The organism is Caulobacter endophyticus (assembly GCF_029543245.1).
GTDB lineage: Bacteria > Pseudomonadota > Alphaproteobacteria > Caulobacterales > Caulobacteraceae > Caulobacter > Caulobacter endophyticus_A.
Map to the genome: position 1 here is coordinate 112,909 of NZ_JARQWV010000006.1, position 55,665 is coordinate 168,573.

The 55,665-nt window shown below is 69.1% G+C and carries 53 protein-coding genes and 1 tRNA gene (1 of these 54 only partly in view); 21 read left to right on the forward strand and 33 right to left on the reverse strand.

What is annotated here, in order from left to right:
* Positions 1-396 carry the 5' portion of an NAD(P)H:quinone oxidoreductase gene (gene wrbA, locus P7A99_RS07620; protein WP_277793312.1) on the reverse strand. The gene continues 204 nt to the left of window position 1, outside the view, so 396 of the gene's 600 nt are visible here — the first part of the coding sequence; the start codon lies at positions 394-396; its stop codon lies off the left edge, out of view.
* A 91-nt stretch (positions 397-487) separates the two neighbouring features.
* A complete protein-coding gene (locus P7A99_RS07625; protein ID WP_101719896.1) occupies positions 488-1,186 on the reverse strand; it encodes a pirin family protein in 699 nt (232 codons plus the stop codon).
* A gap of 125 nt (positions 1,187-1,311) precedes the next feature.
* Here P7A99_RS07625 and P7A99_RS07630 point away from each other — a divergent pair, with 125 nt between their 5' ends.
* Both P7A99_RS07630 and P7A99_RS07635 read left to right on the forward strand, forming a co-directional pair.
* A complete protein-coding gene (locus tag P7A99_RS07630) occupies positions 1,312-2,220 on the forward strand; it encodes a LysR family transcriptional regulator (RefSeq protein ID WP_277793313.1) in 909 nt (302 codons plus the stop codon).
* 187 nt (positions 2,221-2,407) lie between these two features.
* Positions 2,408-2,492 (forward strand) — tRNA-Leu (locus P7A99_RS07635).
* A 237-nt stretch (positions 2,493-2,729) separates the two neighbouring features.
* On the opposite strand, the gene P7A99_RS07640 is transcribed toward P7A99_RS07635, so the two are convergent.
* The 5 genes from P7A99_RS07640 to P7A99_RS07660 all read right to left on the reverse strand — a co-directional run bounded on the left by P7A99_RS07640 (position 2,730) and on the right by P7A99_RS07660 (position 8,282).
* Positions 2,730-3,089: a hypothetical protein gene (locus tag P7A99_RS07640; RefSeq protein ID WP_277793314.1), complete on the reverse strand. Its 360-nt coding sequence runs from the start codon at positions 3,087-3,089 to the stop codon at positions 2,730-2,732.
* Between the two features lie 129 nt (positions 3,090-3,218).
* Positions 3,219-3,356: a hypothetical protein gene (locus P7A99_RS07645; RefSeq protein WP_277793315.1), complete on the reverse strand. Its 138-nt coding sequence runs from the start codon at positions 3,354-3,356 to the stop codon at positions 3,219-3,221.
* A 332-nt stretch (positions 3,357-3,688) separates the two neighbouring features.
* A complete protein-coding gene (locus P7A99_RS07650; RefSeq protein ID WP_277793316.1) occupies positions 3,689-5,650 on the reverse strand; it encodes a putative bifunctional diguanylate cyclase/phosphodiesterase in 1,962 nt (653 codons plus the stop codon).
* A gap of 276 nt (positions 5,651-5,926) precedes the next feature.
* Complete coding sequence (locus P7A99_RS07655) at positions 5,927-7,333, reverse strand: DUF6880 family protein (RefSeq protein ID WP_277793317.1); 1,407 nt, start codon at positions 7,331-7,333, stop codon at positions 5,927-5,929.
* A 10-nt stretch (positions 7,334-7,343) separates the two neighbouring features.
* Positions 7,344-8,282, reverse strand: a complete 939-nt coding sequence (locus tag P7A99_RS07660) for a DUF808 domain-containing protein (RefSeq protein WP_277793318.1) — start codon at positions 8,280-8,282, stop codon at positions 7,344-7,346.
* A 128-nt stretch (positions 8,283-8,410) separates the two neighbouring features.
* Between P7A99_RS07660 and P7A99_RS07665 the strand changes: the two genes are divergently transcribed.
* From P7A99_RS07665 to P7A99_RS07680, 4 genes are all read left to right on the forward strand, one after another.
* Complete coding sequence (locus tag P7A99_RS07665) at positions 8,411-8,587, forward strand: cation transporter (protein ID WP_277793319.1); 177 nt, start codon at positions 8,411-8,413, stop codon at positions 8,585-8,587.
* Positions 8,588-8,696: 109 nt separating this feature from the next.
* A complete protein-coding gene (locus P7A99_RS07670; RefSeq protein WP_277793320.1) occupies positions 8,697-9,461 on the forward strand; it encodes a DeoR/GlpR family DNA-binding transcription regulator in 765 nt (254 codons plus the stop codon).
* A 38-nt stretch (positions 9,462-9,499) separates the two neighbouring features.
* The gene (locus P7A99_RS07675; protein ID WP_277793321.1) at positions 9,500-10,657 is read left to right on the forward strand and encodes an MFS transporter; all 1,158 of its coding nucleotides are present in this window, start codon (positions 9,500-9,502) and stop codon (positions 10,655-10,657) included.
* A gap of 31 nt (positions 10,658-10,688) precedes the next feature.
* Positions 10,689-11,306, forward strand: coding sequence for an HAD-IA family hydrolase (locus P7A99_RS07680; protein WP_277793322.1), 618 nt, complete (start codon positions 10,689-10,691; stop codon positions 11,304-11,306).
* Between the two features lie 4 nt (positions 11,307-11,310).
* Here P7A99_RS07680 and P7A99_RS07685 read toward each other — a convergent pair whose 3' ends face one another.
* Positions 11,311-11,598 (reverse strand): hypothetical protein, encoded by a 288-nt coding sequence (locus tag P7A99_RS07685; RefSeq protein WP_277793323.1) that lies wholly within the window; start codon positions 11,596-11,598, stop codon positions 11,311-11,313.
* Between the two features lie 111 nt (positions 11,599-11,709).
* Between P7A99_RS07685 and P7A99_RS07690 the strand changes: the two genes are divergently transcribed.
* The 7 genes from P7A99_RS07690 to P7A99_RS07720 all read left to right on the forward strand — a co-directional run bounded on the left by P7A99_RS07690 (position 11,710) and on the right by P7A99_RS07720 (position 23,096).
* Positions 11,710-12,930, forward strand: coding sequence for a putative DNA modification/repair radical SAM protein (locus tag P7A99_RS07690; RefSeq protein WP_277793324.1), 1,221 nt, complete (start codon positions 11,710-11,712; stop codon positions 12,928-12,930).
* Positions 12,930-14,441, forward strand: a complete 1,512-nt coding sequence (locus P7A99_RS07695; RefSeq protein WP_277793325.1) for a UdgX family uracil-DNA binding protein — start codon at positions 12,930-12,932, stop codon at positions 14,439-14,441. The genes P7A99_RS07690 and P7A99_RS07695 overlap by 1 nt, the downstream gene beginning before the upstream one ends.
* A 199-nt stretch (positions 14,442-14,640) precedes the next feature.
* Positions 14,641-15,234, forward strand: coding sequence for an RNA polymerase sigma factor (locus P7A99_RS07700; protein WP_277793326.1), 594 nt, complete (start codon positions 14,641-14,643; stop codon positions 15,232-15,234).
* On the forward strand, positions 15,198-16,190 hold the full coding sequence (locus P7A99_RS07705; protein WP_277793327.1) for a FecR family protein: 993 nt from the start codon (positions 15,198-15,200) through the stop codon (positions 16,188-16,190). The genes P7A99_RS07700 and P7A99_RS07705 overlap by 37 nt, the downstream gene beginning before the upstream one ends.
* A gap of 1,315 nt (positions 16,191-17,505) precedes the next feature.
* The gene (locus P7A99_RS07710; RefSeq protein ID WP_277793328.1) at positions 17,506-20,796 is read left to right on the forward strand and encodes a TonB-dependent receptor; all 3,291 of its coding nucleotides are present in this window, start codon (positions 17,506-17,508) and stop codon (positions 20,794-20,796) included.
* A 172-nt stretch (positions 20,797-20,968) separates the two neighbouring features.
* Positions 20,969-21,949 carry a sensor histidine kinase gene (locus P7A99_RS07715; protein WP_277793419.1) on the forward strand — a complete coding sequence of 327 codons (981 nt, stop codon included), beginning with the start codon at positions 20,969-20,971 and terminating at the stop codon, positions 21,947-21,949.
* A gap of 112 nt (positions 21,950-22,061) precedes the next feature.
* Positions 22,062-23,096 carry a P1 family peptidase gene (locus tag P7A99_RS07720; RefSeq protein WP_277793329.1) on the forward strand — a complete coding sequence of 345 codons (1,035 nt, stop codon included), beginning with the start codon at positions 22,062-22,064 and terminating at the stop codon, positions 23,094-23,096.
* On the opposite strand, the gene P7A99_RS07725 is transcribed toward P7A99_RS07720, so the two are convergent.
* From P7A99_RS07725 to P7A99_RS07765, 9 genes are all read right to left on the reverse strand, one after another.
* Positions 23,048-23,575 carry a MarR family winged helix-turn-helix transcriptional regulator gene (locus tag P7A99_RS07725; RefSeq protein WP_277793330.1) on the reverse strand — a complete coding sequence of 176 codons (528 nt, stop codon included), beginning with the start codon at positions 23,573-23,575 and terminating at the stop codon, positions 23,048-23,050. The two genes, P7A99_RS07720 and P7A99_RS07725, sit on opposite strands and share 49 nt — an antisense overlap.
* A gap of 213 nt (positions 23,576-23,788) precedes the next feature.
* Positions 23,789-24,667, reverse strand: a complete 879-nt coding sequence (locus P7A99_RS07730; RefSeq protein WP_277793331.1) for a hypothetical protein — start codon at positions 24,665-24,667, stop codon at positions 23,789-23,791.
* 82 nt (positions 24,668-24,749) lie between these two features.
* A complete protein-coding gene (locus tag P7A99_RS07735) occupies positions 24,750-24,989 on the reverse strand; it encodes a hypothetical protein (RefSeq protein ID WP_101717683.1) in 240 nt (79 codons plus the stop codon).
* A gap of 31 nt (positions 24,990-25,020) precedes the next feature.
* Positions 25,021-25,275, reverse strand: coding sequence for a DUF3297 family protein (locus P7A99_RS07740; RefSeq protein ID WP_101717660.1), 255 nt, complete (start codon positions 25,273-25,275; stop codon positions 25,021-25,023).
* A 95-nt stretch (positions 25,276-25,370) separates the two neighbouring features.
* Positions 25,371-26,786: a serine hydrolase domain-containing protein gene (locus P7A99_RS07745; protein ID WP_277793332.1), complete on the reverse strand. Its 1,416-nt coding sequence runs from the start codon at positions 26,784-26,786 to the stop codon at positions 25,371-25,373.
* Between the two features lie 69 nt (positions 26,787-26,855).
* Positions 26,856-29,135, reverse strand: a complete 2,280-nt coding sequence (parC, locus tag P7A99_RS07750) for a DNA topoisomerase IV subunit A (RefSeq protein WP_277793333.1) — start codon at positions 29,133-29,135, stop codon at positions 26,856-26,858.
* A gap of 76 nt (positions 29,136-29,211) precedes the next feature.
* Complete coding sequence (locus P7A99_RS07755; RefSeq protein WP_109101161.1) at positions 29,212-29,424, reverse strand: hypothetical protein; 213 nt, start codon at positions 29,422-29,424, stop codon at positions 29,212-29,214.
* A gap of 87 nt (positions 29,425-29,511) precedes the next feature.
* Positions 29,512-30,924: an ATP-binding protein gene (locus tag P7A99_RS07760; protein ID WP_277793334.1), complete on the reverse strand. Its 1,413-nt coding sequence runs from the start codon at positions 30,922-30,924 to the stop codon at positions 29,512-29,514.
* 2 nt (positions 30,925-30,926) lie between these two features.
* The gene (locus tag P7A99_RS07765; RefSeq protein WP_058350497.1) at positions 30,927-31,592 is read right to left on the reverse strand and encodes a response regulator transcription factor; all 666 of its coding nucleotides are present in this window, start codon (positions 31,590-31,592) and stop codon (positions 30,927-30,929) included.
* Between the two features lie 120 nt (positions 31,593-31,712).
* On the opposite strand from P7A99_RS07765, the gene P7A99_RS07770 reads away from it, so the two are divergent.
* Positions 31,713-34,523 carry a TonB-dependent receptor gene (locus P7A99_RS07770; protein ID WP_277793335.1) on the forward strand — a complete coding sequence of 937 codons (2,811 nt, stop codon included), beginning with the start codon at positions 31,713-31,715 and terminating at the stop codon, positions 34,521-34,523.
* Positions 34,524-34,541: 18 nt separating this feature from the next.
* On the opposite strand, the gene recO is transcribed toward P7A99_RS07770, so the two are convergent.
* Both recO and P7A99_RS07780 read right to left on the reverse strand, forming a co-directional pair.
* Positions 34,542-35,276, reverse strand: coding sequence for a DNA repair protein RecO (gene recO / locus P7A99_RS07775; RefSeq protein WP_277793336.1), 735 nt, complete (start codon positions 35,274-35,276; stop codon positions 34,542-34,544).
* A 13-nt stretch (positions 35,277-35,289) separates the two neighbouring features.
* Positions 35,290-36,165, reverse strand: a complete 876-nt coding sequence (locus P7A99_RS07780; protein ID WP_277793337.1) for an arylamine N-acetyltransferase family protein — start codon at positions 36,163-36,165, stop codon at positions 35,290-35,292.
* A 157-nt stretch (positions 36,166-36,322) separates the two neighbouring features.
* Between P7A99_RS07780 and P7A99_RS07785 the strand changes: the two genes are divergently transcribed.
* Complete coding sequence (locus tag P7A99_RS07785) at positions 36,323-37,309, forward strand: hypothetical protein (protein WP_277793338.1); 987 nt, start codon at positions 36,323-36,325, stop codon at positions 37,307-37,309.
* Here P7A99_RS07785 and era read toward each other — a convergent pair.
* The 3 genes from era to lepB form a co-directional block, all read right to left on the reverse strand.
* Positions 37,306-38,256: a GTPase Era gene (gene era / locus P7A99_RS07790; RefSeq protein WP_058350501.1), complete on the reverse strand. Its 951-nt coding sequence runs from the start codon at positions 38,254-38,256 to the stop codon at positions 37,306-37,308. The genes P7A99_RS07785 and era overlap by 4 nt on opposite strands.
* Before the next feature lie 151 nt (positions 38,257-38,407).
* A complete protein-coding gene (rnc, locus tag P7A99_RS07795; protein ID WP_277793339.1) occupies positions 38,408-39,112 on the reverse strand; it encodes a ribonuclease III in 705 nt (234 codons plus the stop codon).
* 4 nt (positions 39,113-39,116) lie between these two features.
* Entirely contained in the window at positions 39,117-39,974 is an 858-nt protein-coding gene (lepB, locus tag P7A99_RS07800) for a signal peptidase I (RefSeq protein ID WP_277793340.1), read from the reverse strand.
* Positions 39,975-40,184: 210 nt separating this feature from the next.
* Here lepB and P7A99_RS07805 point away from each other — a divergent pair, with 210 nt between their 5' ends.
* On the forward strand, positions 40,185-41,495 hold the full coding sequence (locus tag P7A99_RS07805) for a S41 family peptidase (RefSeq protein ID WP_277793341.1): 1,311 nt from the start codon (positions 40,185-40,187) through the stop codon (positions 41,493-41,495).
* Here P7A99_RS07805 and P7A99_RS07810 read toward each other — a convergent pair.
* The 4 genes from P7A99_RS07810 to pyrE form a co-directional block, all read right to left on the reverse strand.
* On the reverse strand, positions 41,492-41,965 hold the full coding sequence (locus P7A99_RS07810) for a hypothetical protein (protein WP_277793342.1): 474 nt from the start codon (positions 41,963-41,965) through the stop codon (positions 41,492-41,494). The two genes, P7A99_RS07805 and P7A99_RS07810, sit on opposite strands and share 4 nt — an antisense overlap.
* 95 nt (positions 41,966-42,060) lie before the next feature.
* Complete coding sequence (acpS, locus tag P7A99_RS07815; protein ID WP_277793343.1) at positions 42,061-42,462, reverse strand: holo-ACP synthase; 402 nt, start codon at positions 42,460-42,462, stop codon at positions 42,061-42,063.
* A complete protein-coding gene (locus P7A99_RS07820) occupies positions 42,459-43,214 on the reverse strand; it encodes a pyridoxine 5'-phosphate synthase (RefSeq protein ID WP_277793344.1) in 756 nt (251 codons plus the stop codon). The genes acpS and P7A99_RS07820 overlap by 4 nt, the downstream gene beginning before the upstream one ends.
* Before the next feature lie 5 nt (positions 43,215-43,219).
* Entirely contained in the window at positions 43,220-43,804 is a 585-nt protein-coding gene (gene pyrE / locus P7A99_RS07825) for an orotate phosphoribosyltransferase (protein ID WP_101717646.1), read from the reverse strand.
* A 67-nt stretch (positions 43,805-43,871) separates the two neighbouring features.
* On the opposite strand from pyrE, the gene P7A99_RS07830 reads away from it, so the two are divergent.
* The gene (locus P7A99_RS07830) at positions 43,872-44,282 is read left to right on the forward strand and encodes an NUDIX domain-containing protein (protein ID WP_277793345.1); all 411 of its coding nucleotides are present in this window, start codon (positions 43,872-43,874) and stop codon (positions 44,280-44,282) included.
* A 78-nt stretch (positions 44,283-44,360) separates the two neighbouring features.
* Complete coding sequence (locus tag P7A99_RS07835; RefSeq protein ID WP_277793346.1) at positions 44,361-44,813, forward strand: carboxymuconolactone decarboxylase family protein; 453 nt, start codon at positions 44,361-44,363, stop codon at positions 44,811-44,813.
* A gap of 173 nt (positions 44,814-44,986) precedes the next feature.
* Here the strand turns inward: P7A99_RS07835 and P7A99_RS07840 are convergent, their stop codons facing one another.
* The 3 genes from P7A99_RS07840 to folK form a co-directional block, all read right to left on the reverse strand.
* Positions 44,987-47,137 carry a RelA/SpoT family protein gene (locus P7A99_RS07840; protein ID WP_277793420.1) on the reverse strand — a complete coding sequence of 717 codons (2,151 nt, stop codon included), beginning with the start codon at positions 47,135-47,137 and terminating at the stop codon, positions 44,987-44,989.
* Positions 47,138-47,319: 182 nt separating this feature from the next.
* Complete coding sequence (rpoZ, locus tag P7A99_RS07845; RefSeq protein ID WP_058350513.1) at positions 47,320-47,679, reverse strand: DNA-directed RNA polymerase subunit omega; 360 nt, start codon at positions 47,677-47,679, stop codon at positions 47,320-47,322.
* A gap of 150 nt (positions 47,680-47,829) precedes the next feature.
* A complete protein-coding gene (gene folK / locus P7A99_RS07850; protein WP_277793347.1) occupies positions 47,830-48,312 on the reverse strand; it encodes a 2-amino-4-hydroxy-6-hydroxymethyldihydropteridine diphosphokinase in 483 nt (160 codons plus the stop codon).
* Between the two features lie 51 nt (positions 48,313-48,363).
* Here folK and P7A99_RS07855 point away from each other — a divergent pair, with 51 nt between their 5' ends.
* Both P7A99_RS07855 and P7A99_RS07860 read left to right on the forward strand, forming a co-directional pair.
* The gene (locus P7A99_RS07855) at positions 48,364-48,966 is read left to right on the forward strand and encodes an NYN domain-containing protein (RefSeq protein WP_277793348.1); all 603 of its coding nucleotides are present in this window, start codon (positions 48,364-48,366) and stop codon (positions 48,964-48,966) included.
* Positions 48,967-48,977: 11 nt separating this feature from the next.
* Positions 48,978-49,652: a uracil-DNA glycosylase gene (locus P7A99_RS07860; RefSeq protein WP_277793349.1), complete on the forward strand. Its 675-nt coding sequence runs from the start codon at positions 48,978-48,980 to the stop codon at positions 49,650-49,652.
* A 110-nt stretch (positions 49,653-49,762) separates the two neighbouring features.
* Here P7A99_RS07860 and P7A99_RS07865 read toward each other — a convergent pair whose 3' ends face one another.
* The 4 genes from P7A99_RS07865 to glpK all read right to left on the reverse strand — a co-directional run bounded on the left by P7A99_RS07865 (position 49,763) and on the right by glpK (position 54,366).
* Positions 49,763-50,605, reverse strand: coding sequence for an alpha/beta hydrolase (locus P7A99_RS07865; protein ID WP_277793350.1), 843 nt, complete (start codon positions 50,603-50,605; stop codon positions 49,763-49,765).
* Positions 50,605-51,708, reverse strand: a complete 1,104-nt coding sequence (locus P7A99_RS07870) for a Gfo/Idh/MocA family protein (RefSeq protein ID WP_277793351.1) — start codon at positions 51,706-51,708, stop codon at positions 50,605-50,607. The genes P7A99_RS07865 and P7A99_RS07870 overlap by 1 nt, the downstream gene beginning before the upstream one ends.
* A gap of 23 nt (positions 51,709-51,731) precedes the next feature.
* Entirely contained in the window at positions 51,732-52,694 is a 963-nt protein-coding gene (locus P7A99_RS07875) for an SMP-30/gluconolactonase/LRE family protein (protein WP_277793352.1), read from the reverse strand.
* A gap of 178 nt (positions 52,695-52,872) precedes the next feature.
* Positions 52,873-54,366 (reverse strand): glycerol kinase GlpK, encoded by a 1,494-nt coding sequence (gene glpK, locus P7A99_RS07880; RefSeq protein WP_277793353.1) that lies wholly within the window; start codon positions 54,364-54,366, stop codon positions 52,873-52,875.
* Between the two features lie 143 nt (positions 54,367-54,509).
* On the opposite strand from glpK, the gene P7A99_RS07885 reads away from it, so the two are divergent.
* Positions 54,510-55,631: a DUF2336 domain-containing protein gene (locus P7A99_RS07885; RefSeq protein ID WP_277793354.1), complete on the forward strand. Its 1,122-nt coding sequence runs from the start codon at positions 54,510-54,512 to the stop codon at positions 55,629-55,631.
* Positions 55,632-55,665: the final 34 nt, after the last annotated feature.

A 55,665-nucleotide genomic window follows, 5' to 3' on the forward strand; every position in this document is an offset into this window, starting at 1 on the left:
CAGGTTGGTGATGATCGAGAACAGGGTGGTTTCCTGGCCGCCGTGCTGCGAGGCGGTCGAGACGAAGGCGCCCCCGACCTTGCCGTTCAGCGCGCCGCGGGCCCACAGGCCGCCGCCCTGGTCGAGGAACGCGGCCATCTGCGAGCTCATGCGGCCAAAACGCGTGCCGGTGCCGACGATGATGGCGTCGTAGTCGGCCAGGTCGGCGATCGAAGCGATCGGAGCCTCTTGGTCCAGCTTGAAGTGAGCGCCCTTGGCGATCTCTTCCGGCACGGTTTCCGGAACGCGCTTGATGTCGACGGTGGCGCCGGCGCCGCGGGCGCCTTCGGCCACGGCCTTGGCCATGGTCTCGATGTGACCGTACGACGAGTAGTAGAGGACCAGAACCTTGGCCATGAGAGTCTCCTAGAGAAGTCTTCTTTGAGGTTGGGGAGGAAAAGACGCGGCTGCGACAGCCGCGTCTTGAAGGATTTCAGCGACGCTTTTCTTAAGCCGCGTCGACCAGCACCAGCTCGGCGTCGGCCAGGGCCTTCACGCGAATGGTGTTCTCGTTGGCGATCGCCGCGCCGTCGCGGGTGTCGACCTTGACGCCGTTGACTTCGATCGAACCGGTCGAAGGCACGAGGTAGGCGTGGCGGCCGGCGCCAAGCTCATACTCGGTTTCCTCGCCGGCCTTCAGCGTCGCGCCCAGGACACGGGCGTCGGTGCGGATCGGCAGGGCGTCGTTATCGTCCTTGAAGCCGCTGGCCAAGGCCACGAACTTGCCAGAACGGTCGCCCTTGGGGAACGGCTTGGCGCCCCAGGCGGGCGGTTCGCCGCCGCGATCCGGAATGATCCAGATCTGGAAGATCTTGGTCACGCCCGGCTCGAGGTTGTACTCCGAGTGACGGATGCCGGTGCCCGCGCTCATCACCTGCACGTCGCCCGCTTCGGTGCGGCCCTTGTTGCCCAGGCTGTCCTGGTGGGTGATCGCCCCCTCGCGGACATAGGTGATGATCTCCATGTCGTTGTGCGGGTGCGGCGGGAAGCCCGTGCCGGCGGCGATGGTGTCGTCGTTCCAGACCCGCAGGGCGCCCCAGTGGACGCGCTTGGGATCATGGTAGCCGGCGAACGAGAAGTGGTGCTTGGCGTCGAGCCAACCGTGATTGGCGCCGCCCAGGCTGTCGAACTTGCGAACTTCGATCATGTCGATCTCCTGGAGTGTCTTGTGTGGCTGGCCGTGTTGGCCTCTCCGTTGACGAGGAAGATGGAGACAGATCGCTTGATCCGAAATAGAAATGGTCGAAAGAAACCATTTCCAAAAATGACATCATGAAACTTCCCGACTTCGAGGCCTGGGCCGTGTTCGCCAAGGTGGCCGAAACCGGCTCTTTCGCCCGGGCCGCCAAGGACCTGGGCCTGTCGAACGCCACCGTGTCCAAGGCCGTGTCGCGCCTGGAGCAGCGCCTGGGCGCCACCCTCTTCCACCGCACCTCGCGCCGGCTGTCGCTGACCGACAGCGGCCAGAGCTCGCTGGAGGCCGCCAGCCGCCTGCTGGCCGATGGCGAAATCCTGGAACTGGAAGCCTCGGCCCAGTCGGTCACGCCCAAGGGCCTGGTGCGCATGGCCGCGCCGATGTCGTTCGGCATCGCCCACCTGGGCCCCGCCCTGTCGGACTTCTTCGCCCTCTATCCGGAGGTGTCGGTCGAGCTCTCCCTCTCGGACCAACTGATCGACATCGTCGAGGACGGCTTCGACCTGGCTCTGCGCATCTCGGCGCTGGAAGATTCAAGCCTGCTGGCCCGGCGGCTGTGTCCGGTGCGGGTGATGCTGGTCGGCTCGCCGGCCTATTTCGACAAACATGGCCGGCCCGAGCACCCCAAGGACCTGGCCCGCCACCGCGCCCTCTTCTACACCGGCGGCCGCTCGCGCGACGCCTGGCGGTTCGAGCACAAGACCCAGGGCCAGTACGCCATCAGCGTGCCCGCCCCGCTGCGGGCCAACAACGCCGACGTCTTCCGCGCCCTGCTGCTGGACGGCCAGGCCCTGGCCATGCAGCCCGACTTCATGGCCTGGGACGACGTCGCCGCCGGCCGCCTGGAGCAGGTCCTGGCCGACTGGACCCCGCCGGCCATCGCCATGCACCTAGTCACCCCGCCCAACCCGATCCGCCCCGCCCGCGTGCGCGTGCTGATGGAGTTCCTGGCCGAACGGCTGGCAAAGGCGCCGTGGCTGGGATGAATTCGGGACCGAAAACCTCGCCCTTCGACAAGCTCAGGGTGAGGTTTTCTACCGCCATGCCTGACGACTGGTCCTCATCCTGAACTTGTCGAAGGACGAGGGCCACGCACTGCAAACGCCTCTGGAACTTCCCGGCGACCACTGCTAGGTAGTCGCCTCTTCGCTTCGGGCCGCGGCCCGGCGAGGCGCGGGCGTGGTGAAACTGGTAGACGCGCCGGACTCAAAATCCGGTTCCGAAAGGAGTGTCGGTTCGACCCCGACCGCCCGCACCAACTCTTCCTGACATCGGGTTTTCGCTATCAGCGACGACGCGCAGCCACAGGCGCTTTTCAGCCCGGGCGCATCATTTTTCAGGTCGCTTCCCTCGCCCTCGTGGCGAGGGCCCATGCCGGCAACGGCTCAGACCTTGGCCGTCCTCATAAGGTTTGAGCTGCGGAACGATGGATCCTGGGCACGAGGCCCAGGAAGACGAGCTCTCTATCGGAAAGATGACGGGGTCCGCCCGGACCTCACCTGCCCTTCAGCCAAACCTTGACCCACCAGTCGGGGCGCTCGTCCTCGGTCATTTCCGTGGTCCAGGCCAGCACGTCGGGATGGGTGATCCAGAAGCCGTAGGGCGGCGCGTGGCCGTCGTTCTCGAAGCTCAGATCGTGCTCGCGATCCTGCGGCACGCCGGCGTTGGGCATGACCCAGTCGTCCGCGGGCGGAGGCTCGATGGCTTCGACGAAATGCAGGGCCGCTTGCAAGAGCCCGCTTGCCGAGTCGCTGGTCGCCACCTCGCGAGTCGCCGGATGGCGCTTGAGGAAGGCGACGCCGGCCTCGTTGGTCAGGATGATGGGCTTGAGAGCGGAAAGCGGCGTCGCGGTCATGGCCGCAAACTAGGCGAGGCCGCCGCCGGACGCCAGGATTCGCGCGCGCACCACGACGCGAGCCCCGCCCTGGCGGCGGCTCGCGCCGGCTGAAGTCTCAGGATCAGTTCGCTTGAAGCGACGGACGTCTCAGTCGCCCGAAATCGGGTCGAGATCGTCCTCGGCCGCCTGCGGCCCGTCCCGCCTTCCACGATAGAGAATGATGCCGCCCCACACGATGACGCTGAGCGCCAATACGATCAGCGCCGGCCATTGAGCCATCTGCATGTTGTTTCCACCCTGTTTTTTGACGATGCAATCACAGGTTCGCGGACGGCGCTACTCAGTTTGAGAAAATGGGTACGATTTCGTAGATCGACGTTAGCTATAAGATCCCTCTCTCATCGAGAGAGGGAGGGGCCCGCCGCCGCAGGCGGTGGGAGGGTGAGAGGTTTCACCGTCGACCGGCAAACCTCTCTTCTCTCGATCAGGAATCGCTTCGCCGATGCCGTAGCGGAGTCGATGAAAGCCACAGGGCTCCTTCGGATAGGGTGTAACCTCTCACCCTCCCAGGCTTCGCCTGGGCCCCTCCCTCTCTCAAAGAGAGAGGGATCAATCCCCTACCCCGCCGACCGCAGCGGCTCGGCCTCGCCGCGCTCGGCGGCCAGGTAGTCCGCCACCGCCTCGCCCGGCATCGGCCGGGCGAACAGGAAGCCCTGCACCACGCGGCAGCCCAGCGGTTGCAGCAGCACCAGTTGCTCGGGCGCCTCGACGCCCTCGACCACGCAGTCGAGGCCAAGGTTGCGGCACAGGTCGAGGATGGTCTTGACGATCGCCCGGCGCTTGTCGGCCGCCTGCAGGCCGCGCATGAAGCTGCCGTCGATCTTCAGCTTGTCGATCGGCAGGCGGTGCACATAGCTGAGGCTGGAATAGCCGACCCCGAAGTCGTCCAGCGCGATGCGCACGCCCAGCGCCTTCAGGCTCGCCAGCGAGCGGGCGGCCTGGTCGAAGTCGCGCATGACGGCCGTCTCGGTGATCTCCAGGTCGATGCGCTCGGGCGCCACGCCGCTCTGTTCGATGATCGCCACGATGCGGGCGATCTGCTCGGGCGAGGCGATGTCGCGGGCCGACAGGTTGAACGACAGGCGCACCTCGTCGGGCCAGGTCGCAGCCGCCTTCAGCGCCCAGGACAGCAGCACCGGCGACATGGCCGCAATCAGGCCCGAACGCTCGGCCACCGGCACGAAGTCGCCGGGCGACACCACGCCCAGGGTCGGACTGGTCCACCGGGCCAGGGCCTCGAAACCGACGGTGCGCTCGCTCCTGATGTCGACCAGCGGCTGGAAGGCCAGGTGGAACTCGGCGTCCATGTCGGCGTGGCGCAGGGCCTGCTCGATCACCCCCGAGGCCTTGATCGCCGTCTCGTGGTCGGCCGAGAACACCACCGCCGCGCCGCGCACGTTCTGCTTGGCGTGATAGAGCGCGTAGTCGGCGCGCTCGTAGAGCAGGTTCGGCGCCGCGGCCGCGCTCGGATAGACCGCAAAGCCGACCGAGCCCGAGACCTGGGCGGTGACGCCGGGAAAGCTGTAGGGCTCGCGCAGGGCCGCGCAGAGGTCCGCGCCCAGGGCTTGCAGGGCGTCGGCGTCGAGGTCGGCCTCGATGATCAGGCCGTACTCGTCACCGCCCAGCCGGGCCACGAACAGCGGCTGGCCGTGGTCGCGGCTCAGGCGGTCGCCGGCCTCGATCAGCACCTTGTCGCCCACCGCATGGCCGTAGGCGTCGTTGACGGGCTTGAAGCCGTCGAGATCGATGACTCCCACGGCGAAGCGCGCGCCCGAAGCGGCGGCCGCATCGCTCACCCGCTGGAGACGCGAAAAGAACTGGCGACGGTTGGGCAGGCCGGTCAGGCCGTCCATGTTGGCCAGACGCAGATAGTCGTCGCTGAGGCTCTGGATCTCGGCCTGGCGTTCCTCCAGGCCCCGGCGCGATTCCACCAGCCGGGAGAAGTCGCGGTACGAGATCAGCAGGATGACCAGCATGGTCACCGCCACCAGGGCCATGTTGAAGCCGATGGCCGCCAGCACCGGCTTGCCGCTGGCGATCAGGAAGACGGTGATCGGCCCCACGACGATACCGGTCAGCAGGAAGGCCGCCGCCCGCATGTGCATCAGGCAGAAGACGCAGCCGATAGCGGTGATGGCCATGTAGAACACGACGTGCGACTGGGCGAAGGCGTCGCCATAGGGAAACAGGCTGAACGCCCAGCCGGTGAAGCCCGCGCCCAGCAGCCCTGCGAACACCATGGTCTGGCGCAGCAGGCGCTCGGCCCCAGCCGTGTCGATCGTCGTCCTGCGCGCCCGCCACCAGGTCACCAGCCGCGCCAGGCTGACCACCGCCAGCAGGCCGGGGAAGCCCAGGGTGAGCAGCGGGGGCGAGGTGTGCAGGTGGGTGGCCGACAGCGCGATCGTGTTGACCAGCACCAGGGCGTACATCATCGGCACCTGGCGCGAGAAGGCGCGCACCTGGGCCCTCAGCAGCTCGGGGGTGGACGGGACAGGTCTGGGCCAGGGGAATCGGATCATCGAGCGGTCGCGTTGATTGTCGCCCCGTCGTGCGCCCGGCATATTTAAGGCTTGGTGATCAGCCACTTGCGCCCGGTGTGGCGCGATGTCGCGGCCGCGAGGCCGGGTCCCAATTCAGCCTCCAGCCATTTCCACCGAGCTTCCCCGCGAAGGCGGGGATCCAAGCTGGCTTCCAGGATGGGCCGAAGCGGTGGCCGACCCGCAAGCTCGGCTTGGGTCCCCGCCTTCGCGGGGAAAGACGGTTTTGGGGCAGGCAGGCGAACGAGCGTGATACGCCTACAGCCGCCGGTAACCCGCCACCCGTCTGGCCCAGACGGCGTGGTCGTCGATCGCCGCGTCGTCCGGCAGGCCGGGAACCAGCGACTCCGCCTCCAGCAGCCAGCGGTTGGCGTCGGCGTAGCGGTCGGCGCGGCCGAAACGCACCACGTCGTCGACCATGGCCCGCAGCAGCACCGTGGCCGCCAGCGGATAGCGATGCTCCAAGAGGCGCGCGGCCGGCTCCAGCACGTCCGGGCGGTCGCCGTGCAGAGCGGGCCCGCGCTCCATGACCAGCCGCGAGGCCTCGATCGCCGACGGCCAGGCCGTCAGGAACGCCAGGGCCTTGAACGGATCGGGATAGGTCTGGGCGTAGGCCAGGGCCTGCTCTTCGGCCTCGACGTCCTCGAAGTCGGGCAGGCCCTTGAGGAAGGCGCGCAGGGCCTCGACCGACAGGGTGGCCTTGAAGCTGGCCCAGCGCATGGCCTGGGCCTCCAGCGTCTCGCCGGACGCTTCGAGGGCGGCGATGCGGGCCTCGCTCCAGGCCACGGCGCCGACATCGGCCTGCTCGGCCAGGCTCGGCCCCGGCACAGAACGATCCAGCGCGGCCAGGGCCTGCGCCACCTGGCCGACGGCCAGGTAGCGGCGGGCGATCTGGGCGCCGATCGGCGGCAGCACCTGCTGGCTGGCGGTGAACAGGCCCGCGAAACCCTCGACGTCGCCTTCCAGGTCGGCCAGCACCTGGGCGGCGGCCCGCAGGCGCGGGTCCGGGCGGCGCTGGGCCGCCAGGCGCTCGCGCACCTTGCCACGCAGCACGGCCACGGCGTCGCCGGCCAGGGCGGGCGCCGCGGCGCGCAGCAGGTCCACCGACAGCTTGGTCGAAGCGCCTTCGACGAAGGCCAGCAGGCTGTCGGCCAGATAGCGGCTGTCCAGCGTCAGGGCCTGTGGCGACAGGCGGGCGACGTCGGCCACGGCCTGGTCGAACACGGCCTGGAGCTCGCCCTTGGGGTCCTTGATCCGCCCTTCCAGGTCTTCGGAAACCCTGACCAGCCGCACCAGCACGGGCACGGCGATGTTGGGGTCGAGTTCGCCCAGCTTGCCGCCGGCGGCGGCCCGGTGGGCGTCGAGGTCGCGGACGAAGTCCTTGAACTTGCGCCAGTTGATGCGGGCGCCGCTGCCGGCGATGGCGTCGATGCGCTTGTCGATCTCGGCGGCGAGATCCGCCGCCCCCACCTCGCCCAGCAGGGCCAGCTTCAGGCGGCGCTTGATCGAGGCATGGCCGTCGGCGACCTCGATCAGCAGAGCCGCCAGGACCTCGGGGCCCAGGTGCGCCAGATTGGCCGCGTTGACCGACTTGCGCGGCGCGGCCTTCTTGGCCGCCGCCTTCTTCGCAGGCTTGCCTACGACCGGGGGCTCGGAGTCCGCCAACCGCCCTCTCCTAGTGCGCCGCCTTCTTGCGCGGAATGAAGTGCAGCACGCCGGCGATGACGCCGCCGACGATCAGGCCGACGATGGCCGAGCCGATGGCGGTGGCCAGCCAGCCGGTGACCGCGCCGATCCCCGGAACCTGGGCGGCCCAGTGCTGGAGCCCCTCGACCCAGCCCGGAATGGGCGTCAGGTGGAAGTGGTGCAGGCCGTGCACGATGATGCCGCCGCCGACCCACAGCATGGCCGCCGTGCCGATATAGGCCAGGCTGCTCATGGCCACGGGCATGGCCTTCACCAGTCCGCGGCCGAACTTCTGGGTCGGCGCGCGCGGGCTCTTGGCCATGTGCAGGCCGATGTCGTCCATCTTCACGATCAGGGCGACGACGCCATAGACCAGGATGGTGATCACCACCCCGACCAGGGCCAGGGCGGCTGCCTGGATCGGCAGCGACATGCCGCTGACGTCGGCCAGGGCGATGGCCATGATCTCGGCCGACAGGATCAGGTCGGTGCGGATGGCGCCCGACACCTTCTGCTTTTCCAGTTCGGGGCCGCTCAGCGCCAGTTCGTCGGTCTCGACCTCGTCCCCGTGCGGGACGACCATCTCGATGATCTTCTCGGTGGCCTCGAAGGCCAGATAGGCGCCGCCCAGCATCAGGATCGGCGTCACCGCCCAGGGCGCGAAGGCGCTCAGCGCCAGGGCGCCCGGCAGCAGGAACAAGAGCTTGTTGCGCAGCGAGCCGACGGCGATCTTGGCCACGATCGGCAGCTCGCGGTCGGGCGTGAAGCCCATGGCGTAGCCGGGGGTCACGGCGGCGTCGTCGACGACCACGCCCACGGCCTTGGTTCCCGCCTTGCCGGCGGCGGCGCCGATGTCGTCGACCGAGGCGGCGGCGATCTTGGCGATGCCGGCGACGTCATCCAGAAGCGCGACGAGACCCGAGGGCATGGAAGGACCTTACGTGGATTCGGCCGCCCTGCGCGGCCAGATGAAGAGCGCCCTGCGTAAGGGCTCGCCGCCTGCGGGTAAAGAGCGCGAACGGCGATCCCGGGAGGAACGCGCGCATCCAGGCCGCGTTGCTGCGCCATGGCCTCGACCGCGAACAGAAGCAGCGCCCATGTCGTTGTCTACGCGGCCTGGCCGGGAACCTGGCCATCGCCGCGACCAAGTTCGTCGCCTTCGCCCTGACCGGCTCGTCGGCGATGCTGACCGAGGCCATCCATTCCAGCGTCGGCACCGGCAACCAGACATAGGTCCGGGCCGTAAGCCTTCGAGCAACGTGCATAAACATGCATGAAGACTCCAAACACGCACAATCATGCACCTTGTTTTGCACGTTTTTGCACGATATAGACTACCGCCATGAACGACACGCCCCCCGTCGCCCGTCGAGAACTGATCGCCCAACGGCTCGACCAGGGCCAGACCGTCGTCGCCGCGGTGCTGGCCGAAGAGTTCGCGGTTTCCGAGGACGCGATCCGCCGCGACCTGCGCGCCCTGGCCGCCGAAGGCCGCTGCCGGCGGGTCTATGGCGGCGCCCTGCCGATCTCGCCGATGTCGGCCTCGATGACGGTGCGCGCCGCCGAAGACGTCGACCGCAAGCGGGTTCTCGCGCGGGCGGCCGCAAGGCTGGTCAAGCCAGGCGAAGTCATCTTCCTCGACAACGGCAGCGCCAACCTGGCCCTTGCCGCCGAACTGCCCGACGACCTGGACCTGAAGGTGATCACCAACTCGGTGCCGATCGCCGCGGCGCTGTTCGAACGCCAAAGCCTGGACTTCATGATCCTGGGCGGCGCGGTCAATCGCGAGGTGGGCGGCGTGATCGACGCCTCGGCGGTGCTGGCGGTCCAGCAGCTCAGCATCGACCGCTGCTTCCTCGGCGCCTGCGCCCTGTCGGTGCGCCACGGGGCCTGCATCTTCGACGCGGGCGACGCGGCCTTCAAGCGCGCCCTGGTCGGCGTCAGCGAGGCCATCATGCTGATGGCCCTGACCGACAAGCTCGAAACCCGCGCGCCCCATCGCGTCGCGCCGCTCGAAACCCTCGACACCCTGATCCTCGAGGCCGACGCGCCCCAGGCGATCCGGGACGACCTCGCCCAGGGCGGCGCCAGGATCATCCTGGCCTAGCCGCCCCTTTCGAACCACGACCAATACCGGGAGTCATCATGGTGACGCCGTCTTCCGCGGCGGCGCGTCTCGCCACGCGCCTGTCCTTTCTCGTCGCCGGTTTCGGCATCGCCTCCTGGGCGCCCCTGGTCCCCTTCGCCAAGGCCAGGCTGGCCATCGACGACGGCGCCATGGGCCTGCTGCTGCTATGCCTGGGCCTGGGCTCGGTCCTGACCATGTCGGCGACCGGGGCGCTCAGCGCCCGCTTCGGAAGCCGCCCGATCATCATCCTTGGCGGACTGGGCGTGGCCCTGTTCCTGCCGCTTCTGGCGCTGGCCGGCTCGCCGCTGGCGCTGGGCGCGGCGCTCTTCGCCTTCGGCGCGGCCCTCGGCTCCATCGACGTGGCCATGAACATCCACGCCGTCGAGGTCGAGCGCGCCTCGGACCGTCCGCTGATGTCGGGCTTCCACGCGCTGTTCAGCATCGGCGGCTTCGCGGGGGCATCCTCGATGACCCTGATGCTGTCGCTGGGCCTTTCGCCCCTGGCGGGGGTGCTGATCAACGCCGCCCTGATGCTGGCGGCCATGGCCCTGGCGGCGCCGCGCCTGACGCGGGGCGCGGGCGATCCCGACGGCGCGGCCTTCGCCCTGCCGCGCGGCGTGGTGCTGCTGCTGTCGCTGCTGGCCGCCGCCACCTTCCTGGCCGAGGGCGCGATGCTCGACTGGAGCGCGCTCTTGATCACCAAGAGCGGCCTGGTGGCCGTCGCCCAGGGCGGCCTCGGCTACATGTTGTTCTCCATCGCCATGACCGCGGGGCGCCTCGTCGGCGACAAGGTCGTGGCGCGGCTGGGCGATCGCGACGTCCTGCGCTGGGGCGGCCTGCTGGCCGTAGCCGGCTTCGTCGTGCTGCTGACCGCGCCCATGGCCGCCCTGGCTTTGAGCGGCTTCGTCCTGATCGGCCTGGGCGCCTCCAACATCGTGCCGGTGCTGTTCCGTCTGGCCGGCGCCCAGACCGCCATGCCGGCCGCCCAGGCGATCTCGGCGCTGTCGACCATCGGCTACGCCGGCATCCTGGTCGGCCCGGCCGGGATCGGCGCCATCGCCGACGCCACCGGGCTGCACGGCGCCTTCTGGCTGCTGGCCGGCCTCCTGGCGCTGACGCCGCTGCTGGCGGGCCGCCTGACGGCCCCGGCCCGCAAGCTCGCGCCCCAGACCTGACCCCTCTCCCTTGCAAGAAGGACGACAGACCATGTCCGATCGCTCGCCGCCGACCTTCCGGGGCAAGACCTACGCCGCCTTCCTGTTCGACATGGACGGCACCCTGCTCGACTCCTCTCCCGTGGTGGAGCGCGTCTGGACGGCCTGGGCCGGCCGCCACGGCCATGACCCGGCCGAGGTTCTGGCCGTCTGCCAGGGACTGCAATACCGCGACACCCTGCGCCGTTTCGCCGGGCCGGACCTCGACATCGAGGCCGAAGCGGCGGCCTTGCTTCAGGCCGAACTCGACGATGTCGAAGGCGTGGTGGCCCTCGCCGGCGTGAAAACCCTCATCGAGGGCCTGGATCCGACCTGCTGGGCGATCGTCACCTCCGCGCCCAGGGCCCTTGCGGAAACGCGCCTGCGCGCAGTCGGCCTGCCCGTGCCGGAACACTTCATCACTGGCGAAAGCGTGCGCAACGGCAAGCCGCACCCCGAGGGCTTCCTGAAGGGCGCCGAACTGCTGGGCGCGCCGATCGCCGACTGCCTGGCGTTCGAGGACTCCCCCGCCGGCGTCGCCGCGGCGCGGGCCTCCGGAGCGCACGTCGCCATCGTCGGGCCACTGGTCGCGCCGTGCGACGGCGACCTGGCGATCGTCGACTATCTCTGAACGTTCATCGCCCCAGACGCCTGCGATTGGCGCGCACCTTGGCGCGATAGTGCTTCACCACCGCCCTGGCGGCGGCGTCGGGCGCCTGGGGCAGTCCGCCGGTCCAGAACTTCAGGCCGATGTCGGCGGCGGCGGCCATCTTCTCGGTGGTCATGCGCACCGCTTCGGCCTGGGCCTTGGCCCCGCCGCCCGCCAGGACCATGGTCCGCAGGCCGATGACCGTCGACGCCTCCAGGCCCAGCGCCCAGGCGTCCAGCATCGTCGAGGGCCAGTCTTCCTTGCGGCGCGTCATGGCGGATCTCCCTTTTCCGCAAGGGGATCGCGCGAGGCCTTCGCCCGGTTCCCCGGCCGCTGCGACATCGTGAAACTCGACGGAACAAAAGAAGAACTATAGACTGTGCGGATGGCCGTTCTCGATATCCGCCGCAAGCTCGCCATCCTCGCCGACGCCGCCAAGTACGACGCTTCCTGCGCCTCCTCGGGGGGCGAAAAACGCGACTCCGTCGGCGGCAAGGGCGTCGGCTCCACCGAGGGCATGGGCATCTGCCACGCCTATGCGCCGGACGGACGCTGCATCAGCCTGCTGAAGATCCTGCTGACCAACTTCTGCATCTACGACTGCGCCTACTGCATCAACCGGGTGTCGTCGAACACGCCCCGGGCGCGGTTCTCGGTGAAGGAGGTCGTCGACCTCACCCTCAACTTCTACAAGCGCAACTACATCGAGGGCCTGTTCCTGTCGTCGGGCGTCATCCAGAGCGGCGACTACACGATGGAGGAAATGGTCCGCATCGCGAAGTCCTTGCGGCTGGACCATGACTTCCGGGGCTACATCCACCTCAAACTCATCCCCGAGGCCTCGCCGGAGCTGGCCGCGCAGGCCGGCCTCTATGCCGACCGGGTGTCGATCAACATCGAGCTGCCGCGCGACGACAGCCTCAAATCCCTGGCCCCCGAAAAGGACGTCGGCGACATCAAGCGGGCCATGGGCCGCATGCGGCTGGCGATCGAGGACAAGGCCGAACCGGCCCGCAAGGCGCCGCGCAAGAGCTTCGCCCGCAGCCAGTCGACCCAGTTGATCGTCGGGGCGGACGAGGCCAAGGACGGCGACATCCTGGCCCGCAGCGCCTCGCTGTACGGCGCCTATCGCCTCAGCCGCGTCTACTATTCGGCCTTCAGCCCGATCCCCGACGCCAGCCACCGCCTGCCCTCGGCCCGCCCGCCGCTGCTGCGCGAACACCGCCTCTACCAGGCCGACTGGCTGATGCGGTTCTACGGCTTCGCCCAGCCCGAGATTATCGGGCAGGGTCAGGATCTGGACCTGTCGGTCGATCCCAAGACCGCGTGGGCCCTGCGAAACCGAGCCAGGTTCCCCGTCGACGTCAACGCCGCCGACCGCGAGACCCTGCTGCGCGTGCCGGGCCTGGGCGCCAAGGCCGTCGACCGTATCCTCCTGGCCCGCAGGCAGGCGCGCCTCACGATCGACGACCTCAAGCGCGTGGGCGCCGTGGTCAAGCGCGCCAGGGCCTTCGTCGTCGCCGAGGGCTGGACGCCGGGCGCGGCCACCGACGGCGAGCACCTGAAGGCCCGCCTGGTCGAACCGGCCCAGCTGAGCCTGTTCTGATGCGGGTGGTGCGGCTTGCCTCGGAGATCGACTTCGACGGCTGGAGAGCCGCCGCCCGCCGCCTGCGCGCCGAGGGAGTCTCGCCCGAAGCCATCGCTTGGACAGCGGAAAGAGACCTCTTCTCCCCTCCCCCTTGCGGGGAGGGGGCAGGGGGTGGGGGTGTGAGCGCGGAGATGGCCGATTCAGAGCCAGCTCCCCCACCCCAACCCCTCCCCACAAGGGGGAGGGGCTTTACGGTTCCGACGGCCTTCGTCGACTTGGCCCAAGCGGTGATCCTGCATCGCGCCTCCGACCGACTGGCCCTGCTCTATCGGCTGCTGTGGCGGCTGGAGCGCGAGCCGCGGCTGATCGACAATCCGGCCGATCCCGACGTCGCCAGGGCCCGCGACATGCAGAAGGCGGTGGCCCGGGCGATCCACAAGATGCACGCCTTCGTGCGCTTTCGCCTGATCGAGACCGATCCCGAGACCTACGCCGCCTGGTTCGAACCGGCCCACCGCGTCACCGAGGCCGCAGCCCCGTTCTTCGCCCGCCGCTTCACCAACATGACCTGGACGATCCTGACGCCCGACGCCTGCGTGGCCTGGGACGGTCAGACGCTGCGGGTCTCAGACGGCGTCGATCCGGCCGACGCCCCGTCCGAAGACGCCCAGGAAGAGCTCTGGCGCACCTACTACGCCTCGATCTTCAACCCGGCCCGGCTGAACGAGAAGATGATGCGCCAGGAGATGCCCAAGCGGTACTGGCGCAACCTTCCCGAGGCGCGGCTCATTCCGCAGCTGATCGAAACCGCCCAGGAACGCGCCGCCGCCATGGTCGCCGCAGCCCCTTCCCCGCCGCCCGACCGCGTGCTGAAGGCCGCCCTGCGCCACGCCCGCGACGGCGCGTTCAACGGCGACCTGCCGACCAGCCTCGACGAGGTCGCCGCCGCCGTGCAGGTCTGCCGGCGCTGCGACCTGTGGCGAGACGCCACCCAGGCCGTGCCGGGCCAGGGCCCGGCCCATGCCCCGCTGATGTTCGTCGGCGAGCAGCCCGGCGACCAGGAAGACCTGGCGGGCCAGCCCTTCGTCGGTCCCGCCGGCCAGGTGTTCGACGCGGCGCTGAAGGAGGCCGGCGTGCCGCGCGAGCAGGCTTTCGTCACCAACGCCGTCAAGCACTTCAAGCACGAGCCGCGCGGCAAGCGCCGCATCCACAAAACGCCGGATCGCGGCGAAGTCACGGCCTGCCGCTGGTGGCTGGACACCGAGCGGCGGCTGGTTCGGCCCCGGGTGATCGTGGCGCTGGGCGCGACGGCGGCCCATGCGGTGATCGGCAGGGCCACCCCCATCGCCGCCAATCGCGGCCGGGCGCTGCATCTGCCAGACCAGGGTCAGGCGATCGTCACCTATCACCCGTCGTTCCTGCTGCGCCTGCCCGACGCCGACGCACGCGATCGCGCCCACGCCGAATTCGTCGAAGACCTGCGCCTTGCGGGCGAGCTTGCAAAATTGATCGACCAAGGCGCGCAATGACGCTCGCCCAACGGGCGCTCCGCGCAAAAAATCTGCTCAATCTTTCGGCGACGCTCGTTCGCACGCAATCCCTTGCCCCGCCTCGTAATACTTGGCGCGGGAACGGGGCGCATAAGCCCTCCCCGCCGCCCGGGGCGCTCCTTCGCCTCTTGCCACGACGGCGCTGCCGGGGTTGGTTCCCGGCCGGGGAAGAGGGGCGATGACAGCAGACGACGAAGAGCGGCGCGCCTGGTTCCGGAGGGAGATCCTGCCCCTGGAGCCCAGGCTTCTGGCCTATGCGCGCAAGTTCTGCCGCGACGGCGAGACCGATCCGGAGGATCTGGTCCACGACGCCTTCACCCGCGTGATCGCCTGCAAGACCTGGCGCGAGATCACCAATCCCGGCGCCTTCGCCTCGCGCACCCTGCGCAACGTGGCCTTCGACGGCCTGCGCCGCCGCAAGGTGCTGACCATCACCGCCGTCGCCGACTTCGAGCTGATCGGCGGCATGGACGAGACGCCCGGCCCCGAGGCCACGCTGGTGTCGCGCGACGAGCTGCGCCAACTTCGCGACGCGATATCGGAACTGCCGACACAATGTCGGCGTGTATTCACCCTTCGGAAAGTCTATAGCCTGTCGCCGGGCGAGATAGCGGTCCGGATGGGCTTGTCCGTCTCAACAGTCGAGAAGCACCTGATCAAGGGGCTTCGCTATTGTTCCGAAAAGCTGGGCCGCGCGGGCGCGACCCAGCCAGTGCGTATCGACGAAGGGCGTTCATGGGCCGGGAAGCGGGATCGCGACGCGAAGCGGTGAGAGCGGCCGCCGCCGAATGGGCGGTGCGGCTGTCCGATCCCGCCTGCGCGACTGATACGCGCGCGGCCTTCGAGGCCTGGCGCGCCGAGAGCTTCGAGAACGAGGCCGCCTTCGAGCGCGCCCACGCCGCCTGGGAGCGGACCGAGCGCCTGCGCGCCTTCAAGCCGGGGCTCGCCAAGCCCGACGCCGACCTCTTCGCGCCGAACGAGCCCCCGCGCCGCGTCTTCGATCGCCGCTCGCCCTGGACGCTGATGGCCGCCGTCGCCGCCATCTCGGGCGTGGTCGGGACCGGGGTGATGACCGCCACCGCCTCGACCGCCTACGCCACCGACATCGGCGAGCGCCGCGTGGTGGTGCTGGCCGACAACAGCCGCATCGAGCTCAACACCGACAGCAAGGTCGTTGTGCGCTACCGCGGCGGCGTGCGCGAGGTGAAGCTGGTCAAGGGCGAGGCCCTGTTCGAGGCCGCCGCCGACAAGCGCCCCTTCGTGGTCAAGGCCCGCGACGCTCGCATCGAGACCGCCGGCGGCGAGCTTTCCGTCCGCCTGGGCGCCGAGAACGCCGCCGTCACCGTGCGTCGCGGCGCGGTCGAAGTGGAGCCCGATGGCAAGGGTCCGGCCAAGGAAACGAAGATCGCGGCCGGCACGGCCATGGTCTACGGCCCCGCGGGCAGCCACGCCCAGCCGCTGTCGGACGCAGAGATCGACCGGGCCCTGGCCTGGCGCCAGGGGGCCATCGCCCTGAACGGCCAGTCGCTGAGCCAGGCCGTGGCCGAGTTCAACCGCTACAACCGCCGCAAGGTCCGCATCGCCGACCCGTCGATCGCCGACCTGCGCCTGGCCGGCTACTTCCAGAGCACCGAACCCATGGCCTTCGTCACCGCCGTCACCCACACCTTCCCGGTGCGGGCCAGCCAAGGCGAAGACGGCGTGATCCGCCTGGCCCGCAAGGGCTAGCCAAAGATCCTCCCCTCTGGGGGAGTTGGCCCGGAGGGCCGGAGGGGGAGACTCTGCTGAGATCGGCGCACCCCACCAGCCAACAACACACGCCTCCCTCGCCCCTGTGGCGAGGGCCCATGCCGGCGGCCGCTCAGACGGCGGCCGAACGCGAAAGGTCTGAGCAGGCTGAGCGATGGATCCTCGCCACGAGGGCGAGGAAGGCGCTCTCTCAAGATCCTCCCCCTGAAGGGGGAGGTGGCCCGAAGGGCCGGAGGGGGAAGTGTCTGATGAGGTCGGTTTCCCGCACCTTCAGCCCACCACTCCCGCCTCCCTCGCCCCTGTGGCGAGGGCCCATGCCTGCGGCTGCTCAGACGGCGGCCGAACGCAAAAGGTCTGAGCAGGCTGAACGATGGATCCTCGCCACAAGGGCGAGGAAGGCGTGAGTTGGGTGGGCTCGGAAAGTGGCCCGGACGGGGATAGACGCAGCTCCATCCACGGCGAGTTCGCCAAAGAACCCAACCAATACAAAGCACTACAACTTTTTCGCCCAAACTTATCAGACGCACTGAAACCGCCCGCATAATCAAACCCGTCCCCGCCATGGGGAGGGCTCTTGGTACCGGCCCAAGCGTGGCGAGGACCGCATCGAGCGGGGCCGCTTGAAGCGTCGTGGGAAAAGGCGGGCTTGCAGGAGCGCTTACGAGGCGTGAATGGGCCGCCAAGCCGTCCACGGCGCAACGAGCGGGTCGACAGGGCCGGGATCGTTCAAACCGGCCTAACAGGATCAGCCGAGGCTCGCGCCGGATTACCGCGGAGCTATTGGTCCTGCCCGTCCGAGGGACAGCCGGATCCAGGGTTGAAACAGCACCCGCGCCTTCGGCCCTTCGGAATAACGATGCGGCGGAGCGGTCGACGAAGCCGAAACGCTAAACAAACAAACGGTCTCCGGGCTCCGCCCGGCCGCTCCGCGCCTCCCCGACCTAACGCGTGCGAACGCGGGAGCATGCGAAGTCGTGCCCCAAGATCCTCCCCCTGAAGGGGGAGGTGGCCCGGAGGGCCGGAGGGGGAAGTTCCTAGTGAGACAGCGAACGCCCCAAAGCCAGCAGTCACCTCCCCCGCAGTCGCTCCGCGACAGCTCCCCCCTCAGGGGGAGCAACGTTAGGCCGGAGGGGGTCACCCAGGGCTCCCGAAAACTGGGGCCGGCGCCACACTCGTCACACCGTCGCCACAAATTTTCGGTCGCCGAGTGGAGGTTTCCCCACGGTCCGCCGTCGAGGCGATTAGAACGTCGCGTCGAGGGGGCGCGGCGGAAGGGGATTTTTCGAACTTGTCCATGCGTAACACCCAACGCCGCCGGACCGTCCGCGGCCTGCTGCTGGCGTCGGCCGCCGTCCTGACCCTCGCCGGCCAGGCCATCGCCCAGGACGCGCGCCACACCTTCAACATCCCGTCGCAGGACGCGGTGTCGGCGCTGCAGACCTACGCCAAGCAGACCGGCAAGCAGGTGCTGTTCCCATACGAGGCCGCCGCCGGCCGCAAGACCCCCGCCGTGACCGGCGACCTGTCGGACGCCGAGGCGCTGAAGCGCCTGGCCGACGCCGCCGGCCTGACCGTCGCCTCGGACGACGGCAAGACCATCACCCTGCGCCCGGCGCAGGCCGCCCGCCCCCAGTCGGAAGCCGCCGCGACTGAAGCGGCTTCCGAACAAGTCGCCGAAGTCGAAGCCATCATCGTGGTCGGCAGCCAGATCGAAGGCGCCCGAACCACCGAAGCCCTCCCCGTCTCGGTCGTGACCGAGAAGGACATCATCGCCACCGGCGCCGTCTCGGGCGACGAACTGTTCCGCTCGATCCCGCAGGCCGGCGACGTGCAGTTCCAGGAAGCCCGCACCACCGGCAACCTGAACGACGCCCGCGGCGACGTCTCGTCGCTGAACCTGCGCAGCCTCGGCACCGGCAACACCCTGGCCCTGCTGAACGGCCGCCGCGCCGTGCTGCACCCGGGCACCCAGACCGAAAACCTGGTGCCGGTGCAGACCGTCAACACCAACGCCCTGCCCGTGGCCGGCGTCAAACGCGTCGAAGTGCTGCGTGACGGCGCCGGCGCCCTCTACGGCTCGGACGCCGTGGCCGGCGTGGTCAACACCGTGCTCGACACCAAGTTCCAGGGCCTGCGCGTCGAAGCCCAGGTCGGCGGCTCGGAAGGCGCCGGCTATCGCGAAGGCGCCGTCAACCTGAAGGCCGGCACGCGCCTGGAAGACGGCACGCGCCTGACCTTCTTCGGCTCGTACACCGCCCACAGCCGCATGATGGCCGACGAGCGCGACTACGCCGCCAGCGAAGACCACCGCGACCGCGTCGCCGGCACGCCCTGGGCCGGCAACACCAGCTTCGACAACCGCTCGACCTCCAGCCCCTGGGGTTCGTTCACGCTGATCCCGTCGTCGACCGCGCCCCGTCAGAACGGCGTGGCCCTGACCACCTCGGGCGTGTTCCACATCGAGCCGACGGCCAACACCGCCGCCGGCTGCAGCAGCGCCGTCCTGGCCGGCAGCCTCTGCATCAAGTCGGGCGTCATCACCGGCGCCGCCGACCGCGACCTGCGCTACGACGAGAACCCCCAGCGCACCCTCAAGGGCGGCCTGGAGCGGACCAACCTCTTCAGCACCGTCGAGCGCGACCTCGACAACGGCATGACCTTCTTCGGTGAAGCCGGCTACTATCACGCCCTGTTCACCGGCCAGCGCGAGCAGTCGGCCCCGATCTCGTCGGCCCCGATCAGCATCGCGGCCAACGCCTACTGGAACCCCTTCGGCGCCACCACCCTGGCCGACGGCAGCGCCAACCCCAACCGCCTGTCGGGCCTGACCGGCGTGGGCGCTTCGGGCGTGGCGATGAACATCACCACCTACCGCCCGGTGGACGCCGGTCCGCGCACCTACACCGTCACCGACGACAGCTACCGCCTGCTGGGCGGCCTGAAGGGCACGTTCGGCGACGGCTGGAAGTGGGAATCGGCCGGCCTCTACTCCTTCGCCCGAACGAAGGACAAGACGCACAACGCCATCAGCAGCACGCTCTTCCAGCAGGCTATCAACCGCACGGACTCGAGCGCCTACAACCCGTTCAATGGCGGTTCGCAGACCAACTGGTCGGGCGAGGACGGCACGCCCAACAGCCAGGCGACGATCAATTCGTTCCTGATCGACGTCTACCGCATCAGCGAAACCTCGCTGGCGATGTGGGACTTCAAGGTCTCCAAGAAGGACCTCTTCACCCTGCCGGGCGGCGACGTCGGCTTCGCCTCGGGCGTGGAAGTCCGCCGCGAGACCTACAAGGACGACCGTGACGACCGCCTGGACGGCACGACGACCTACACCAACAGCGTCACCGGCGTGACCTACAACAGCGACGTCCTGGGGGCCTCCGGTTCGCCGGACATCAAGGGCGACCGCGTCATCAGCTCGGCCTTCGCCGAACTGGCCGTGCCGATCATCTCGCCCGAGATGAACATCCCGTTCGTCGAGGAAGTCACCCTGCAACTGGCCGCCCGTGACGAGTACTATTCGGACTTCGGCAACGTGCTGAAGCCGAAGGGCGCCCTGCTCTGGAAGGTCGGCCAAGGCCTGTCGCTGCGCACCTCGGTCTCGCAGAGCTTCCGCGCGCCGAACCTGCCGCAGTTCTACAGCGAGGGCTCGACCGTCTCGAACGGCCGTCCCGACTACGCCTTCTGCCGGATCAACAACCCGACGGCCACCACCTGCGCCAGCACCTCGACGCTGGAAGTGCGCCAGGGCAACAAGGACCTGAAGCCGGAAGACGCCGACAACGCCTCGATCGGCTTCGTCTACCAGCCCAAGTTCATCCCGGTGGAATACGGCCGCCTGACCCTGACGACCGACTTCTGGTCGATCCGGGAAAAGAACGTCATCGGCATCCTGGGCGGCTACAACCAGATCGCCTACGACCTGCTGCTGCGCCAGCAGGGCAGCTTCAACCCCAACGTCGTGCGTGACGCCCCGGTCGGCACGAACACCGTCGGCGCCATCTCGTACATCAGCGACACCTACATGAACCTGCAGCCGCGCGTGGTTCAGGGCGTCGACTTCTCGCTGGCCTATGACCTGGACGACACCCCCTGGGGCGACTTCGGCTTCAACCTGAACGTGGCCAAGCTGACCAAGTACGACCAGTCGGCCAGCCCGATCGAGCAGATCCTGCAAGAGGCGATCGCCAGCGGCGCCCTGGCGGGCCTGACGGTCTCGTCGGCCGGCAGCCAGATCAAGATGGACGGCTTCCCGGAATTCCGCGGCACCGCCAGCTTCACCTGGCGCAAGGACGGCTGGGGCGCGGGCGCCTTCGTCAACTATGTCGGCGAGACCTACGACACCGGCCCCGCCCAGGTGAACGGCCAGTACTTCCCGATCTCGGACTGGACCACGGTCAGCCTGTACGGCCAGTACGCGTTCCAGAGCGGCCAGTTCGACGGCTCGACCCTGCGGGTCGGCGTGCGCAACATCGCCGACAAGGATCCGCCGGTCACCTCGAGCAACTTCGGTTACTCGGGCGCCCTGCACAACTCGACCGGTCGCTACTGGTACATGAACATCTCAAAGCGCTTCTGATCCGCGATCGGAGAATGACCAGGAAGGCCCGCCCGTCGCATGACGGGCGGGCTTTTCCGTATCCGGAGCAGGACACGGGGATTTGCCGTGACCCGAAAGTCTTTTTAGGAAATATTCTCGCCCACGGCGACGGAGGGTTCGACGCCGGACGAGTCGGGGCTCCTTGAAGAAGATGTCGCGGGCGAGCACGCCTCTTTCCGCTGGCTGGGGCTATGCCCTGGCGGCCGCCGCCGCGGGCGCGGCCTTCGGCGTGCGCCTGGCGCTCAACAGCTGGTTCCCGCCCGGCTTTCCGTACCTGACCTTCTTCCCCGCCATCGTCCTGACCGCCTATTTCGCGGGGCGCGGGCCGGGGATTCTGTGCGCGGCGCTGTCGGGCCTGTGCGCCTGGTACTTCTTCATCCCGCCGTACAACAGCTTCCACGTCGACTTCGCCACGACGGTGGCGATCACGTTCTACGTCTTCGTGGCGGCGGTCGACATCTTCTTCATCGACGGTATGCGCAAGGCCATGCGTAACCTGGCCCGCGAGCGCGAGGCCCAGGCGCAGCTGGCCCGCAGCCGCGACCTGCTCTATCGCGAAATGCACCACCGGGTGAGCAACAACCTTCAGATGGTCGGCGCCCTGCTGCGCCTGCAGTCGTCGGGCATGAAGGACGAGGACGCCCGTCACGCCCTGGTCGAGGCCGGCGGCCGCATCGAGACCATCGCCAAGATCCAGCGCCAGCTGCACGACCAGACCGGCGAGCCGACTCCGTTCCGGACCTTCGCCGAGGCCCTGCTGGACGACGCCGGCCAGGCCTTCGGGGTGCGCCACGCCGTCCGCGTGGAGGGCGGCGAGGATCCGCTGCATCCCGAACAGGCCACGCCCGTGACCCTGGTCATGCTCGAATGCTTCAACAACGCCCTGGAGCACGCCTTCGAAGCCGGCAGCGACGGCCGCATCGTCGTGGCGCTGGAGCAGGAAGGCGACAGCCACGTGCTGACCATCCGCGACAACGGCGCGGGCCCGCCGGCCGGGTTCGAGCCCGCCGCCTCGTCCAGCCTTGGCCTGCGCATCGTCCACGCCATGGCCCGCCAGCTGGGCGGCGCCTTCACCATGGCCCGCGTCGACGGCTGGACCGTCTGCCGCCTGAGCTACGCGCCGGCGGTTTAGGGACCGCTTTCGGTAGAGAGGGCGCCTCAGCGCCCGAAAAACCTCATCCTGAGCTTGTCGAAGGACGGGGTTTTCGTCTCAAACACGGGGGCGCTTTCATCGGAGCCCCGCCATGCCCCGTCCCGGTCCCCGCAACCTGATCACCGACGTCGAGGGCCTGCTGGTCGGCCACGCCCAGGACGAGGCCGTGCGGTCTGGCGTCACCGCCCTGCTCTGCCCCGACGCCTGGACGGCGGGCGTCGACGTGCGCGGCGGCGGACCGGGCACGCGCGAGACCGACGTGCTGCGGCCCGAGAACAACTTCAGCAAGGCCCATGCGATCTGCCTGTCGGGCGGCTCGGTGTTCGGCCTCGGCGCAGCCGACGGCGTCGTGGCGGCCCTGTCGGCGTCGGGACGCGGGATCCGGCTGGCCCCAACCTCGCCCGCCATCCCGATCGTGCCGGCGGCCGTGCTGCACGACCTCGGCAACGGCGGCGACAAGGACTGGGGCCTGGACCCGCCCTATCGCTGGCTCGGCATCGAGGCCGCGGCCGCCGCCGACAAGACCTTCGACCTCGGCGCGTTCGGCGCGGGCCTGGGTGCCATGGCCGGCCTGGCCAAGGGCGGTATCGGCAGCGCCTCGCTCGATCTGGGCGACGGCCTGGTGGTCGGCGCGCTGGCGGCGGTGAACCCGGTGGGCTCGGTGCGCATGGCCGACGGCGAGACCTTCTGGGCCTGGCCTTGGGAGATCGACGGCGAGTTCGGCGGCAGGCGACCCGCGCTCGACGCAGCCACGGAGGCGGAGCCGATCCCCGAGGATTCAAAACTCGCGGCGCTGGGACGCCTGCAGGCGGGCGCCAACACCACCCTGGCCGTGGTCGCCGTCACAGCCGACCTGACGACGGCAGAATGCACGCGGCTGGCGATGATGGCCCAGGACGGCCTGGCGCGGGCCATTCGCCCCGTCCACACGCCCTTCGACGGCGATATCGTCTTCGCCCTGGCCTCGGGCGCTCAGAGCCTTGGCGAGGGTCCGGGCCGAGCCATAGCTCTGGCTCGGCTGGGCTCGGCGGCGGCCGACACCCTGGCGCGAGCCATTGCTCGCGGCGTCTATGAAGCTCAGTCTTCGGAGACCGGTGGGACTTCCGGCGGCGCGTCCGCGCCGTAGAGCTGGACGGCGGCGGCTTCCAGGCGGCCCATCAGGCGCTTGAGAGTCGCCACCTCGCCCGGCGCTAGGCCCGCCAGCAGGGCCGCCTCATAGGCCAGGGCCAGCGGGCGGATCTCGGCGAACAGCCGGCGACCCGCGGCGGTCAGTTCCAGCGTGTGCGAGCGGCGGTCGGTGCGGTTGGTGATCCGGGCCACCAGGCGGCGCTCGACAAGGTCCTGGGCGGCGCGGCTGACGCGCACTTTGTCCATCGCGGTGCGAGCCACGGCCTGATGCTGGGTCAGCGGCCCCTCGATCAGGATCGACATCAGCCGCCACTGCGGGATCGACAGCCCGAAGCGGTCTTCGTAGGCGCGGGCGATCAGGCGGCTGACGGCGCTGGAGGCCGTCGCCAGGCGATACGGCACATAGTCCGAAAGCGACAGCTGTTCACTGGCGACGTCCGGCGAACCCGGCGTCAGGGATGAGACCGTCGCGGCCATGCCTGTTCCTTTCCTCCTGCTCCGGCCCGCGGCCCGCGAAGACGGAGCCGTCTCTACGCCGAATCACGCCCTGGCAACCCACCGCAGGCGCACCTCGATCTGGCGCCGCGATGAAAACGCTCTCAATCACCCGCCCTCAACCGTGGCGGAAAGCGGGCGTTTCGCCCGCGCCATGAGCATACGCACCTAACCGCGCCCAACCAAGCGGCGCCTTCAGTGACCGTGGCCGCCACCATGGCCGTCGTCGCGCCCGTGGCCGGCCTTCGGCGCGGCCTCGGTATGGGTCAGCTGCTTCTGGCAGCGCTCCAGCAAGCGAAGGTTGTCGGGGCTGTTCCAGACGTCGGCGAACTCGACCACGGCCAGGCGCAGGCGGCGCATGTGCTCGCTCCACTCCAGCGGCGGCTCGGGCTTGTGCTCGTCCTCGTGGCCCTTGCCGTGACCGCCGGCCCCACAGGTGCAGGCGTGGGGCTGGGGCGCGGGCGCGGAGGCCGCAGCCGGGGCTGGCGCGCAGTTGGCGTTGACGATGACGGTCTGCTTGCTGCTGATCTTCACCTGCGGCGTAGCCAGCGCCAACCCACCGATGGTGACCGGCACGCAGCAGATCACGCACTGGCAGGGCGCGGGAGCCTTGCAGACGGCAGGCGGCGCGGGCTCGGCCTCATGGCCATGCTTGCTCTCCGCCTTGGCCTCGTGGCCGCAGGTGCAGGGCTTGGAAGCCTTGGGCTCGTGCTTGGCCTCAGGCTTGGGGAACTGGCCCAGGCAGGCCTTCTCCAGGCTCTTGAGCGCCTTGCCGCAGGCGGCGAACTCGATCAGCGCCCCGACCCTGGCCTCGACCTCGGCGACGAGCTCCTCGGCCCGCCGCAGCAGTTCGCCCGTCGGCGCGCTGGTGGCGGCCACGCAGCGGGCCAGGATCGCCTTGTGAATGGTCTTGGGCACGTCGCGCCAGCGCTCGTCCCTGCCCTTGCGGCCCGTGAAGCGCCCCGCGCAGAAGGCCAGGGCCGCGACGGCCAGGGTGATCAGGGCGATGCCGGCCAGCAGGGTCGGATCGAAGATCGGCACCGGCGTCTCGACCGGAAACTCGGATTGATACACCCCACCCCTCCCGCGCGCGCCGTTCAACGATCAGCGTTACGGTTAACGCATACGCGTGACGCTTGCACGGTGAAGGTTGGGATCAGCGGCGGGAAATCACGCCGCGGGCGCGGGCACCCTGGTCATAGCGGGTCTCGCCGCCATAGACGGCGACTTCGCACAGGATGTCGCCGCCTTCCTGGGCGGCCCACAGGTAGTTGCGCTCGACCTCGACATTGCGGCCGGCGGGCGAAATGCCGTCGAAGGTGTCTCCCCAGGGAATCACCTTCGACAGCTCGCGCCAGGACAGGGTCATGGCCCGCGACAGCTCGTCGTCGGCCATGGCCTGCAGGTCGGGATCGCTCACGCGCGTCCTACTCGGCCGAGGTTTCGGCGTCGCGGAAGTACGGCACGACCTCGCCTTGCAGCTTGATGGTCATGGCGTTGCCCTTGCGGTCGACGGTCTTGCCGGCGGTCACGCGCACCCAGCCTTCGCTGACGCAGTATTCGTCGACATTGGTCTTCTCGACGCCCTTGAAGCGGATGCCGACGCCGCGCTCGAGCGCTTCGGCGTCGTAGTACGGGCTGTCGGGATTGGCGGACAGGCGGTCGGGAGGCGTATCGCTCATCGGGTCGGCTTTCGAAATCTTGGGGCGGGACGGCCCGCCGAAGCGGGCGTGATAGCGAGGAAAGACGGGAAATCCAAGCGCTTGGGGTCAAAGCCTCAGCGGATGGAGGGCGCGCGTCCGCTGGGAGCGGCCTTGGCAGGGGCCGGCGGGGTATGAGGCGGCGTGTTGGCGGCCTGGCGGACCGGCGGCTTTTCCAGCGCCTGATAGACCCACTTGCGGGTCTCGGCGTCGAGGCCTGGCCCCACGCCACCCAGACGCTGGATCATGCCGACGAAGAAGAGGTCGTTGGCCGGGTCGATCCAGAACCAGGTGCCGGCGCTGCCGCCCCAGCTGATGGTGCCCGGCCCCACGGGCGCGCCGGAAGCCGCCGGGTCGACGGCCACCGCGACATCGAGGCCGTAGCCCATGCCCAGCGCGAACGGGAAAGGCTTCTGCTGACCTGGCTTTAGCACGCCGGAGGTGCCGTCCGTGGTCACCTGGAAGCTGGGCGGCAGGTGATTGAGCCGCATCATCGCCACCGTCTCCGGCTCGAGGATGCGCACGCCGTCGAGATCGCCGCCATTGAGGATCATCTGGGCGAAGCGGGCGAAATCGCCGGCCGTCGACAAAAGGCCGCCGCCGCCGGACGGCGCCGGGGGCGGTCGGGTGACGTCGCGCCAGCCGCCCTCGACGGCGGGCGCGAGCTTTCCGGTCGCCGGATCGGTATCGTAGATCGCCGCCAGCCTGGCGACCTTGTCGGCCGGAACCCAGAAGCCGGTGTCCTTCATCTTCAGCGGCTTGAAGATGCGCTGCTGCATGAACACCGGCAGGGCCTGGCCCGACAGGCGTTCGACGATCAGGCCCTGGATGTCGGCCGCGACGCTGTAGCGCCACAGCTTGCCGGGCTCGGCGTACATCGGCAGGCCGGCGATCTTCTGCACCATCGAAAACAGCGAGTCCGACTGCAGCACGCCCGCCCGGTAATAGGCCTGGTCGGCCTGGCTGCCCGGGTCGTCGGCGATGCCGTAGGCGAAGCCCGCCGTGTGGGTCATCAGCTCGCGCATGGTCGGCGGGCGGCTGATCGGCGACAGGATCGGCCGGCCCGAGGCGTCGACGCCGCTCGCGACGCGCAGGTTCTCGAACTCGGGAATGAACTTGGTGACCGGATCGTCCAGCTTCCAGCGACCCTCGTCATAGAGGATCAGCATGGCCACGCCCGTGACCGGCTTGGTCTCCGAACGGATGCGGAAGATGGCGTCGGCCGGCATGGGTTCGGGCAGGTCCAGCGCACGCTTGCCGTAGGTCGTCTGGCTGACCACCCTGCCGTGGCGGGCCAGCAGCGTCACGCCGCCGGCGATCTGGCCCTGATCGACCAGGCGCTGCATGGTCTCGTCGACCCGCTTGAGCTTCTCGGACGAGAACCCCACCGCCTCGGGCTTGGCGCGCGGCAAGGCGCTCGCCACGCCCGGATGGGCGGCGGTCAGGCCCAGGAACCCGGCCAGGGCCCCGACGGACTTGCGCCACAAGCTCATAAGTCGACTTTTCTCTCAGAGGGTTGGCGAGAGCATGGCGCCGCACGCGCCGGCTCCCGCCATATCACATCACTTGGGACGGAAGCGCTTCTGGGTCGGGAAGCCCTTGGGCGCCAGCTTGCCCGCGCCGGCCCGGCGGCCGACGAAGGTTTGCCAGTCGGTCCATTCGCGACGGCGCAGGGCCGTATCGATCCAGTAGGCGCCGGTCTCGGCGTTGAACGACAGGCCGTCGCGCAGACCGCCCTCGCGGTAGGCCTGCAGCTTGACGCCCTTGCCGCGCGGCATTTCCGGCAGCTCTTCCAGCGGGAAGATCAGGATCTTGCCGTTGTCGCCCACCACGGCCAGCTGGTCGCCGACGGCTTCCAGGCAGAAGGCCGCGCCCGAGGCGTCGACAGTCAGCACCTGCTTGCCCGCCTTGCGGTTGGCCAGGGCCTCCTCTTCCGGCAGCAGGAAGCCGTAGCCCTGCTTGGAGGCCAGGATGCGCTTGCGCCCCGCCTTGAACGGGAAGACGTCGATGATCTTCACCTTGTCGTCGAGCTCGATCATCATCCGCACCGGCTCGCCGTGACCACGCGCCGACGGCAGGTTGGCGCAGCCGATCGTAAAGAAGCGGCCGTCCGAGGTGAACAGCAGCAGCTTGTCGGTGGTCTCAGCCGGAACCAGGAAGCCCAGCTTGTCGCCTTCCTTGAACTTCAGCTCGGACGGGTCGTCGATCTTGCCCTTGGCGGCGCGGATCCAGCCGCGCTCGGACAGGATGATCGTGATCGGCTCGCGCACGATCATCGCCTCGATGGCCGCTTCGGCGTCGACCACCGGAGCCACGTCGAACACCGAGCGGCCGGTCACGCCCGTCGGGCGCGGCTTGTCGAGCGGATGCTTGATCTTGATCAGCGAGGCGCGCACCTGGCGCAGGCCCGTGCCGACCAGGTCCCACTGCTTCTTGTCGCTGGCCAGCATGGCCAGGATGCCGTCGCGCTCTTCCACCAGTTCGGCGTGCTCGCGGCGGATCTCCATCTCCTCCAGCTTGGCCAGTTGGCGCAGGCGGGTGTTGAGGATGGCGTCGGCCTGGATGTCGCTGAGGGCGAAGGCCGCCATCAGCTTTTCCTTCGGCTTGTCCTCGTAACGGACGATGCGGATCACCTCGTCGAGATTGAGGTAGGCGATCAGCAGGCCGTCGAGGATGTGCAGGCGGGCTTCGATCTTGGCCAGGCGGTGGCGGGCCCGGCGGGTCAGCACCTCGCGGCGGTGGGCCAGGAAGGCCATCAGCGCCGACTTGATGCCCATCACGCCCGGCGTGCCGCGCGCGTCCAGCACGTTGATGTTGACCGAAAACCGGCTTTCCAGCGCCGAGAGCTTGAACAGGCTCTCCATCAGCACTTCGGGCTCGACGTTCTTGGACTTCGGCTCGAGCACCAGACGGATGTCCTCGGCGCTTTCGTCGCGGACGTCGCCCAGCAGGGCGGCCTTCTTGCTCTCGATCAGGTCGGCCAGCTGCTCGACCAGATCCGACTTCTTCACCTGATACGGGATCTCGGTGACGACGATCTGGTAGGTCCCGCGGCCGGTCTCCTCGCGTTCCCACTTGGCGCGGGTGCGGATGCCGCCGCGACCGGTCTCGTAGGTTTCGAGCAGGGACGCGGCCGGCTCGACGATGACGCCGCCGGTCGGGAAGTCCGGGCCCGGCACGCGTTCGAGGATGTCGGCGGTCGTGGCTTCGGGGTTGCTCAGCAGCAGCAGGCAGGCGTCGATCAGCTCGGCCGGATTGTGCGGCGGGATCGAGGTGGCCATGCCGACGGCGATGCCGGCCGAGCCGTTGGCCAGAAGGTTGGGGAAGCCCGACGGCAGGACCACCGGCTCCTCGTCCTGGCCGTCATAGGTCGGGCGGAAGTCGACCGCGTCCTCGTCGATGCCGTCGAGCAGAAGCGTCGCCGCCTCCGTCATCTTGCATTCGGTGTAACGCATGGCCGCGGCGTTATCGCCGTCGATATTGCCGAAGTTGCCCTGCCCCTCGACCAGCGGGATGCGCTGGGAGAAGTCCTGGGCCAGACGCACCAGGGCGTCGTAGATCGACTGGTCGCCGTGCGGGTGGAAGTTACCCATCACCTCGCCGACCACCTTGGCGCATTTGCGCGCGGCGGCCTCGGGGTTCAGGCGCATGTTGCTCATGGCGTAGAGCACGCGACGGTGCACCGGCTTCATGCCGTCGCGGACGTCGGGCAGCGCCCGCGAGCCGATGGTCGACAGCGCATAGGCCAGATAGCGCTTGGACAGCGCTTCGGTCAGCGGCTCTTCGAGGATGCGGTCGCCGTCGCCGGGACCGCCGGGGGGAGGAATGACGGGCTTGTTCATCAGTCAGATTCGTTTCGGCCCGTCAGCCTAGCAGATATGCGGCGCTCGATTCGAGGCGGCGACGGGTTTTTGCGCCTCAACCCGCGGCGGGCGCCCCAAGAAAGGCCCCGGCCCGCTCGACGAGGTCGATTACCGCCTCGCCTTGCCACACCTCGATCGTCTCGGCGCTGGCGTGGTCACGCAACAGCGACAAGGCGTGGCGCCGGTAGGCGTCCTCGGCCAGGTCCTGGATATCGACTGCGGTGGCGACCTGGTTTCCGGCCAAGCAGACGAACGTGTAGGTTTTCATTACAGCCCTCGCCGCGAGCTTAGCATGCCAAGCAGGGCTGTTGGTCGCCTGCCCGACCGATCACGGCATTGGGAACGTTCGTGTTTCTCAGCCCTCGGCGCTGCGGGCCGGCAGGGCCAGGGTCACGCGCAGGCCGCCGATCGGCGCCCGCCCCAGGGTCAGGGCGCCGTCGTGCAGTTCGGCCAGTTCCAGAGCGATCGGCAGGCCAAAGCCATGCCCCTGCCCGCGCTCGTCCAGGCGGCTGCCCGGCACCAGGGCGGCGGCGGCGGCCTCGTCCGTCAGGCCCGGACCGTCGTCGTCGATGTCGAGCACCACGCGGGCGCCCTCGCGGCGGCCCGTGACCCGCACCGTGCGCTCGGCGAACTTCCAGGCGTTGTCGAGCAGGTTGCCGGTCATCTCGTCGAAGTCCTGCGGGTCGCAGGCGACATGCAGGTCTTCGGCCACGTCGAGCTCGGCCCGCACGCCGGCGGCGGCGTGGATGCGCGACAGAGCCGCCACCAGGTCCTCAAGCCGCGACCTGACCGGCAAGGCAGGCCGCCCAGGCGCGCCCGGTGAGGCGGCGCGGGCGCGGCCCAGGTGATGGCCGATCGCCCCATCGATCTGGGCGATCAGGCTGGCCAGGCTGCCGTCGGGATCGCGTCCCGGCTCGGCCAGGCGCACGGCCAGGGTCGCCAGCGGGGTCTTCAGACCATGGGCCAGGTTTGAGACGTGGCTGCGCGCCTTGGCCAGCGCCTGCTCGTTGTGGTCCAGCAGGGCGTTGAGCTCGGCGACGACCGGCTGCAGCTCGCGCGGCTGCTTGTCGTCGATGCGGCGCTGCTCGCCCGCACGCACGGCCGCCAGCGACGACCCAAGCTTGCGCAGCGGTCGCAGGCCCAGTTCCAGCTGACCGATCATCGCCGCCAGCAAGCCGACGCCCAGCACGCCCAGCGACAGCAGCAACGGCCGCAGGCCCTCGTCGCGCATGCGGTCGCGGATGTAGCGCGGCGCCCCGGCGGTGACCGTCACCGGTCCGCGGCTGGTGCTGATGGTCAGGGTGCGGAAATAGAAGCTCTCATTCCAGCCGCTGCGCGAGCGCCAGCGGCGCGACTCCTTCAGCGGCGCGGTCGGCGGCTTGTCGGGACGCATCTCGCGCTGGGGCATGCGGTCCCGGTCGCGGTCACGCTCCGGGCGCGGCCATGGCGGCGGCCCCTCCCCCTGCCTGGGCTCGACTGCGGCCACGGTCTGCGAGCGCAGCACGCCCGCCGGCCCCTTGACCACCCAGGCCCAGCCCGCGCCGCGACGGATGAACGGGCCGACCGACTGGATGCGATCCTGGTCGAGCGAGCCGTCGGACTTCACCGCCCGCGCCAGCACCGAGATCTGCGACTCCAGGCTGGCGTCGACGTTGCGGCGCACGAACTGGTCGAGGGTCGGACGGATGGTCAGGGCCGCCAGCACCACCGCCACGATGGTGAACAACACGCCGCTGATCAGCAGCCGGGCCCGGATGGAGTTCAGCATCCTCATGCCGCCCCCGCCGTCAGGCGATAGCCGCGGCCGCGCACGGTCTCGATCATCTCGTGGCCGATCTTGCGCCGCAGCCGACCGACGATGACCTCCAGCGAGTTGGAATCCCCGCCCGCGTCGCCTTCATAGGCCTGCTCCAGGATGTCCATCCGCTCGACCACCACCTCCTTGCGCAGGATCAGGCACGACAGCACCCGCCACTCGAAGCTGGTCAGCTTCAGCGGCATGCCGTCGAACTCGAACCCGCCCATCTGGGCGTCGAAGGTCAGGCGGCCGCAGACGATGCGCGGACCGTGGTGACCGGCCGAGCGCCGCACCAGGGCGCGCAGCCGCATGACCAGCTCCTCCACCCGGAACGGCTTGGTCAGGTAGTCGTCGGCCCCGGCCTTGAAGCCCTCGACCTTCTCGGTCCAGCCGTAGCGGGCGGTAAGGATCAGCACCGGCAGCGGGCGGTTCTGGGCGCGCCAGCCGCGCAACACCGAAAGGCCGTCCTGCTTGGGCAAGCCGAGGTCCAGCACGGCGGCGGCGTAGGTTTCGGTGGCGCCCAGGTGCGCGCCGGTCTCGCCGTCAGCGGCGATATCCACCGCGAACTGCTCTTCGCGCAGGGCCTGTGCAATGCTTTCGGCCAGCGGCGCGTCGTCTTCGACCAACAGGATGCGCATCCGCAATCCTTAGCCGACGAACCCAAACCGAACCTGAACCAGTTCGTTCAGGCTACGTCGAGGTTGCGTGCGTTACAGAGGCTGCAATCGAGGGATTCGGTTCGAGATTTGGGGATTGGAATGACGAGGAAGATGGCCCTCCTGGCGGGTCTGCTGGGCTGCATCACGCCGACGATGCTGCATGCCCAGGAAACGGCCGCGCCGACCCAGGCCCCGCGCCAGCCCGCCCAGCAGATCCCGTCCGACGCCGACCTCGACACCGAGGTCGAGGGCATCGTCGTCACCGGCCAGCGCCAGTACGGCGCGGTGCTGGGCGACATCCAGCCGGAAACCACCTTCAACGCCGCCGACGTGCGCTCGCTGGGCGTCAGCTCGGTGACCGAGCTGCTGTCGGAACTGTCGGCCCAGACCGCCAGCGCCGGCGGCGGCGCGCCCGTCACCCTGCTGAACGGCCGCCGCATCTCGGGCATGGGCGAGATCCGCGACATCCCCACCGAAGCCATCCAGCGGGTCGAGATCCTGCCCGAGGAAGTGGCCCTGAAGTACGGCTACTCGGCCGACCAGAAGGTGGTGAACATCGTGCTGCGCCAGCGCTTCCGCGCCCGCACCGGCGAGATCAGCGTCGCCTCGCCCACCGACGGCGGCCAAACCACCGAGCAGTTCGATTCCAGCACCCTGCGCCTCAACCGCCAGGGCCGCCTGAACACCGCCTTCAAGTACGCCCACAGCGACAAGCTGCTCGAAAGCGACCGCGACATCATCTCGCGCGGGGCCAGCGACAACTATGTCGGCGACCTGACGCCCTACCGCACCCTGCGGCCGCGCACCGACAGCCTGTCGTACAACGGTGTCTACAACCGCATTCTTGAGAACGGGATCTCGGCCACGGTCAACGGCAGCCTGTCCTACGACCAGAGCCAATCGCTGTCGGGCCTGGCGCGGGCGCAGCTGGACGTGCCGGCGGCCAGCCCCTTCTCGCTGTCGGGCGCCGACGAGACCGTCTACCGCTACCTGACCGACCTTGGCGCCATGGAGCAGTGGAGCCGGTCCTGGAACGCCCACGGCGGCTTCACCCTCGACGGCTCGATGAAGTCGTGGCGCTGGAACCTGACCGGCAACTACGACCACGACGAAAGCCGCACCAGCACCGATCGCGCGCCCCGTGTCACAGACCTGAACGACCGGCTCGAAGACCTGGACCCGACGTTCGACCCGCGCGCGGGCCTGCCCACCGGCAGCTTCCTGAAGGATCGCGCCAGTTCGACCAGCGACACCCTCAACACCCAGCTGGTGATGAACGGCGCGCTGACGCGCCTGCCGGCGGGCGACATCTCCAGCAGCATCAAGCTGGGAGCCGAAGGCGCCTGGGTCGACTCCTGGTCACGGCGCAATGGCGCCGAGGTCGCCACCGAAAGCAGCACCGACCTGTCGCGCGGGACGGCCAGCGGCCAGGTCAGCTTCGACGTGCCGATCACCAGCCGCAAGAACAACTTCATGGCCAAGGTCGGCGACCTGTCGGCCAATCTCAACCTGTCGGCCAACCAGCTTTCCGACTTCGGGACGCTGACCTCGGTGGGCTACGGGCTCAACTGGTCGCCGCTCAAGCCGATCAGCTTCATCGTCTCGGTGAACAACCAGGAGACCGCGCCCAGCATGTCGCAACTGGGCGGCGCCCAGGTCACGACCCTGGACGTGACCACCTTCGACTATGTCCGCGGCGAAAGCGTGCTGATTTCGCGCCTGACCGGCGGCAACCCCGACCTGAAGGCCGAGGAAAAGAACGTCGTCAGGCTGGGCTTCACCCTCAAGCCGCCGGTCGTCGAAGGGCTGTCGATCAACGCCAGCTACATGCGCACCCGCACCGACAACCCGATCTCGTCCTTCCCCAGCGCCACGGCCGCCACCGAGGACGCCTTCCCCGACCGCTTCGTGCGTGACGAGGACGGCCGCCTTGTCCGCATCGACGCCCGCCCGGTGAACTTCGCCAAGCGCGAAAGCGACCAGATCCGCTGGGGCTTCAACTACAGCCGCCAGATCGGCAAGACCCCGCCCCGCCCCACCCCGACGCCCGAGGAGATGCAGCGCTGGCGCGAACGCCAGGGCGGCGAAGGCCGGGGCGAAGGCCGCCGCGGCCAGGACGGCCAGGCGGCGAGCGGCCAGCAGGCTCAAGCCCAGACGGCTCAAGGCCAGACCCAAACCACGGAAGGCGCCCAGCCTCCGGGCATGGAGCTGCTGCAAGGCGCCATGCGCCAAGGCGGCGAGCGTCGCGGCGGTGATCAGCCCGCAAGCGGCGACAACGCCCAGCCGCCCTCCGACGGTCCGCGTCCGGGCGGCGACCAAGGCGGCCCCGGCGGCGGCTTTGGCGGTCCCGGCGGCCCTGGCGGCGGTTTCGGCGGCCGTGGTCCCGGCGGCTTTGGCGGCCCGCCCCCCGGCCTCGGCGCCGCGCGCCTGCAACTGGCCCTCTTCCACACCGTGCGCCTGCGCGACCGGATCTACATCACCGACGGCGGAAACCCGCTCGACCTGCTGGACGGCGACGCCCTGGGCAACAGCGGCGGCTCGCCCCGCAACGAGCTCGAGGCCCAGCTCGGCTTCACCAAGCAGGGGATGGGCGCGCGCCTGACCGCCAACTGGAAGGAAGCCACCGAGGTCACCGGCGGAACCACCGGCAGCTCGACGGGCACGCTGAAGTTCTCCGACCTGACGACGGTGAACCTGCGCCTGTTCGCCAACCTCGGCGCCCGCCGCGAGCTGGTGGCCAAGTATCCGGTGCTGCGCGGCACGCGGGTGACCTTCGGCGTCACCAACCTGTTCGACGAGAAGCAGCAGGTGCGCAACGCCGCCGGCGGCACGCCGATCACCTACCAGGAAGACTATCTGGATCCGCTGGGCCGCAGCGTGCGCCTGAGCGTGCGCAAGGTGTTCTTCTAAGCCTGGCCGGGGCGGCCTCTACAGCCGCCCCGCCTCGCCCAGCCGGTCCAGCAGCCACATGCGGGCCGGCGGCAGCGGCCGGTTCAGTGGTCCGAACACGAACTGCTCAAGGAAGTGGCCGGTGATGTCGAGACCGGCCTTCACGTCGCCGTCGGAAAGCCCTCCCTGCGACGACAGCAGGAACGGCGGCAGCGGCAAGAGCTTGTCCTGATAGGGCGCGCCGGCCTTGCGGCTCACCGCCCGCCCCGTGCGCGGACTGACATAGATCAGATCGTCGACGTCGCCGGTGGCCGCGCACTTTGACAGGTCCAGGCCAAAACCCAGGTCCTGCAACAACCCCGCCTCATAGCGCACATAGACCGCCGGCCAGATGTCGGGGATCTCCAGCACCCGGATCAGGGTCTCCAGCGCCAGGAACGCGCCCGGATGCGGCTCACGCTCGGGCAAGGCCCCAGCGGCGACGGCCGCGGCCGATTGAAGGCCGGCCAGGGCCAGGCGATCGTCGAACAAGGACGACGGCCCCTTGCCCATCGGCTCCAGCTGCGCCGAGCCCATCTGGTCGGCGACCCGGGCGCGATAGCGGGTGATGACCCGCGCGCCCGCCTGCAGGAACGGCTTCATCCGCCGCGAGGCCGCGCCGGCCACGTGGGCGACGAACTTGCCCCGGTCCTGGGTCAGCAGTTCGACGATGGCGCCGGTCTCGCCGTGCGCCCGCGCCGACAGTACGAAGGCGTCGTCCTCCCACTCCGTCATCGCGGCGGCTCCACTAAGACGGCGTTCCCCAGGCCACGACCTTCTCCAGCACCGGACGCCAGTCGGGCTGGACCGGCAAGCCGATGATGTCGCGCAGGATCGTTTCCAGCTCGTCGACCGACAGGTCGCGCTGCTCGACCAGGGCGCCGGTGGCGTCGCGGTGGGTCAGGCGATTGTTCTTCAGGGCGTAGCGCGCCGTGGGCGTGGTGCGCCCGACCGTCATGCTCCAGGTGAAGTGCGAGCTTGCGTGGGTGTAGGTGAAGAAGTTGGCCTGCTCGTAGTCGACGCTCGCCCAAGCGCCCTGGGCGACCTGATAGAGCGGCGCCCAGCGGCCTGACAGGTCGGCCTGCACCTGGCGCTCGACCACGCCGTCCTGCGCGGCGTCGACGATGCGGAAGGCGCCGTTCGGGCTGTGCTGCTCGCCGTCGGCGAACAGGCGCAGCGGCGCGGTCAGCACGCAGCCGCCGAAGCCGGCGTCCGCCAGCCAGGTCTCGCCATCCAGCGTCACGCCCATAACCTGGTGCGAGCGCGGACGCGGCGGCGCGCCCTCCGGCGCCATCCACAGCACGCGGGCCATCAGCCCCTCGACCTCGAACCCTAGGGCGTCCAGCACGCGCTTGAGCAGACTGTTCTGTTCGTAGCAGTAGCCGCCGCGGCCCGCCCCGATCAGCTTGGCGTCGACATCGGCCGGAACGATGCTGATCCCCCGCCCCAGCAGCACGTCCAGGTTCTCGAACGGGATCGAGTCGGGGTGCTTCTGGCAGATCGCCTTGAGCACCCCGAGCGTCGGCGCGCGCGGGCCGTCATAGCCGATGCGCGCGAAATAGGCGTCGAGATCGACGACAGGCGTATCGGAGGACGAAGCGAGGGAGTGATCTGCGGGACGCAACGGATTGGCCTTCCATGGCTCTGGTCCGCTCAAAGGCTGCCCCAGGCCCGCGAAGTCAAGTCCGCCGGCTCGCCTCACAGGCGACCAGAAGTTGTGCCGAACAGCGACGCTTGCTAGCAGCGTGCAGGCGCCGCTGTCCGGCGCCGGGGGACACGCCATGACCGACGCCTTCACCGGATACGCGCCGCGCCGCCGGCCCAAGCCGCCGATCACCTGGCCGGCCTTCGCGATCGTCGCTCTCGCCGCTGCGGGCGGGGCCATCGCCTACGGCCAGGTCTATGGCCCGCAGTTTTCGTCCGGCTTCTCGTCAAGCGCCCTTACGGCCGCCTTCAACGCCGCGCTTATTCCGACCATCCTCGGAACGCTGGCGTTCTGGTGCCTTCTCTATTTCGGCTATGTGCGCTGGAAGCACGAGGCCCGCGGCCCGGCCTATTTCAACGGCCTGCTGGCGATCATCTTCCTCTGCCTCTTCCTCAGCCCCTTCGCCCGGCATCAGGTCGAGGTCTACAAGGCCGGCGACGTGAAGGGCATGGAAGCGGCCGTGGCCAAGGTCAATGCGCGCTCGCTCGCCGAGGAGCAGGCCGCGCGGGCCGACCTGACCAAGGCGCTGGACGCTTGCGCCCGTGAGATCCGGCTGGACCCGGAAGTGCTGCTGACGGCGGGCGACCGCCACGCCGCCCGCGAACGCATCACCGTCGCCCGCGAGGCCGCCAAGCTCTATCACGCCGGCTATCCCGAGCGCCTGGCCAAGGCCCGCGCCGCCTTCGTCGCCGCCGTCGGCCAGGCCGACGTGTCCGAAGAAGTCGCCGCCCGCAAGATCGCCACCTTCGACGACTCGGCGAAGCTCCAGGCGCATCGCAGCGCCAAGATCCAGGAGTGGGAACAGGCCCTGTTCGACGAGGCCGAGGCCGGCATCGCCGCCCTCAGCCGCTCGCCCTGGAGGCCCTATGGCGACCGCCAGCTGCTGTTCTCCAGCCGCGCCGACGGCGAGGCCTTCATCCTGGCCCAGCGCGAGGCCGGCGACCTGCGACTGAAGCTTCAGTCGCTGACGGCTGGCACGGCCGATGTGGTGATCACCGACCAGCCGCTGGTTCCCGCCCAGCACCAGCGCCGAGGCAGGCCCGTCGCCGACGTCTACGGCTAGACGTCGAAATCGAGGCCCATGTCGCTGAACAGGCCGCGTTCCTCGGCCCAGTTCTCCTTGACCTTCACGTGAAGGAAAAGGTGGACCTTGCGGTCGAGGATGTCCTGCAGCTCCTCGCGCGAGGCCTGGCCGATCCACTTCAACACCTGGCCGCCCTTGCCCAGGACGATGGCCCGCTGGCCCTCGCGCTCGACATAGATGGTCTGCTCGATGCGCGCGCTGCCGTCGGCGCGCTCCTCGAACGAGGTGGTCTCCACCGAGGCCGCGTAGGGCAGTTCCTCGTGGACGCGCAGATAGATCTTCTCGCGGGTGATCTCTGCGGCCAGCAGGCGGGCCGGCAGGTCGGCGGTCTGGTCTTCCGGATAGAGCCAGGGGCTTTCCGGCATCATCGAAGCCAGCTTGGCGGTCAGGTCGTCGACGCCCGCGCCGGTCTCGGCGCTGATCATGAAGACGTCGGTGTAGACGCCGGTGTCGAAGAAGTCCTTGGCGACGGCCAGCAGGGTGTCGCGCTTGATGCCGTCGATCTTGTTGAGCGCCAGGATCACCTTGCGGCCGCTCTCCTTGAGCGCCTCGATGATGGTCTGGACGTCCTGCACGGCGCGGTGCTCGGCCGGGGTGGCGTTGCGAGCGCGGTCGGCCAGCTCGGCCTGCACGTCGACGAGGTGGACGGTGACCTCGGCCTCTTCCGAACCGGCCCAGGCCGAACGGACCATGGCGCGGTCGAGACGCCGCCGCGGGCTGAAGATCCCGGGGGTGTCGACGAGGACGATCTGGGTGTCGCCGGCCAGGGCGACGCCACGCACGGGGAAGCGCGTCGTCTGCACCTTCTGGGTGACGATCGAGACCTTGGCCCCGACCATGCGGTTGACCAGGGTGGACTTGCCGGCGTTCGGCGCGCCGATGATGGCGGCGAACCCGGCGCGGGTATTGGAGGTGTTTTCAGTCATTGGGCGTGCGTGTAGCACAGCAGCGCCCAAAATCCTCCCCCTGAAGGGGGAAGTGTCGCCAGAGGCGACGGAGGGGGAAGCATCTTCCGCCTCAGCAACCGCTGCCCCCTCCGACCGCTTCGCGGCCACCTCCCCCATCAGGGGGAGGATTTCAGCCCGCCACCCGCTCAAGCAGCGCCTTGGCGGCGGCCTTCTCGGCCTCCTGGCGGGACTTGCCCTTGGCGATGGCCGGATCGACGTCCTTGACGCTTACCTCGACGGTGAACTCCGGCGCATGGTCGGGGCCCGTGCGGTCGAGCACGCGATAGCTCGGCAGCGGCCGACCCTTGCTCTGGGCCCATTCCTGCAGGGCGGTCTTGGGATCGCGCGGACGCCCCTGCCCGGCCCGATCGAACTCCTCCGACCACAGGTCGAGGAACACTCTGCGGGCCAGCTCCAGCCCGCCGTCCTGATAGAGGGCGGCCATCAAGGCCTCGCAGGCGCCGGCCAGGATCGATTCCGTCTCGCGGCCGCCGATCTTGCTCGACGAGGCCGACAGGCGCAGCGCCGGACCAAGGTCGGCGCCCTTGGCCACCCGGGCGCAGGTCTCGCGGCTGACCAGGGCGTTGAGGCGCGGAGCGAGCTCGCCCTCCTTGGCCTTGGGGAAGCGCTCGGAAAGCGCCTCGGCGGCCAGGAGACCCAGCACCCGGTCGCCGATGAACTCCAGCACCTCGTTGTCGCGCACCTTGGCCTTGGCGCCGTCGCCGACGCTGGCGTGGGTCAGCGCCCGCTCGAGCAGTTCACGGTCCTCGAACCGGTGACCGATCCGGCGCTCCAGGTCGCCGACGGCGGCGACCCGTCTGTCCTTCACGGCCATGATCTTACTTCAGCACGCGGAAGAAGCGGCTCGGGCGCGCGTCCATGAACCAGGTCCACGGTTTGAACAGGTGCGCATCGGCGTTCCACGACAGCAGGATGATCTGCGCCTTGCCGACCAGGTTTTCGGCCGGGACGAAGCCCACGCCGATGGCGTCGCCGGTGTACTGGTCGTTCTCGTAGTTCCACTTGCAGGTTCCCGAGTCCGTCTTGAACGGCGAGATGCCCGGGTTGAAGCGGCTGTCGGCCGAGTTGTCGCGGTTGTCGCCCATGAAGAAGTAGCAGCCTTCCGGAACCTCGTAGACGCCGGTGTTGTCGCCCTGCGTGTCCGGGCCCGCGTCGGCCTGGGTCAGGTAGGTGCGGCCCTCGGGCGTGGTTTCCTGGATGCGCTTCATCGGCTGGGTGAAGCCGTAGCCGCTGTCGACCAGCACGTCGGCCTGCTCCTGGCGCTTGACGGCCTGGCCGTTGATGTAGAGCGCACCGCCGCGGACCTGGATCTTGTCGCCAGGCAGGCCGACCAGGCGCTTGATGTAGTCGACATGGCCGTCGCGCGGCAGCTTGAAGACGATGATGTCGCCCCGCTTGGGCGCCGAACCGAAGATCCGGCCCTTGAACAGCGGCGGGCTGAACGGGATCGAGTGCTTCGAGTAGCCGTACGAGAACTTCGAGACGATGATGTAGTCGCCCTGATAGAGGTTGGGCTCCATCGAGGCCGACGGTATCGTGAACGGCTGGAACAGCAGCACGCGCAGCACCAGGGCGATGCCCAGCGCATAGGCCACGGTCTTTACGATCTCGATGAATTCGTTGACGGCGCCGCCCTTTTCTTCTTCGGGAGGCGTGGTCTCGACGGCTTCGGTCATGCGCGCGGGGCTCTTTGCGAATGGGGGTCGGGCGAGCCCGACAGGTCTTGCTAGACGCGGTTGTCGTCGCGGGCAAGCACCGCCGGCGATAGTGACGCTTCGTGGCGCCCGTTTGGCGCCGAGCGTCCGGCTCGCCTTAAAGATTATTCATTGGCCGCCGGGTTTGGCGAATGCTGTTCTCCCAGCGCTGTTTTCGCCAGGACGCCGCCGATGCGCTCGCTCGCCCCGCTGTTCATCCTCACCGTCGGCCTGATGGCGGCCTGGCAGGCCAGGTCCGCCGAGGTCGCGCCCCGCCCGGTGGTCGAGGGCGTGGCCCAGGCGATCGCCGATAACTACTACGACGCCGCCAAGGGCGCGGCGGTCGCGGCGCAACTGCGGACCGAGGCCGCCAAGGGAAATTACGACCGCCTGACCGACCCGCGCGACCTGGCCACCACGCTGAGCGAGCGCCTGCGGCCTCTGGACCATCATTTCAACGTCTCATGGTCGGCCGAGCCGGCGCCCGCCCCGCGCGCCGCGCCCGGTCCGTCGGCGGTGGCCGCATCCGGCCTGCCGCGCATGGATCCAATCAAGCGCGCCAACTACGGGATCCGCCGGGTCGAGATCCTGAACGGCAATCTCGGCTACATCGACATGCGGATGTTCGCCCACTTCGAGTTCGGCCAGCCCGACGCCCCGGCCCGCAAGGCCATCGAGGCGGCGCTCCAGACCGTGGCCAACACAGACGCGGTGATCATCGACCTGCGCGACAACGGCGGCGGCTCGCCGGCCATGGTCGGCTATCTGACCAGCGCCTTCACGCCCAAGGGCGCCGACATCTACAATACCTTCAAGGGCCGCGAGGGCGACCGCAGCGAGGCCCCCGTGGACTGGTATCCGGCCCCGCGTCTCGAAACCCCGCTCTACGTGCTGATCAGCGGCCGCACCGGCTCGGCGGCCGAGGCCCTGGCCTACACGCTGAAGAACGCCAAGCGGGCGGTGATCGTCGGCGAGGCCAGCGGCGGCGCGGCCAATCCGGGCGGTCCCGTACAGGTGGCCGGCGGCTTCTCGATCTTCGTCTCCAACGGCTCGCCGGTCAGCCCCATCACCAAGACCAACTGGGAAGGCGACGGGGTGCAGCCCGACGTCGCCGTTCCCGCCGCCAAGGCGTTGGACACCGCCCGCGCCCTGGCGCTGGAAACCGTACTGAAGACCGCCACCGGCCCCGCCGCCCAGGACGCCCGCTGGGCGCTGGAGAGCCTGCGCGCCGAAGCCGCGCCGCCGGCGACCAGGCCGCTGGCCGACTATCTGGGAGCCTATGGCGCGGTCGAGATCGTGCAGGTCGACGGGCGCTTGGCCATGAAGCGCGGCCGCCGGCCGCTGACCGTGCTGCTGCCGCTGGGCGGCGAGACCTTCGCGGTGGCCGGCGAGTCGGGACGCCGGGTGGTGTTCGAGCGCGACGCCAAGGGCGCGGTCAGCGCCTTCGAGGCGATCGGCTACGAAGGCGGCGGCTCGCGTTTCCGGCGAAGCGCCGCCAGCTAGCGCCCGGCAAGATCCGGCGGCGGGGCCTCCCGCTCGCCGCAATGAGCAAGCAGACGATCGATCAGGGCCGCCGGCGGCGCCTTGTAGCTGCGGTGATCAAAGTTGCGCCCGGGCTCGCTTTCGAACGCCATGCGTGTCGCCAGCCTCGGCCCGGTCAGCATCGCCCGAAGTTCAGCCGGCGATATCTTCAGCTGAAACCGAGCGCGGATCGAAAAGCCATTGCTCCGCCATGACGGCTTGGTCATTCGATCCCGCTCGCCATCGCCAAGCCCGACTGCGACGGGAACTACGCCGCCGACATCGACGGGCACGTCCAGCCCGTCGGCGCGAAAGTAGACGAGGTCGTCCTTCAGGCAGAAGATTTCCAACTCGGCCGGGGTGATAAACCCGTCCTCCCGAACGACCATCAGGGCGCCGTCACGCTCGTCCCAGTAACGCTTGTCGCCATCGGTGGAGACGCCGAACAGCACGGCGTCTCGCGGCGGCGGAAGCGGCGTGAAGTCGGCGCGGCCGGCGCACCCATACAGGGCAAGAACCAGGACCAGGCTTCCGACGCCGCCAGCCCTCATGCCGCCGGCACGGCCTCGATGATCACGAAGGCCTGGGCATAGGGGTGGTCGTCAGTCAGCGACAGGTGGATCACCGGGACCATGCCCTCGGGGATCAGTTGCGCCAGCTTGGACGCCGCACCGCCGGTCAGGGCCATGGTCGGCTTGCCCGACGGCAGGTTCACGACGCCCATGTCGCCCAGGTGCACGCCCTGCTTGAGGCCGGTGCCCAGGGCCTTGGAACAGGCTTCCTTTGCAGCGAAGCGCTTGGCGTAGCTGGAGGCGCGGTCGGGCTTGCGCTCGGACCGCTTGCGCTCGATCTCGGTGAAGACCTTGTTGGTGAAGCGCTCGCCGAACCGTTCGAGGGTCTTCTCGATCCGGCGGATGTCGCTGAGGTCCGAACCGATGCCGATGATCACGCCGCGCTCTCCAGTCTCGCCGCGTCCATCAAGGTCCGCATCCGAAGGATCGCCTGAGGCAGGCCGACGAAGATCGCCTCGCCGATCAGGAAGTGGCCGATGTTGAGCTCGACGATCTGCGGGATCGCCGCCACCGGCTTGACCGTGGCGTAGTCGATGCCGTGACCCGCGTGGACCTCCAGGCCCAGCGAGGCGGCGAAGGCAGCGCCCGACTTCAGGCGGTCGAGGATCGCCGCGGCGCGCTCGGTCTCGCCGGCGCGGGCGGCGTCGCAATAGGCGCCGGTGTGCAGCTCGACGACCTGGGCGCCGACGTCTGCGGACGCCTGGATCTGGGCGTGGTCGGGCTCGATGAACAGCGACACCCGCGCGCCGACGGTGCGCAGGCGCCCCGTCGCGTCGGCGATGCGGTTGGCGCCCTTCACGACGTCGAGGCCGCCCTCGGTGGTCACTTCCTCGCGCCGCTCGGGCACCAGGCAGGCCGCGTGCGGCTTGGCGTTCATGGCGATGCCGACCATCTCGTCAGTGACCGCCATCTCGAAGTTCAGCGGCTTGCCGCGCTTGAGGCAGAGGTCGGTGAGGACGGCGATGTCGGCGTCGCTGATGTGACGGCGGTCCTCGCGCAGATGCGCGGTGATGCCGTCAGCGCCGGCCGCCAGGGCCAGCTCGGCGGCGCGCACCGGCTCGGGATAGCTCGATCCGCGTGCGTTGCGGATCGTGGCCACGTGGTCGATGTTGACGCCGAGCCGGAGCATGGGGCTCAGCCCTTCAGCCGGCGGCTGCCCGGATCCTCGATCGGGATCGCGGCCAGTTCGGGCGGCAGGGCGTCGGCCGGATAGGCCGGCACTTCCAGGCTGGCCAGCGCGATCAGGGGCACGCCGACATCGGCCTTGCCGCCCGAGCGGTCGACGATGCAGGCCGCCGCGACGACGTCGCCGCCGGCGTCCTTGATCGCCTGGATGCATTCGCGCGACGACAGGCCCGTGGTGACGATGTCCTCGACCATCACGACCTTCTGCCCCGGCTCGATGTGGAAGCCGCGACGGAACTTGAAGCCGCCGCCCTCGCGCTCGACATAGATCGACGGCACGTTCAGGTGACGGGCGGTCTCGTAGCCGGGGATGATGCCGCCGACGGCGGGCGAAACCGCCACGTCGACATGGCCCACTGTGGCCACGATCTTGTCGGCCAGGGCCTTGCACAGGCGTTCGCAGCGCTCGGGCCGCATGAACACTAGGTTCTTCTGCAGGAACACCGGGCTGTGCAGGCCGCTGGAGAGCACGAAGTGGCCTTCGCGCAGGGCGCCGGCGGCGCGGAATTCTTCGAGGACGTCGTCGTTGGTCATGAGGCGTGGATATAGACCAGCGCGGCGAGTCTACAAACCGCTCTCAAAGGGGCGTAGGACAGCGCCCATGAACGACTCCCCTCCCCGCCCTCGTGTCGGCTGCGGCGCGGCCATCATCGACGGCCAGGGCCGCATCCTGCTGGTCCAGCGCCGCCGCCAGCCGGAAGCCGGCCATTGGGGCCAGCCGGGCGGCAAGCTCGACTGGGGCGAGCCCGGCCGAACCTGCGCCGAGCGCGAGATCCGCGAGGAACTGGGCATCGAGATCGTCGCCGGCGCGGTGCTCGCCGTCACCGACATGATAACGGCCGACAGCCACTGGCTGGCCGTCACCTATCGCGCCGACGGCTGCGTGGGCGAGCCCGCGATCCAGGAGCCCGAAGCCCTCGCCGACTGGGGCTGGTTTGCGTTGGACGCTTTGCCCTCGCCCCTGACCCAGGCGACGCAGGACGCCGTGGCGGCCCTGCGCGGCGCGGGCTGAACTTTTTTCGGCGGGCCGCGTCACACGCGCGGACCTCGCCTCGTCATGGCGGCGCAACCCTCTCAAAGGAGACCCGCCATGACCGCCAAGCTGGATCCCTTCGCCGCCGCTCCCTCCGTGATGAAGTCGTGGTTCACCGCCTCGACCGTCATCGCCGCCAGCCTGGAGCCGAGCCTGATCGAACTGGTCAAGATCCGCGCCTCGCAGATCAACGCCTGCGCCAACTGCATCAACATGCACACGCACGAGGCCCGCGCCCAGGGCGAGACCGAGCAGCGCATCTACCTGCTGTCGGCCTGGCGCGAGGCCCCCTGCTACACGCCCCGCGAACGCGCCGCCCTGGCCTGGACCGAGGCCCTGACCCGTCTGTCGGAAGGCCACACGCACGAGGCCGCCCACGCCGATCTCGCGGCCCAGTTCAGCGAAGAAGAGCAGGTCAAGCTGACCCTGATGATCAACGTCATCAACGGCTGGAACCGCCTGGCGGTGGGCTTTGGCCTCTGGATCGAGCAGCCGGCGAAGGCGGCTTGAACAACCCTTCTCCCATAGGGAGAAGGAGGGGCCCGCGCCGCAGGCGCGGGAGGATGAGGGGTTACGAGGTCGGCCGACTTGCCGACGCAGTCCAGGGCAATGCGGTGAGGGCTTAACCCCTCACCCTCCCATGCTTCGCATGGGCCCCTCCCTCTCCCTATGGGAGAGGTTTTCTAGCCCCGCGTCCGGTCCACCGTCTCGACCGACGGGCAGGTGCGCAGCGCCGCCGAGATGTTGGTCAGGTGCTTGGCGTCGCGCACCTCGACGTCGATATCGGTGTCGAAGAAGTCGCTCTGCCGATGGTGCATGCGCAGGTTGACGATGTTGCCGCCCGCCTCGCCGATGATCGTGCAGACCTGGCCCAGCACGCCCGGCGCATTGCCGATGGTGGCGTGCAGCCGGGCCAGCGAGACGGTGTCGCGCTCGGCCTCGGGCGTCCAGTTCAGGTCGCGCCAGAGGTCCTCGCGGTCCTCGTACTCGGCCAGCTTCGGGCAGTCGATTGTATGGACGTCCAGGCCCTCTCCATCCTCGCGCAGGATGCCGACGATGCGGTCGCCCGGCACCGGGCTGCAGCAGTGGGCGAAATGCAGCGAGACGCCCGGGGTCAGGCCGCCGCCGCGCACATAGAGCCGCGCGCCCTTGCCGCCCTCGATCTTGCGACGGGCCGTGGCGGCCTCGCGATCGGCGTCGACCATGCCCGGGAACGCCGTCTCCAGCACCTGGCTCGGCGTCACGCGACCTCGGCCGACGGCGTCGAACAGGGCCTCCTCGCTCTCCAGCGCGAAGCGCTCGAGGATCGGACGCAGCGACACGTCCTTGAGGTTCTTGCCGGCGCGCTCGAAGATCTGCTCGACCGACACCCGGCCCAGACGCAGGAACTCTTCCTTCTCGGTCTGGCGGATGTGACGGCGGATGGCCGAGCGCGCGCGCCCTGTCACCGTCAGCGAACGCCAGTCTGGCGGCACCACGGGCTTGGAGCCGCGGATCACCTCGACCACGTCGCCGTTGGTCAGGATGGTGCGCAGGGGCTTGAGCTCGCCGTTGATCTTCACGCCGATGCAGGTGTCGCCGACGCTGGTATGGACGGCGTAGGCGAAGTCGAGCGGCATCGCGCCCCGAGGCAAACTCACCAGCTTGCCCTTGGGGGTGAACACGAACACCTGGTCAAGGAACATCTCGAGCTTGGCGTGCTCGACAAGCTCCTCGCTGTCGCCGCCGTGCTCGAGCACCTGCACCAGCTGGCGCAGATTGGCCAGCGGGTCGCGGCCGCCGGCGGCTTCCATGCCTTCCAGGTCGAGCCCGTAAGAGGCGTCCTTGTAGCGGAAGTGGGCGGCCACGCCCTCTTCGTTCACCCGGTCCATCGACTCGGTGCGGATCTGCATCTCGATGCGCATGCCGCGCGGCCCCACCACGGTGGTGTGCAGCGAGCGGTAGTTGTTGCGCTTGGGCGTCGAGATGAAGTCCTTGAAGCGGTCGGGCACGCTGGACCAGGCCCGGTGCACCACGCCCAGGGCGCGATAGCAGTCCTCCTCGCTGTCGACGATCACGCGGAAGGCGTAGATGTCCGACATCTGCGAGAAGCCGATCGATTTGCGCTGCAGCTTGCGCCAGATCGAATAGGGCGACTTTTCGCGACCGAAGACGCGGGCCGGCAGATTGGCCGTCTCCAGGCGCGCCATGATCTCCTGGTTCACCAGCGCAACGGCCCCGCCCTGCTCCACGCGCAAGGCGTCCAGACGCCGGACGATGGCGTCGCGGGCGACCGGGTTGGTGTGCTGGAAGGAAAGCTCTTCCAGCTCGGTGCAGATCTTGTGGCAGCCGATGTTGCGGGCCAGGGGCGCGTAGATGTCGCGCGTCTCGCGGGCGATGCGCTCGCGCTTGGCCTGGTTCTTGATGAAGTGCAGCGTCCGCATGTTGTGCAGACGGTCGGCCAGCTTGACCAGCAGGACGCGGACGTCCTTGGAGATGGCCAGGATGAACTTGCGCAGGTTCTCGGCCTGGCGGGTGTGCTCGGCCTGGAGCTCCAGCTTCGAAAGCTTGGTCACGCCCTCGACCAACTCGGCGATCTCCTCGCCGAACAGCTTGCCGATCTCTTCCTTGGTGACCGGCGTGTCTTCGATCACGTCGTGCAGCAGCGCCGTGACGATCGTCGCGGTGTCGAGCCGGTACTCGGTGAGGATGCCCGCCACCTCGATCGGGTGGGCGTAATAGGGGTCGCCGCTGGCGCGCGTCTGGCTGCCGTGCATGCGCATGGCGAAGACATAGGCGCGATTGAGCAGGGCCTCGTCGGCCGTCGGGTCGTAGGCGTGGACCCGCTCGATCAGCTCGTACTGGCGAAGGAACTTGCGCGGCTTGGGGGCCGGCGGAGCCTCGGGCGCCGGAGCGGCGGCGGGCTCAGACGAAGACGCGCCCGACTCCGCCTCTGACGAGACAGCTTCGGGCGCGCGTTCGGACGGAGCGGCGGCGGGCGCCGCTTCGATGATCAGAGGGTCTGCGCCGTCGGGGCTCAGTACCGCTCCTCCTGACCGCCGTCGCGGTCGCTTTGCAGCGCGCGAACGAGTTCCAGTTCGCTCATCTGCATGTGAGTCGGATCGGCCAGCAGGGCGAGGGTTTCAGCCTCTTCCTCGGCTTCCGAGTGCTCGTCGACGCGCTGCAGCGTGGTGATCAGGTGCTCCTTGAGCCCCTCGTGATCGATCACGTCGTCAGCGATCTCGCGCAGGGCGACGACCGGGTTCTTGTCGTTGTCGCGGTCGACCATCAGGGCCGCACCGGCCGAGATGCCGCGGGCGCGGTGCGCCGACAGCAGGACGAGCGCGAAGCGGTTCGGAACCTTCTCGACGCAATCTTCGACGGTGACGCGGGCCATGAATTCCTCGGGCTGACCGTAAGGTCTCTCAAAATAGGGCTCCGTGCGGCGTCACGCAACGCCGCTTCGGTTGTCACCCAGCTTTCGCGAGGCGGCGTGTATGCCTTTTCCGAAAAGCAAAGTCCAGCGTGGCCGCAGATTTCCTGAAGATCAGCTGACGGGCCTCGCATCCGCCCCCACGCTAGCCTTCGCAGCGAGATCGCTCGCGCGCTCCCCCAGCACCGGATGGACCCAGTCCGGCGCCACCTGCGCCAACGGTCCCATGACGAACAGCCGCTCGTGGGCGCGGGGATGCGGCAGGACGAGATTGCCGTCCGTCACCGTGCGGCCGTGGGCGATCAGGTCGAGATCCAGGGTGCGCGCCGCGTTGCGCTCGGAGCGGGCGCGACCGAACGCGGCCTCTACCCGGTGCAGCGCCGCCAGGGCCTCGGCGGGTGATAGATCCGTCTCCACCAGTACGACGCCGTTCAGATAGGCAGGCCCCGTGGGATCGGGCCAGGCGGCCGAGGTCCACCAGCCCGAACGGGCGACCACCGCCATCCCCTCGCCGGCCAGGGCCGCAACCGCCGCCTCCAACAGAGCCTCGCGACTCGTGTAGGCTCCCGGCAGATTACAGCCGAGGGCGACGATCACGGTCGCGTCCAGACCATTATTATCCAGCCGATTTTTCAAGGAATTAGACCCGTGACCTTCTATCCGACCGAGCGGCTGGCGCTGTTCATCGACGGGGCCAACCTCTATTCCGCCGCCAAGGCGCTGGGCTTCGACATCGACTATCGGAAGCTCCTCGACGAGTTCAAGAAGCGCGGCCTGCTCGTGCGCGCCTACTACTACACCGCCATCGCCGAGAACGACGACTATTCGCCGATCCGTCCGCTGGTGGACTGGCTGGACTACAACGGCTTCACCCTGGTGACCAAGCCGGCTCGCGAATACACCGACAGCCAGGGCCGCAAGCGCTGGCGCGGCGACATGGACATCGAGATCGCGGTCGACATGCTGGCGATGGCCGACACCGTCGACCACCTGGTGCTGTTCTCGGGCGACGGCGATTTCCGCGCCTTGGTCGAGGCCGTACAGCGCAAGGGCCGCCGGGTCACCGTCGTCTCGACCATGAAGAGCCAGCCGCCGATGACCAGCGACGACCTGCGCCGCCAGGCCGACAACTTCGTCGACCTCAACGATCTTGGAAACATCATCGGCCGCCCGCAACGCGCGCCGCAACAGCGCTACACCTCGACCGACCAGCGCACGCCGGCCGAGCGCGAAGCCGAAGACGAATACTGAGAGCCGACGACATGCAGCATTCCAATATCGCCGGCGAGGTCGTCCCCTCCCCGGCCGAGCCGCCGCGCGACTGCCCGCTGTGCCCGCGCCTGGTGGCCTATCGCCGCGAGAACCAGGAGCTCTATCCGGATTACTTCAACGGTCCGGCCCCGTCGTTCGGCGACAAGGACGCCCGCCTGCTGGTCGTGGGCCTGGCCCCCGGCCGCAAGGGCGCCAACCGCACTGGCCGGCCGTTCACCGGCGACTACGCCGGCACGCTGCTCTACGAGACCCTGATCAAATACGGCTTCGCCACCGGCAAGTTCGAGGCCCGGATCGACGACTCCCTGCAGCTGGTCGGCAGCGCGGTGACCAACGCCGTGCGCTGCGCCCCGCCCGGCAACAAGCCCGAGACCAGCGAGGAAAACGCCTGCCGCCCCTTCCTGAAGGCGCGGCTGGACATGTTCCCCAACCTCAAGGCCATTGTCACCCTCGGCGACGTCTCACGGCGGAACGTGCTCAAGACCCTGGGCCTGAAGGCCTCGGCCGGCATCCCCGGCCACGGCTCGGAGTTCCAGGCCGGGCCCTACCGCATCTTCAACAGCTATCACTGCTCGCGGCTCAACACGAACACCGGACGCCTGACGACACCGATGTTCGAGGAGCTGTTCGCCCGGGTGCGGGCGTATGTGGATGCGGCGGACTGAGCCCGTGCGTGGCCCTCGCCCTTCGACAAGCTCAGGATGAGGACCAAGTCAGGCCCCCAGAGTAGAGATCCTCATCCTGAGCTTGTCGAAGGACGAGGATTTCTCCGCACTCAACGCCTCGCCAACCACCCATTGTCGGCCAGCCAGTCGCGCAGCCGTTCCGGCCAGGCCCTGATCGCGGCCTTCTCGGTACGGAAGCCCACGTTGAAGGCGTGGCCGCCGCTCTGGAACAGGTGGAACTCGACCGGAACCTTGGCGGCGCGGAACTTGGCCAGCAGCTCCACCGGCGGGGCCGAGCAGCATTCGTCGTCGTCGGCCGCCAGGATGAAGGCCGGCGGCGCATCGGCCGGGATCTTGTCAGGGATGCCCGTGGGGCCCGGATAGATCAGCACCTGGAAGTCGGGTCGGCCGCTGACGGCGTCGATCGCGTCGACCTTGGGGTCCTTGGCGGTCGAGCTGTAGACGGCCAGGTCCACGATCTCGCCGCCGCCGGAAAAGCCCATCAGGCCCAACTTCTTCGGATCCACCCCGAACTCGGCGGCGCGCGAGCGCAGGACGCGCACCGCCCGTACCGCGTCCTGGCGGGCATGGTCGATGGTGTAGGGCGAGCCTTCTTCCTGGCTGAGGCGGTACTTCAGCACGAACACCGCCACCCCCATGGGGTTGAGCACCTTGGCGACGTCGGTGCCTTCAGGATGGATGACCAGCATCTTGTGACCGCCGCCGGGCAGCACGATCACCGCCGCCCCCGTGGCCTTGTCGGCCGGCGGCAGGTAGGCGATCACCGACGGATCGTTGATCGACTTGGCCCAGTATTCCGCCGATTGCTCGGGGATGGCCTTGCGGGCCTCGAAGCCCGGCGCGCCGTTGGGCCACAGGGCCACGCGCTGCTGGGCGCAGGCCATGGCGGGCAGAGCCAGCGCGACACCGGCGGCGAGGATCAGGCGGCGCATCACAGCTTCACCGTCCGGCCCTCGCGGGCCGCCTTGTAGATGGCCTCGATGATCCGCAGGTCCTTCAGCCCCTCCTCGCCCGGCACGATCGGGTCGCGGCCGGTGAGGATGCACTCCGACAGGTGGTCGAGCTGGCCGGCGAACTGGCTCTTCTTCACGGCAGGCGGGGTACGCGGCTTGGCCTGGCCGTCGAGATTGGCCCGCATCGCCTGGCCGCCGTAGCTGGTGGCCGGATCGATCTCGACCCAGCCCTTGGGCCCCGACACGCGGTAGCGGTTGCAGTTGGCGCTGTAGGTCGAGACGCAGTTGGCCGTGGCCCCCGACGGGAAGAGCAGCTGGAAATTGATGGTGTCCTCGACCTCGGCGAACACCGGGTTGGAGCGATCGGTCGACTCCATGGCATTGACCGCGATCGGCTCCTCGCCGGTCAGGTAGCGGGCGGCGTTGAGGCTGTAGATGCCGATGTCCATCAGGCTGCCACCGCCCGACAGCGCCTTCTTCACCCGCCACATGTTCGGATCGCTGGCGGTCCAGCCGTGATCGGCGACGATGGTGGCCACCGGCCCCAGCGCCCCGCCCCGCGCCAGGGCGATGGCGTCCAGATTGTGCGGCTCGAAGCGGCTGCGATAGCCGATCATCAGCTTGCGGCCGGCGGCCTTGCAGGCGGCGATCATCGCCTCGCCGTCGGCGACCGAGGTCGCCATCGGCTTTTCGCACATCACGTGCTTGCCCGCCTTGGCCGCCCGTTCGGTGAAGGTGCGGTGCAGGCTGTTGGGCGTGACCACATAGACGATGTCGACGGTCGGATCGTCGATGATCCGGTCGAAGGTCTCGTAGGAATAGCGGCTCTTTTCCGGAACGCCGTACTGAGCGCCGTACTTGGCCAGCTTCTCGGGCGTGCCGCTGACCAGGGCGGTCAGCTTGGAATGCTCGCACTCGGAAAAGCGCGGCATGATGATCTGGGTGGCGTAGTAGCCGAGGCCCAGCATGGCGTAGCCGAGCTTGCGACCCTCGGCCTTGGCCTGGGCCAGGGCGGCCGCAGGGGCCGTGGCGGCCATGGCGCCGGCGGCGAGGCCGACCTGCATGAACGTGCGCTTGTTCATCACTCCAGCCTCTCCTTGCATCGCTACCAGACCAGTCCGGTCGTCTTCAGCCGCACCCGCGCCAGCGTCTTGTCGGCGGTCAGGAACAGGGTCCTGCCGTCCTCACCGAAGGCGCAGTTGGCGATCGGGCCGCCGGTCTCGATGACTCCGATCAGTTCGCCCGCCGGGGTGATCACCAGCACCCCGCCCGGTCCCGTGGCGTAGAGCCGCCCTTCGGTGTCCAGGCACATGCCGTCGGGCAGGCCCGGACCGCCGGCCTTGTGCAGGGCGGCCGCGTCGAAGAACACCTTGCGCGCGGTCGGCAGGCCGTCAGCGCCCAGGTCGTAGGCCATGATCACCGGCCCGTTCGGATCGGAGACCGCCACATAGAGGCGCTTCTCGTCGGGGCTGAGGGCGACGCCGTTGGGGAAGGTCAGCTTGTCGTCGACCACCGCCAGCGAGCCGTCGGCGCGCAGCAGGTAGACGCCGTTGAAGGCCAGTTCCTTGACCGGCGAGGCGTCCAGCCCTTCCAGGCCGTAGGGCGGATCGGTGAAATAGATCGCGCCGGACTTGGCGACGGCCAGGTCGTTGGGGCTATTGAAGCGCTTGCCCTGGTAGCGGTCGACGACGACCGAGCGGGCCTTGGTCTTCAAATCAAGCTTCGTGATCGCCCGGTAGCCGTGATTGCAGACCAGCAGGTCGCCCTTGGCGTCCAGGGCCATGCCGTTCGAGCCCGGCTCGCGGAAGATCTTGGTCGGCGGACCGTCATAGCCGGAGGGCGACAGGAAGACGCTTTTGCCGTCCTTCTGGCTCCAGCGGTACATGATGTTGGCCGGCACATCGGAGAAGACGAGGTACTGGCCATCCTTCACCCAGACCGGCCCTTCCGACCAGGTAAAGCCGTCGGCCAGCTTCTCGATCTTCGCGTCGGGGGCGACCACGGCGTCGAGCGCCGGCGACAGGCGACGGATGGAGCCCAGTGTCTGGACGGCTGCGTGAGCGGACATGGAAAGGCCTCCGGCGGCGAGTGCGGCGCCGGCTCCCAGAGCCAGCGTGACGGTGCGGCGCGTCGCGGTCATACGTCGAGGCCTCCCTTTTTGGTTCTTGCTTATGACAGCGATGTCATAGCAATGCCCGTCCAGGTTGGCGAGACGTCTTCGGCGACGCGCAACGCGATTTGAGGTTTCAGGAGCGGACGCGCGGCACGGCGTCCAGCCAGCGGGCATAGGCGGCCTCGCGGTCATGGACGCCCTTGGCGGGCTTCAGGTCCTCGGCCGAAGGGCGCGCCCGGGCGGCCGCCTCCAGCGTGTCGTAGAGCCCCGCCCCCAGCCCGGCGAACAGCGCCGCGCCCAGGGCCGTGGTCTCCTGATAGCTGGACCGCGCCACCGGCAGGCCGGTCAGGTCGGCCAGCCGCTGGCTGAACCAGGCGCTCTTGGACATCCCCCCGTCGATGCGCAGCTGGGCCTCGCCCAGGAAGGCGTCGGGCGCGTCGGCGCGCATGGCCTCGATCAGGTCGCGGCTCTGCAGGGCGCAGGCGTCGTAGGTGGCCGCGGCGATCTCGGGCAGGCCGGCGTCGCGCGTCAGGCCGAAGATCGCTCCACGGGCTTTCGCATCCCACCAGGGTGCGCCGAGGCCGGTGAAGGCGGGCACGACGACGACGCCGTGGTCGGCCTTGGCCGCGCGGGCCAGGGCCTCGGCCGCGCGCGGTCCGCCGGTGATCCCCAGCCCCTCGCCCAGCCACTGGATCGCCGCGCCGGCCACGAAGATCGAGCCCTCCAGGGCGTAGGTCGCCTGGCCGTTTACCCGCGCCGCCACAGTGGTCAGCAGGCGCGAGGCCGAGACCGGACGCGTCGCTCCGGTGTTGATCAGCATGAAGCAGCCGGTGCCGTAGGTGGCCTTCATCTCGCCGGGGCGGATGCAGCCCTGCCCCATCAGCGCCGCCTGCTGGTCGCCGGCCACGCCGCGGATCGGTAGCGGCCGCCCCAGTACATGGGCGCCGACCTCCCCGAAATCGGCGGCGCAGTCGAGCACCTCCGGAAGCAGCGAACGCGGCACCCCGAACAGCTCCAGCATGTCGTTCGACCAGTCCTGGGCCTGGATGTCGAACAGCAGGGTGCGCGAGGCGTTGGTGGCGTCGGTGACGTGGCGCGCACCGCCGGTCAGCTTCCAGATCACCCAGGCGTCCATGGTGCCGGCCAGCAGTTGGCCCGCTTGCGCCCGCGCCCTGGCGCCGGGCACGTTGTCGAGCAGCCAGGCGATCTTGGTGGCCGAAAAGTAGGGATCGAGCAGCAGGCCAGTGACAGCCGTCACCTGCGCTTCCTTACCCTCATTGCGCAGCTTTTCGCAGACCTCGGCGGTGCGGCGGTCCTGCCACACGATGGCCGGATGGATCGGACGGCCGGTGGTCTTGTCCCACACCACCACCGTCTCGCGCTGGTTGGTGATGCCCAGGGCGACGACCTCGTCCAGCGACGCGCCCGAGGTTTCGACCGCCTCGCGGATAACCGCCACACAAGCGGCTGCGATCTCCTCGGCGTCATGCTCGACCCAACCGTCATGGGGATAGCTCTGGCGCAGCGGGCGCCCCGCTTCGGCGACGGCCCGGCCCTCATGGTCGAACAGGATGGCCCGGGTGCTGGTCGTTCCCTGGTCCAGAGCCAGGATCAGTGCTCGCCCCATACGCGTTTCCTCTTTCACACGCCCGGATTCACCTGCGACAGAGCGCCGCTAATCTCCGGGTTCCATGGCTTGACCTGTTTAAGCATGTTTTCATCTGGGAACACCAAGGTAGCCACAGTCTCGTTTGGCGCCCGAGGAGGGTCGTGAGCCAAGCCGTACAGACCGCCGAACTTCTTGCCCTGGCCCGCAGCCGCGAGCCGGAAGACCGCGAACGCCTGCTCGCCGGGATCGTCGACCTTTGTGAAACCGGCGAGGCGCAAGGCAAGCCGACCGCGCCCGAGATCCAGGTCCTGCTGGATTCGATCTTCATGACCCTGGTGGTCGAGGCCGAGCGCGAGATCCGCCAGCGCCTGGCCGAGCGCCTCGCGGACGCAGCCTGGGCTCCGTCGGCCCTGGTCAACATCCTGGCCCTCGACGAGATCGAGATCGCCCGCCCGATCATCGCCCGCAGCCCGGTGCTGCAGGACCACGACCTGATCCGCCTTCTGGTGCAGGCCACGCTGGAGCACCAGATCGAGGTCGCCCGCCGCCCGCACCTGCGCGCGCCTGTGGTCGAGGCCATTCTCTCGCAGGGCGAGCCGGCGGTCATGACCGCATTGGCCGGCAACGCCACGGCCGAGATCAACCAGGACGCCATGGGCCGCCTCGTGGCCCAGGCCAAGGAAGTCGTAGCCCTGCGCTCGCCCCTTGCCCGCCATCCGGGCCTGTCGCCCTTGCTGGCCGAGCAGCTCTATCTCTGGGTCGGCCGCGCCCTGCGCGACGCGTTGACCGCCCGCTTCGACCTCGACCCCGCCCGCATGCAGGCCGCCGTCGACGAAGCCACCCACACCGCCCATCTTGGGCCGCAGCCCCCAGCCCCCGCCGCCGTGGCTATCGAGGACGAGGCCGACCGCGAGGAGATGGAAGCCGCGCTGGTCGAAAAGCTCGACGCCGCCGGCCAGTTGCGCCCCGGCTACCTGCTGCGGGTGCTGCGCGAAGGCCGACTGCCGCTGTTCGTCTTCGCCATGGCGCGCCTGGGCCGCTTCGACGTGCGCCAGGTGCGCCGCGCCATCGACAGCAACCGCCCCGAGCTGCTGGCCCTGGCCTGCTCGGCCGTCGGCATCGACCGCAGCGTCTTCCCGACCATCCTCGAGCACGTCCGCCAGTTGAACGGCGGGCGTCCGGGCGGCGGCGCGGAAGCCGCCCGCAAGGCCAGCGGCGCCTTCGGCCCGTTCCGTCCCGACATCGCCGCCATGGCCTTCCGCCAGGCCGTCAGCGCCGCCTGAGGCGATTGACCTGGCGCGCCACGGACCACAGGCT

Bases quoted from the DNA above. Each gene is read 5' to 3' on its own strand.
- P7A99_RS07865 (WP_277793350.1), bottom strand. From the start codon at position 50,605: ATGCGCCGCCTGATCCTCGCCGCCGGTGTCGCGCTGGCTCTGCCCGCC.
- P7A99_RS07745 (WP_277793332.1), bottom strand. From the start codon at position 26,786: ATGAGCTTGTGGCGCAAGTCCGTCGGGGCCCTGGCCGGGTTCCTGGGC.
- P7A99_RS07645 (WP_277793315.1), bottom strand. From the start codon at position 3,356: ATGCAGATGGCTCAATGGCCGGCGCTGATCGTATTGGCGCTCAGCGTC.
- P7A99_RS07705 (WP_277793327.1), top strand. From the start codon at position 15,198: ATGGGCCGGGAAGCGGGATCGCGACGCGAAGCGGTGAGAGCGGCCGCC.
- P7A99_RS07660 (WP_277793318.1), bottom strand. From the start codon at position 8,282: ATGCCCTCGGGTCTCGTCGCGCTTCTGGATGACGTCGCCGGCATCGCC.
- P7A99_RS07760 (WP_277793334.1), bottom strand. From the start codon at position 30,924: ATGCTGAACTCCATCCGGGCCCGGCTGCTGATCAGCGGCGTGTTGTTC.
- P7A99_RS07755 (WP_109101161.1), bottom strand. From the start codon at position 29,424: ATGAAAACCTACACGTTCGTCTGCTTGGCCGGAAACCAGGTCGCCACC.
- P7A99_RS07680 (WP_277793322.1), top strand. From the start codon at position 10,689: ATGTCCGATCGCTCGCCGCCGACCTTCCGGGGCAAGACCTACGCCGCC.
- P7A99_RS07725 (WP_277793330.1), bottom strand. From the start codon at position 23,575: ATGGCCGCGACGGTCTCATCCCTGACGCCGGGTTCGCCGGACGTCGCC.
- P7A99_RS07700 (WP_277793326.1), top strand. From the start codon at position 14,641: ATGACAGCAGACGACGAAGAGCGGCGCGCCTGGTTCCGGAGGGAGATC.
- rpoZ (WP_058350513.1), bottom strand. From the start codon at position 47,679: ATGGCCCGCGTCACCGTCGAAGATTGCGTCGAGAAGGTTCCGAACCGC.
- P7A99_RS07650 (WP_277793316.1), bottom strand. From the start codon at position 5,650: ATGATCCGATTCCCCTGGCCCAGACCTGTCCCGTCCACCCCCGAGCTG.
- P7A99_RS07870 (WP_277793351.1), bottom strand. From the start codon at position 51,708: ATGAACAAGCGCACGTTCATGCAGGTCGGCCTCGCCGCCGGCGCCATG.
- lepB (WP_277793340.1), bottom strand. From the start codon at position 39,974: ATGACCGAAGCCGTCGAGACCACGCCTCCCGAAGAAGAAAAGGGCGGC.
- parC (WP_277793333.1), bottom strand. From the start codon at position 29,135: ATGAACAAGCCCGTCATTCCTCCCCCCGGCGGTCCCGGCGACGGCGAC.
- P7A99_RS07830 (WP_277793345.1), top strand. From the start codon at position 43,872: ATGAACGACTCCCCTCCCCGCCCTCGTGTCGGCTGCGGCGCGGCCATC.
- P7A99_RS07765 (WP_058350497.1), bottom strand. From the start codon at position 31,592: ATGCGCATCCTGTTGGTCGAAGACGACGCGCCGCTGGCCGAAAGCATT.
- recO (WP_277793336.1), bottom strand. From the start codon at position 35,276: ATGACGGAGTGGGAGGACGACGCCTTCGTACTGTCGGCGCGGGCGCAC.
- P7A99_RS07695 (WP_277793325.1), top strand. From the start codon at position 12,930: ATGCGGGTGGTGCGGCTTGCCTCGGAGATCGACTTCGACGGCTGGAGA.
- P7A99_RS07820 (WP_277793344.1), bottom strand. From the start codon at position 43,214: ATGCTCCGGCTCGGCGTCAACATCGACCACGTGGCCACGATCCGCAAC.
- P7A99_RS07875 (WP_277793352.1), bottom strand. From the start codon at position 52,694: ATGTCCGCTCACGCAGCCGTCCAGACACTGGGCTCCATCCGTCGCCTG.
- rnc (WP_277793339.1), bottom strand. From the start codon at position 39,112: ATGGCCGTGAAGGACAGACGGGTCGCCGCCGTCGGCGACCTGGAGCGC.
- P7A99_RS07805 (WP_277793341.1), top strand. From the start codon at position 40,185: ATGCGCTCGCTCGCCCCGCTGTTCATCCTCACCGTCGGCCTGATGGCG.
- P7A99_RS07640 (WP_277793314.1), bottom strand. From the start codon at position 3,089: ATGACCGCGACGCCGCTTTCCGCTCTCAAGCCCATCATCCTGACCAAC.
- P7A99_RS07720 (WP_277793329.1), top strand. From the start codon at position 22,062: ATGCCCCGTCCCGGTCCCCGCAACCTGATCACCGACGTCGAGGGCCTG.
- P7A99_RS07675 (WP_277793321.1), top strand. From the start codon at position 9,500: ATGGTGACGCCGTCTTCCGCGGCGGCGCGTCTCGCCACGCGCCTGTCC.
- P7A99_RS07690 (WP_277793324.1), top strand. From the start codon at position 11,710: ATGGCCGTTCTCGATATCCGCCGCAAGCTCGCCATCCTCGCCGACGCC.
- P7A99_RS07710 (WP_277793328.1), top strand. From the start codon at position 17,506: ATGCGTAACACCCAACGCCGCCGGACCGTCCGCGGCCTGCTGCTGGCG.
- P7A99_RS07715 (WP_277793419.1), top strand. From the start codon at position 20,969: ATGTCGCGGGCGAGCACGCCTCTTTCCGCTGGCTGGGGCTATGCCCTG.
- glpK (WP_277793353.1), bottom strand. From the start codon at position 54,366: ATGGGGCGAGCACTGATCCTGGCTCTGGACCAGGGAACGACCAGCACC.
- P7A99_RS07785 (WP_277793338.1), top strand. From the start codon at position 36,323: ATGACCGACGCCTTCACCGGATACGCGCCGCGCCGCCGGCCCAAGCCG.
- P7A99_RS07685 (WP_277793323.1), bottom strand. From the start codon at position 11,598: ATGACGCGCCGCAAGGAAGACTGGCCCTCGACGATGCTGGACGCCTGG.
- P7A99_RS07740 (WP_101717660.1), bottom strand. From the start codon at position 25,275: ATGAGCGATACGCCTCCCGACCGCCTGTCCGCCAATCCCGACAGCCCG.
- era (WP_058350501.1), bottom strand. From the start codon at position 38,256: ATGACTGAAAACACCTCCAATACCCGCGCCGGGTTCGCCGCCATCATC.
- P7A99_RS07735 (WP_101717683.1), bottom strand. From the start codon at position 24,989: ATGGCCGACGACGAGCTGTCGCGGGCCATGACCCTGTCCTGGCGCGAG.
- P7A99_RS07770 (WP_277793335.1), top strand. From the start codon at position 31,713: ATGACGAGGAAGATGGCCCTCCTGGCGGGTCTGCTGGGCTGCATCACG.
- P7A99_RS07835 (WP_277793346.1), top strand. From the start codon at position 44,361: ATGACCGCCAAGCTGGATCCCTTCGCCGCCGCTCCCTCCGTGATGAAG.
- P7A99_RS07625 (WP_101719896.1), bottom strand. From the start codon at position 1,186: ATGATCGAAGTTCGCAAGTTCGACAGCCTGGGCGGCGCCAATCACGGT.
- P7A99_RS07670 (WP_277793320.1), top strand. From the start codon at position 8,697: ATGAACGACACGCCCCCCGTCGCCCGTCGAGAACTGATCGCCCAACGG.
- pyrE (WP_101717646.1), bottom strand. From the start codon at position 43,804: ATGACCAACGACGACGTCCTCGAAGAATTCCGCGCCGCCGGCGCCCTG.
- P7A99_RS07630 (WP_277793313.1), top strand. From the start codon at position 1,312: ATGAAACTTCCCGACTTCGAGGCCTGGGCCGTGTTCGCCAAGGTGGCC.
- P7A99_RS07860 (WP_277793349.1), top strand. From the start codon at position 48,978: ATGCAGCATTCCAATATCGCCGGCGAGGTCGTCCCCTCCCCGGCCGAG.